Origin of the sequence: Palleronia marisminoris (assembly GCF_900172315.1) — a bacterium.
GTDB lineage: Bacteria > Pseudomonadota > Alphaproteobacteria > Rhodobacterales > Rhodobacteraceae > Palleronia > Palleronia marisminoris.
Genome location: NZ_FWFV01000013.1, coordinates 1 through 53700 on the forward strand (window position 1 = coordinate 1; position 53700 = coordinate 53700).

The following is a 53700-nucleotide window of genomic DNA, read 5'->3' on the forward strand; positions in this document are numbered from 1 at the left end:
CGTTCCGATGTCAACCAGTTGATTTCCGGTCTCTTTCGGTCGTCCCCTCCGCCCCGTCTGGCGTCCCGTAAGCGCCTCAGCGCCGCCGGTGAAGCGCTATCTACGGATCACAACTCACACCCGCAAGGGCTCTTCTTAGCAAAAATGAAAGTTTTTCGACGAAGACAGATCGTTGCTCAGGATGTGGTGCTTCGCGCCATTTTCAGCACAAGAACGTCGTCGCAGAAGCTTTGTTCGAACCATCTCGGTCGTGTCGCTCCACGACGGGTGCTTCAGGCGTCTCGGCCATACCGGGAATCGCCCCGACTCATCGAGGTGGAAACGCAAAAGGCGGGGTTCCCCCCCGCCTTCTACATCCCGAACAACCGCTCCCATTCACATCCCGGCGCGTCCGGCCCCGGCCGAATCCTATTCGTCACTGGACGAATCCTCATCCTCGTCAAACGGCGCATCATCGTTGGCGATGGCGAAGTGCCCCACATCCGGCTCGGCCGTCTTCAAGCGGAGATAGCCGAGAACCCGGTTGTCTCGCTTTGGATCCACCACGAGGATCTCGCCCTCGTAAGCCGCAAACTCCGTCAGTTCCTGGATGTTGGTGAAGTGCGAGATCACCAGCATCGGCCCTTTCCCGTCTCCACCATCCCACGTCGACACGAGCTCGCGCAGGTTCGTCACGTTCGGCGCGCCCTGCAGCGACAGCAGAAGGTTCAGGTCCGCACTATCGGCCTTTGCGAAAGTCTCCCATATGCCGTCGTCGACCTGGTCGTACCCGGCCTGGAGCTGCTCGTAGGTCTGCTGGTTTCGGCACCATTGGCTGACGACCACGCGCCCGAACGTGATATCGTTGAACGCCAGCAGCGCGCCGAGGTCCCGCATGTCCTTGGCCCCCTGATCGGACAGGAGCCGCTGATTCTCGCAATCCGTCGGAGACACCTCCTTCTTGTCCAGTTTCGACCAGTCGGTCGGACCGTGGCGCATGAGGTAGACCACGTCGTCGCGCAGGAACATGTCGTCGAAGCTCTGGATCGGTTCGAATCGCAGGGCATTGTCGATCCGGCTCTTGTCGATGCCGCCGCCCGGCATCGGCACCGCCATCTCTCCAACGAACTGCGTGACCGGCTCGACGGCGTCAGGGCTTGGGGCGGGAACCGCCGCGCCGCCCGCAAAACTCAGAATCGCGGCGGCAAGCATTGCTCTATACATTCGGCATTTCCTTATCAGCCGGCGAACTCGCGCCGGATCGATGGTATGCGGGTGGCCAGGAGCCCCAGCACGATCGCCAGATAGACGAGCGGCTCGATCTCCCAGACCTTCTGCACCATCACGTAGTGGACCGCCCCCAACGCGCAAATCACGTATGTGAGCATATGGAGTCTGCGCCAGCGCATAGGGCCGAGGCGCCGGATCGAGAGATTGTTCGACGTAATCGCCACCGGCAGCAGCAGGACGAAGGCCGCCATGCCGATGGTGATGTAGGGGCGCTTCACGATGTCGGCCCACATCCGCGCAGGACTCTGCACATCCAGTACCGCCCAGGTCAGCAGGTGGCAGAGGACGTAGAAGAATGCGATCACTCCGATCGCCCGGCGGTGGGGCACCAGGTTTAGACCCGTCCACTTCCTGAACGGCGTGATCGCCAGAACGAGCACGAGCGCCTTCATCGCCAGATCGCCGAGCGCAAGCTCGAGCCCGTTGATTGGCTCGACGCCCAGCCCTCCGGTCAGCGCGAGGTAGAAGTACCACAGCGGCAAGAGGGCGCACGCAAAGTAGATCAACCAGCTTGGAACCTTCCGGATGGCCGCGTTCACCCGCTGGGTGCGGCTCATCAATAGTTGGTCTCCAGGTCCATGCCTTCGTAGAGTGCGGCCACCTCGTCGTAGCCGTTGAACAACTGCGTATCGACCCGGCTCGAGAACAAGCCCCCGCCGATCCGCCGCTCGGTTGCCTGGCTCCAGCGGGGATGATCCACGTTCGGGTTCACATTGGCGTAGAACCCGTATTCCTGGGGTCCGGACAGGTTCCATGTCGTCGGCGGCTGGCTGTCGGTCAACGTGATCCGCACGATCGACTTGATCGACTTGAAGCCGTATTTCCACGGCACCACGAGGCGCATCGGCGCGCCGTTCTGGTTCGGCAGCGGCTTGTCGTAAAGACCCGTCGCCATGATCGTCAGCGGATGCATCGCCTCGTCCATGCGCAGCCCCTCGACGTAAGGCCAGTCGAGGATCGGGTAATTCTGCCCCGGCATTTCTTCAGGGCGCATCAAGGTCTGGAAGGCGACGTGCGTGGCATCCGGCTTCGGCCCGGCCATCGCGATGAGATCGGCCAATTCGAACCCCTGCCACGGAATCACCATCGACCACGCCTCGACGCAGCGAAGCCGGTAGATCCGCTCTTCGATATCCATCTGGGACAGGATGTCCTCGAAGGCGTAGGAGCCGGGCTTGTCCACCATACCGTCGATCTCGACCGACCAGGGAGTGGTCGTCAGCTGCCCTGCATTTTCCTTCGGATCGGTCTTGCCCGTGCCGAACTCGTAGAAGTTGTTGTACGAGGTGATCTCGTCCCAAGTGTTCGGGTCGAGCGCCTCGGCGCTTGCTTGCGCGGGCCACGCGGCACCAGCAGCAAGCGCGCCGCCCGACGCAAGAAGCGTCCGGCGGTTCATGAAAACGGGCTTGGGCGTCACATCGCGACGCGAAAGATCGTTCGTCCAGCGGCGGGCCATGGGCACTCCTATCGGGCTACGGTTCGCAGAAATAGCGCTCGGCGGGGCTATCGCAAATCACACTACGATGACCTTCTGGACGGCGACCAGCCGTCGCGGCATGGTCCGCACAACAATCCAGGGGTGCCCCTTTCATGATCATTCTCTGCGCCGTTCTCGGCTATCTCGTGGGCTCGGTGCCCTTCGGCCTCGTCATCACGCGGGCTTTCGGGCTGGGAGATCTGCGGCAGATCGGGTCGGGAAACATCGGCGCGACGAACGTCTTGCGGACCGGCAGCAAACCGGCGGCGCTGCTCACCTTGATCTGTGACATCGGCAAGGGAGCGTTTGCGGTCGTCGTCGCCCGGTGGCTGATCGGCGACCTCGCGGCCCTCGCCGCGGGCGGAGGCGCCTTTATCGGGCACTGCTATCCGCTTTACCTCGGTTTCAAGGGCGGAAAAGGGGTCGCGACGTTCCTCGGCACGACGCTGGCCCTGACGTGGCCAGTGGGGCTATTGGTCTGCGCGACGTGGCTCGTGACGGCGGCGCTGACGCGCATCTCGTCGCTCTCGGCGCTGGTGGCGGCCGCCATGGCGCCGATCTGGGCGCTGTTCCTCGGACTTCCCTGGGCCGCGCTAACGATGGGGGTGATGGCGGTGTTCATCTTCCTGCGGCACCACGCAAACATCTCGCGGCTGCGCGCAGGAACGGAGCCGAAGATCGGCAAGAAGCCGTGAGAGACTTCCTCGCCGCCTTCGACCGGCTGCCGGTCGGGGCATTCACGGCGCAGTACGACGGACGCAGCTATAGGGCGATGCGCGCACAGTTTGCCGATGGAAAAAGCGAGAAGCTGGTGGCCGAGGAAGCCGGTGGTCCGGATTACATCAGCCTCAATCTCTATCGCCTGAGCGATGGCAGGGCGCTTCTGAAACCCTGCGAGATGCCCGAGGCGAAGGTGCGTGCGTTCGTGCTCGGGCTTCGGATCGGCGAGCCGTAGCCCACCGATCCTGCTGAGCGCTTACGGGCAGGCGGCGGTGTAACGCTGGCCCATCGAGTTCTCGTAGACGCAGTTGCCGTTGTTGTTGCGGCCGATGTAATTGCCGGCCGCGGCACCGACGGCACCGCCGATCAGCGCGCCCGCAACGCGGTCATCGTCGCCCGAGACGGCGGCGCCAGTGGCAGCGCCCAGCGCGGCGCCGGTCAGCGCGCCCTGGTTGTTCGTGGTCTGGCAGCCGGCCATCAGCGCGACGACGGGCAGAGCAAGCAGGATCTTCTTCATCAGGTATCTCCCAGTTAAACCTGAAGCAGAACCTACGTCGACAATTCGGCGCGTCCAGCGTCTTCACTGTCGCAATTGGCTATTTTCCGCCGTCAATCCCTGTGATTGCGGGTTTCAGTACGAAAATTCGCCGAAAACCCGTGTCACATCTTCGTTCCAGTCGCCGTCGAAACGCGCCATCAAGTCGTCGGCCGGCACGCTCCCGCTTTCCACGCTTTCCTTCAGGGCGTTCAAGAAGTGCGACTCGTCGGGAATCATGCCGCCGGCACCCGGCTTCGCACGCGCCCGCAGCCCGGCATCCGCAATCTCGACGCAGGTCGCGGCGAGTTGCTGCATGTCGATCCCCTCGACCTTCGCCTGCAACCCGTGGACCGACGCTTCGACCCGCAGCGCCTCGCGCTGCTCGGCCGTCCAGTCCTTCACGACATCCCAAGCGGCATCCAGCGACGTCTGGTCGTAGCAGATCCCGACCCAGAACGCCGGCAGCGCGCAGAGCCTGCGCCACGGCCCGCCATCCGCGCCCCGCATCTCGAGGAACTTCTTGATCCGCGCCTCGGGAAAGATCGTGGTCAGGTGGTCGGCCCAGTCCGACAGGGTCGGCTTCTCGCCCGGCAGCGCCGGAAGCTCGCCCTTCATGAAGTCGCGGAAGGACTGGCCCAGCGCGTCGACATATTTCCCGTCGCGATAGACAAAGTACATCGGCACATCGAGCGCGTAGTCCACCCACCGCTCGAACCCGAAGCCGTCCTCGAACACGAAGGGCAGCATCCCTGTCCGGTCCGCATCCAGGTCGCGCCAAACGCGCGAGCGCCAGGACTTGTGCCCGTTCGGCTTCCCTTCGAGGAACGGAGAGTTCGCGAAAAGCGCAGTCGCCACCGGCTGCAGCGCCAGCGCGACCCGCAGCTTCTGCACCATGTCGGACTCGGACGCGAAGTCGAGGTTCACCTGAACTGTACAGGTCCGACGCATCATCGTCAGGCCCATCGAGCCGACCTTCCGCATGTAGCCGTCCATCAGCTTGTAGCGGCCTTTGGGCATCAGGGGCATGTCGTCATGCGTCCAATGCGGCGCAGCGCCAAGCCCGATGAACCCCACGCCGATCCGGTCGGCCACGGCCTTCACCTGGGCCAGGTGGTCGTTCACCTCGTCGCAGGTCTCGTGGATGGTCTCGAGCGTCGCACCCGACAGCTCGAGCTGCCCGCCGGGTTCGAGCGAGATGTTGGCGCCGTCCTTCTCGAGGCCGATCAGGTGCCCGCCCTCTTCGACGGGGGTCCAGTCGAACTGGTCCCGGAGGCCCGAGAGCATCGCGTGGATCGAGCGCTCTCCCTCGTACGGAAGCGGTTTCAACGTGTCCTTGCAGTAGCCGAACTTCTCGTGCTCGGTCCCGATGCGCCACTGATCCTTGGGCTTGCAGCCCGCGGCGAGGTACTCCGCCAGTTGCTCGTGGCTTTCGACGGGGCCGCCGCCGGACTGGGGAATCGACATTGCTTCTCTCTCGCCGTGCTGTCGCCGTTGGACTTGGCCCCCGGCTATCTGGAAGTCAACTGAGCCGCTCAGGCGCACGCGTCCACAGCACCCGTGCGCCAGGTGAGGGGTCTCTCAGCGCCTCGACCGCGGCACCCTCATCGAACCCCGGAAGCGCGGAGAGCGCGTCGAACAAGGCCCCCGCCCCTTCGGCGTTCGCGGGAACGGCGATCCGACGCTCCTGCTCGTCGGCCAGGTGCCAGACCGGCGAGCCGCCGCCGCCGCGGTGAATCGCGACATTGGCCAGCGTGTCGGCCGAAACCGCGCCGCCGCCCGTCCCGGACAAGTAGGTGATCTGCCGCTCGGTCACGTTCACCACGCCGGCTCCGCCGCCGTCGCGCGGGCGGCGCAGGCGCACCATCGCCTCACGCAGGATCGCCGCCCCGCCGATCGCGACGACCACACCGACCCAGCGCATCACGCCATAGGACCCGACCGCCCACCAAAGCCCGACCGAAACGGCCCCGAGCCCCACGGCGGCCTCGCGCCACCTGAGGATCTGAGCGAGCGCGTCGCCGCGGATCATGCCCAGTCTCCAAGCGCCTGCTGCCACAGCGTCAAGGCCGCCACCGTCGCGGTATCGGCACGCAGGATCCGCGGCCCGAGGCTGACCGGATGAGCCACCTCAAGCCGCTGCAACCGGGCGCGTTCCTGCTCGGAAAACCCGCCCTCTGGCCCGATCAGGATCGCCCAGGGTCCAGGCGGCAGGTCGGAAAGCACATCCGCCACTCCGGCAAGACCCTCGTCGCAGAACAGGATGCGCCGCGTCTCGTCCCAGCCGTCCAGCAGGTCCGACAGCTTCACGGCATCGGCGACATCGGGAACGTAGTTGCCACCGCATTGCTCGGCCGCCTCGACGGCATGGGCCTGCAGCCGGTCCTGCCGGATACGCTCGGCATTGGTGAACTCGGTCACCACGGGGCAGATCCGCGCGGCACCCAACTCGACGGCCTTCTCGACGATGAAATCCGTCCGCTGCTTCTTGATCGGTGCGAACAGCAGCCAGACATCCGGTGCATCCCGCTGCGGCGCGATCTGCTCCACACAGGCAAGCACTCCGGCCTTCTTGCGCGCCTCGATCACCTCGGCGCGCCACGTCCCGTCGCGACCGTTGAACGCCTCGATCACCTCGCCCTCGCTCCGGCGCATGACCCCGAAGAGATAATGCGCCTGTGCCTGGTTCAGCGGGACGGTTTGCGCCGGACCAAGCGGATGCTCTACAAAGAGGCGGATCGTCGAGGGCATGCAGAGGAGTCCAATCGTGGCGGAAGCAGAGGCGACGAAAGGCCAGGTAGCCGACGCCGTCAAGGGCAACTGGGTCGATCACCTCGCCCCGCCCGCGACACGACCCTACCTGCGCCTGTCGCGGGCTGATCGGCCCATCGGAACGTGGCTGCTGCTGTTGCCCTGCTGGTGGGGTCTGCTGCTCGCGGCCGCCGCCGACAGCCGGTTCGGACTGCAGGGGCTGTGGATCGCGGCTGGCTGCGCGCTTGGAGCGTTCCTCATGCGGGGGGCGGGCTGCACCTGGAACGACATCACCGACCGCGAGATCGACGCCAGCGTCGCGCGCACCCGGTCCCGCCCGATCCCCTCGGGCGCAGTCTCGCCCAAACAGGCCCTCGCCTGGCTGGTCGCGCAATCCCTGGTGGCTTTCTGCATCCTCCTGACCTTCAACCTGAACGCCATCCTGCTGGGCGTCCTGTCGCTGCTGCCCGTCGCGGTCTATCCCTTCGCCAAGCGCTTCACCTGGTGGCCGCAAGTCTTTCTGGGCCTCGCCTTCAACTGGGGCGCGCTTCTGGCGTGGACGGCGATGCATGGCGCGCTCGCGTGGCCGGCGGTGGTCCTCTACCTCGCCGGGATCGCATGGACGCTCTTCTACGACACGATCTATGCCTACCAGGACGCCGAGGACGACGTGCTGATCGGGGTAAAGTCCACCGCCCGCCTGTTCGGAGACCGCCCGAAGCCCTGGCTGCGCGGCTTTATGGTGGCGGCCTGCCTGCTGATGACCGTGGCGGTCGTGCTTGCGCTCGCCGACACGAACATCCTGACTCTCGTCCTGGCCCTCGGGGCGCCGTGGGCCATGGGCTGGCACATGGCCTGGCAGCTTTCGCGGTTCGACCACGAAGACACGCAGACGTGTCTCAACCTCTTCCGCGCAAACCGCGATACGGGGCTTCTGGCTGCGCTGTTTCTCGCTCTTGCGATGCTCGCCTGATGGACGCGAAACAAGCCGCCGGATAGACGAACAGCACCGAAACGACGCCGAAGGCCCCCATGCGCTCGAAACCTCTCTTGCCCGTCGCCGTGACCTTCACCCTCGCCGCCGCCCTCTGCATCGGGGCCGCAAGCCTGACGGTGACCCAGATCGAAGCACGGTCGGTTCGGGCCATAGACGAGGCTCTGGGGGACGCCGGAATCGACTGGGCCACCGTCTCGGCCGACGGGCTGACGATCGACATGGCGGGCACCGCGCCCGACGAGGCTGCACGGTTCCGCGCCCTGAGCGTGGCGGGGCAGATCGTCGAAGGCACACGCGTGCAGGACCGGATGGATGTCGCACAACGCCAGCAGATCGCTGCGCCCCGATTTTCCATCGAGGTCCTGCGCGCCGAGGACGGGATCAGCCTGATCGGGCTCGTCCCGGCCGAGATGGATCGCCTCGCCTTCCTCGAAAGGATCGCCCGGCACGCCTTCAATACCCCGATCACCGACCTGCTTCAGACGGCAAGCTATCCCGCGCCCGAGGCGTGGGACGAAGCGCTCGACTTCGGTATCGAAGCGCTGGCCCGTTCCGAAAAGGCCAAGATTTCGATCGATGCGGATCAGGTCGAAGTCGTGACCATGGCCCAGGACGCCGAGGCGCGTCGCGCGCTCGAGGATACGCTGAACGACCTCGCACCCGACGGCGTCGAGGTCGCGCTGAACATCACCGCACCGCGCCCGGTGATCGCGCCGTTCATCCTGCGGCTGACCCGGCAGGGCGAGACGAGCCGTTTCGACGCCTGTTCTGCGAGCACCGAAGAAGGGCGCGCGCGTATCCTCGACGCGGCCGAGCCGCTCGGGATCGACGGGGCGCGGTGCCAGATCGGTCTTGGTGTGCCCTCGCCCGAGTGGGCGGATGTGGCCACAGAAGCGATGCGGGCGATGCAGCGCGTGCCCGAGGGGACGCTCACGATCAGCGATCTTGCGATACGCATCGACGCCGCCGCCGGCACCGAGGACTTCGGCCGGACCGTCGCCGCCCTGCGGGCAGGGTTGCCCCCGGAATTCTCGCTGACCGCCCTCGAAGCCGATGCCGAAGCGGTCGAGCCCGACGCAGGCCCGGCCGAGTTCACCGCCACGCGCAGCCCCGAAGGCGCCGTGCAACTGAGCGGTCGGGTAGGCGATGCGCTCGACCGGGCGACCGTGGCGAGCTACGGGCGCGCGCTGTTCGGCGGCGACCAGGTGAATGACGGCTTCGCACCCGAGGAAGAGGTGCCTGCGGGCTGGACGCCGCGCCTGCTGGCCGGGCTCGACGCGCTGTCCGTCCTGAACAACGGCGCCATCCGCGTGACCGAGGAGTCGCTTAGCGTCACCGGGGTGAGCGGATCACAGGACGGCTCGTCCCTGATCGCGGGGCGCCTGTCGAGCCGTCTCGGCGACGATGCGCGCTACGAGATCGAGGTGTCGTATGACGAGCGTCTGGACGCCTCGCTCGGGTTGCCGACGCCCGAGGAATGCGTCGCTGAAATCAACAACATCCTTCAGACGCGCCAGATCACCTTCGACCCCGGTTCGGCCACCATCGACCCGGCATCGCGCGACAGCGTGCGCGGCGTGGCCGAGATCCTCGGCAAATGCGAGAGCGTCCCGATGGAGGTCGGCGGCTATACCGACAGCCAGGGCCGTGAAGAGATGAACCGCCAACTCAGCCAGGAACGCGCCGAGGCCGTTCTGGCCGCCCTTCTGGCGCTGCGCGTGCCCGTCAGCACCCTCACCGCCATGGGCTATGGCGAGGAAAGCCCGATCGCCGACAACGACACGCCCGAAGGGCGCGAGGCGAACCGACGTATTGAATTCAAGCTCCTGTCGGGCGAAGAAGAGGCGGCGACGCCCGACGACGCATCCGCCGAGGATGCGGCCGAAGTCGTCGAGGACGAACAGGAAGACGAGGCCGGGACCGCCGAATGAACCGCACCGAATTCGTCATCGCGACGGCCGTGATCCTGTTCGTCGCGTTCATGCTCGGGTGGTTTGCCAACTGGCTCGTCCATCGCCTCACGCGGGTCAGCCAGGCCGATCTGGGAGAGCTCGACCGGATGGCCCAGATGGTCCACGAGGCCGAAGAAAGCCGCGACCAGGCAATCGCCTACCTGCAAGAGCGCGAAGGCGAGATGATGCACCAGTTGCATTCGGCCGAGGCCGAGCTGCGCGCCGCCATGGACGGGCTGCACCATGCCCGCGCCGAAGCCGAAGAGCTGCGCGACTACATCGAGCAGTCGAACGCGACCTGAGCTTCGGTCCCGAATTCCCCAAACTACCAGCGGTCGAGGGCGTCCTCGTCCTCGGCCTTGGCCTCGACCCAGGCCTCGCCCGCGGACGTCACTTCCTTCTTCCAGAAGGGTGCGCGGGATTTGAGGTAATCCATCAGGAACTCGGCCGCCGCGAAGGCGTCGGCGCGATGCGGCGCGGCGGTGGCGACCATCATGATGGGCGCGCCGGGCGCGAGGCGACCGTAGCGATGTATGACCAGCGCGTCTGACAGCGACCAGCGGCGGATGGCTTCGGATGCAATGCCCTCGATCGCCGTGGTCGTCATGCCGGGATAGTGCTCGATCTCGAGGTGGCTCAGATCGCCGGTATCGTCGCGGACGAGGCCCGAGAAGGTCACGACGGCGCCGGCATCGCGGCGCCCATGGGCGAACCCGGCCAGTTCGCCGCCCATGTCAAAGGGCTCTTCCTGGACCCGGACCTGCATCAGCCGCCCGTCATCGGGGGAAAGAACGCGACCTCGCGGGCACCCGCCAGGGGCGCGTCGAAATCGGTCAACTGCTGGTCCACGGCCACGCGCAATGCGGTTGGATCGGCGAAGGCAGCCTCGTATCTTGCCTCGCGCGCCGTGAGTTCTGCGACGAGGTCGGCAACGGTTTCGGCCTGGGTCTCGACCCGCTCGCGCGGCAGGCCGATGCGTTCGCGGACCCACGCGAAGTAAAGGACATCGACGCTCATGCCGGATCCTTCAGGAAAGGCAGCGCCTTGCGGAAGTAGTCCCAGCCGGTGATCAGCGTCAGCGCCGCCGCGATCCAAAGAAGCGTCACGCCCAGCACTCCGGCGATGTCTCGCAGCTGGGCAAGCCAGAGCAGCCCGACCTCGTCCGCGATCTGGCCGTTCAGGATGCCTTGCGTGGTCGCCTCATCCATCCCGGCAGAGCGGTCGAGCATGTGGTAAAGGAAGATGTCGCGCGAAAAGAGCACCGCGATCGCGACCATCTGCGCCGTCGTCTTCCACTTGGCGAGCTTGGTCACCGACAGGAGCTTGGCCTGAGCCCCCAGGAATTCGCGCAGGCCCGAGACGAAGACCTCGCGGAAGACGATGAAGGTCGCGGGCAGCACCAGCCAGGGCGACATCGACGAATATCCGACGATCACCAGCAGCGCGATGATGACCATGGCCTTGTCGGCGATAGGGTCGAGCATGGCGCCGAAGCGGCTTTCCTGTTTCCAGGATCGGGCGATGAAGCCGTCGATCCAGTCGGTCGCCGCCGCCGCCACGAAGAGCAGCAAGGCGAACCAGTCGGCCCAGGGCCGCGTGAAGTAAAGGAAAGCGACCGCGACGCCGGGGGCGGCGAGCAATCGCAGGACGGTCAGGATGTTGGGCAGGTTCCAGCGCATGGACGTGACATAAGGCTCGGGCCGGGGCCGGAAAGCCCCGAAGTACCGGGATCACGGCCATGAGAGGGAACGCGGACCGCTCAGCGGCCCGCGATGGTGATGGAAAAACTGCGCTGCGCGCCCGGCGGAGGTGCCGGGAACGGGGCGGCCCGACGGACAAGTTGCACCGCCGCCCGGTCCAGCGCGGCAGAGCCCGAAGAGCGCGCGATGCCGACATTGGCCAGCCCGCCCGATCCGGCGACCGCGAAGGATATCACGGCACTGCCGGCCGCACGGACCGAGGGGCGCGGCACGCGAGACAGGCGGCTCATGACTTGCCCGGGATAGTTCGACGCGGCCGCGTTGCCGGCCTGGCTCGCCTGGCGCTGGCCGGTCGCGCCGCTGGCGTTGCCGCCGGTATCCTGCTGCGATCCGGCGCGTTCGGACCGATCGGAGTTGCCCTGCTGCGTCGCCGTCGGCTGGGCTTGCGCCTGCCGCGTGGGCGTCGGCTGTTGCCGCTGTGGCTCGGGCTGCGGGGGCGGGTCGGGGCGGCGGTGTCTAGCCTCGAACGCTTCGCTCCGGGTCGGAGGGCGTCGCGACGACACGACCACCCCGGGAGGAAGCTCTTCGCCCGTGATCGTCTCGGGCCGCGAAGGTTCGACCGGCTCGGGCGGGGCGGCCTGGACCGGCGCGACAGGGTCCGGAGCATCGGCAGTGACGACATCGGGCATCGCCGGAAGCGTCGGGTCGGCCGTTTGAACCGGGACCGCCTGCACAGGCGTCGGTGGTGTCGGCGCTTCCTGCGGCACGGCCTCGGTCGGCTCGGCGGGCTGGGCCGGCGTGGGATCGGTCGGTTGGGCATCGCTGGTCGGCTCGGGCGGCGTGGCTTCGACCGGCTCCGTCGGTTCGGCTGCCTCGGTCGGCTCGACCGGGTCCGCCGCCTGCACGGTCTCGGTCGGCTCGGCCACCTCGGTGCCCGCGGCGAGGTCGGCAAAGCTCGACCCCAGCTGCGAGGGCGCTGCCGAGCCTCCGCCGGCAATCTCGACCGGGGCGGACCTGACGCCCATCACGAGGCCTGCGGCCAATGCCATGACCGACAGGGCCGTCGCCGTGGTCTTGGCCCGGATCGAGGACGGGATCGTCATTCGAGGCCCCTCTCGGTCACGATGCGGATGCTTTCGGCGCCGGCGCCGCGCAGTTCGGCGGCAATCCCCACCAGCGTTCTGGCGTCCAATTCGCGATCGGGAACGATGCGGATCGCCTCGCGCATTTCCTCGGGCAAGGTCCCGGCGAAGGCGGTGGCTGATTGAACCGGCTCGCCGTGAAATTCCATCGTGCCGTCGGCCCGAATGATGAGCGTGTCGGGCGGCGCCCGCCCCTCGAGCTCGGCGGTCCGCACGAGCGACAGGTCGCTCGCCAACGGCGGCGCGACCTGTCCGGCCACCAGGAAGAAGATGAGCATCAGGAACACGACGTTGATGAGCGCGATCGTGGGTTCCCCCCCCGATTTGCGAGGTTTGCGAGCCATCAGCTTCCCCCGAGCACCTGGGGCGCCACGTTCGGCACCCCGCGCAGCACGCCCAGAAGGTCGGTCAGCCGTTGCGCCGTCACCCCCTCGGCCAGCGAGACGAGCAGGGTGCGCGGAGTCTCATCCTCACCGGCATTTGCCAAGGCGTCGCCGAGGCCGTCCAGCGCGTAGCTGTCGCCGTTCAGGCTGACGTCGTCCTCGGCCAGCCGCAGGAACAGGGGCGCGGCGTCGGACGCTGCCCCGGTGCCGGCGGCCGCCGCGGCCAGCTCGACCTCCGCAAAACGGGTGAAGGTCGAGGTCAGCATGAAGAACAACAACAGCAGGAAGATCACGTCGATCAGCGACGTCAGCGACATGGCGCGCCGGCGGCGGCCCCGCCTAAGCATGCGCAGGCGTGGCGGTGCCGACGCGGTCGCTCGACTGCCCGCCCATCGGCGCATGAATGGTGGAGATCGCCCGCTCGGCCAGCACGCGCTCGCCGTCGAGACGGCTTTCGAACATCGACAGGATGGCCGAAGTCGGCATGGCGACGGCCAGACCCACCGCGGTCGTCAGCAGGGCCACCCAGATGCCGCCCGCAAGGATCGACGGATCGACCTGCGCCCCGGCGTCCTGCAGGGCCTGGAAGGCCTCGATCATGCCCAGAACGGTGCCGAAGAGGCCAATGAGCGGCGCAAGCTGCGCGACCATGTCGAGGAATCGCAGGCCCCGTTCGAGCTTGGCGAAGCGCGACTCTGCCTCGGCGGTCAAACGCGCCAATGTCTCGGGGCCCGGAGGGGCCGACACCGCCATGTCCACGACGGGCGCCAGGTACGAGCGCGAGCGGTCCAGCGAGCGGCGTGCCTCGGTCCGGTCACCCCGGTCCCATGCGGCGACGGCATCCCGAAGCGCACGGTGGCGGCCGACGCCAGCAGCGGTGAACTGCCAGAACTTGTAGAGCACCACGGCCAGCGTCACCACGGCGATCACCATCAGCAGCACGACGACCGGGCCGCCGATATCCGCGACCCGCGAGATCGGATCGAGCAACATGTTCATCCCAGAACCTCGATATCCGTACGGCTGTCGAGGATCAGGCCCGTGGTGCAGGCGGCGTCGCCCAACTCGCCGGCTTCGCAGGTACTTGCGCCGTTGAAGAGGATGCGGCCGAACCCGTCGCAGGCTTTGCCCGGGATCGTGAACTGGCGAACGCGCGGCCGGCCTTCGGGCAATTCGCCGAAGTCGAACAACGTCAGGCGCTCGACCTGGCCGTCCGTGTCGAAAAGCACCGTCTCGAACACGGCCTTGGCGATCTCGGCGTCGTGGCCGTTCTCGATCAGGAAGCTCATGGTGCAGCCGCCGGATTCCGCGGTTGTGGCGGCGTTCAATTCGATGGACAGGCCCGCGGGGGTGGCGGCGTCAACCTCCTCAGCGTCGTCCTGTGCCTGCGCCTGAGCGCCAAATGCAACCGCGAGCGCGGCCGCCGTGACGGTGAGTTTGAACATGTCTCGACTCTTCCTAGTGCCCGGATGGTTCCCCCTCTTCCACCGAAACGCAGGGTAGTCAACAAATTCAGTCAGGAAATATGACAGGAGGCTGGCAAGGGGCCAGGAGCCCGTAAAGTGGACGCCCGGCGCGGTCGATCACTCGGCGGCGAGGACGTCGGCAACGTTCAGCAGGTCGATGTAGGCGATCTTCTCGATTACACCGGCATCGTCCATCCGCTCGAGATTCACGAGGTAGATGCGCTTGAATGGGGCCGGGTTGTCCGGGAATTTGGCCGTGCCCTGCCCGCCGTCACGCTCGATGATCAGCGCGCGTGCGCCTTCTATGATGTTGAAGGCGCCGATGGCGTGAGAGGCATCCTCGATGCAGGTAGTAGCGCACCGTAACGGACCATTCTGCGGTGTTCGCTCGGTCGCGACGACTTGTTGGACGACGCCCTTGGCGCTCACCTGGATCAGGTAGGCCGAACTCGTCGCCGGGCCAACAGGTGACACCCACAGGCTGGATCAATTCGGTGTCGAAATCAGCGACGGTCAGGTAGCGGGTGTCCGTTGCCTCGTCGACGATCGGGAAGGGCACGACGCGGTTCGGGTCCGCCAGGAACGTCGTCTCGCGCTCGGCGACTGCGCCGCCCTCCCAGTCCAGCGTCAAATGGAACATCAGCAACGCGTCGCCCGAGTTGTTCTTGGCGCCGAAGCCGTTGTCGGTGAGGGCGAGGGAAGAGGAAGAGGTCAGCTGGGCGAAGTTTGGATGACGGTCGAACGAAAGCTCCCGTTAAGGCCGGGGTGATATGACGTGCGCCACGGTGATGGATGAGACTTTCAGCCCATGACAGCAGCGGCGGCAATGCAGATGCCCACGACCGAAGATACCGGCACGATCGCGTGGTATGATCGCAACGCGGATCTCTATGCCGAGACACATGCTCGCGGCGGAGCGGACGCGGACCTCGCGGCGTTCATCGCGCTGATCACGCCCGAGCGCGGGCCGATCCTCGACTGGGGATCAGGTCCCGGCAATACTGCGGCCATTCTCGCGTCGAGGGGCTTCGTCGCCGACGCGACCGATGCATCGCCGCGCATGGCCGAGCTTGCAGCGGGGATGGGCATTCGTACCAGGCTCGAACCGTTCGACGCCCTCGCCCCGATCCCGAAATACCAGGGGGTCTGGTCCAATTTCGGCCTTCAGCATGTGCCGATAGAACACCTCCCCGACCTCGTGGGCCTTGCCAATGCGGCGCTCCTGCCGAACGGCGTTCTGCATCTGGGGCTGACCACGGGCCGCGAACGGATGGGTTTCGCCGAGGGAACATGGCGCGACGATGCCGGCGTGCTGTCGACTCATGTCGCGCCCGAAACCGCGGCTCGGATCGTCCAAAATGCGGGGCTGATCCTGCTGGCGCAGCGCGTCGGATCTTTCCGCATGATCGTCACCGGCGAGATGGCCTTCTTCACCATCATTCTTGCTCGCAAGCCGGCCGAAGGCTGAACCGAGACCCTAACCTCGCTCGTGGAAATGATCGTAGATCTTCTCGGCCAGCCCCGCGCTGATTCCGTCGACGGCCTTCAGGTCGGCCAGAGCCGCGCGTCCCACCGCCTTGGCCGACCCGAAATGGGACAGCAAGGCACGCTTGCGGGTGGCGCCGACGCCCTCGATCTCGTCCAGCGGGTTCGCGCCCATGGACTTGGCGCGCTTGGCCCGGTGGGTGCCAATCGCAAACCGGTGCGCCTCGTCGCGCATCCGTTGAACGAAGTAGAGCACCGGGTCGTTGTGGCGCAGCGCGAAAGGGCGGTGGCCGGTCCGGTGGAACTCTTCCTTGCCCGCATCCCGGTCCAGGCCCTTGGCGACCCCGACCATGGCGATGTCCTCAACCCCCATCTCCTTCATGATCGACCGAACCGCGCTGACCTGCCCCGCGCCGCCGTCGATCAGCAGAAGGTCGGGCCACATGCCCTTCTCGCGCTCGGGGTCTTCCTTCAGCAACCGCTTGAAGCGGCGCTTCAGCACCTCTTTCATCATGCCGAAATCGTCGCCGGGCGTCAGGTCGTCGCCGCGGATGTTGAACTTGCGGTACTGGCTTTTCAGGAAACCTTCGGACCCCGCCACGATCATCGCGCCGACAGCGTTCGTGCCCTGGATGTGGCTGTTGTCGTAAACCTCGATCCGCTCGGGGCGGCTGTCGAGGTCGAACGCCTCGGCCAGACCGTCGAGCAGCTTTCCTTGCGTCGCCGTCTCGCTCATCTTCCGCGCCAGCGACTCGCGGGCGTTGCGCAGGGCGCCTGCGACGAGGTCCTTCTTCTCGCCGCGCAGGGGGACGAGGATCTGCACCTTTCGGCCCGCCTTTTGCGACAGGGCGCTCTCCATCAGCTCGGTCTCTTCGATGTCGTCCGAGAGAAGAAGCATCCGCGGCGGCTCCTTGTTCTCGTAGAACTGGCCGACGAAGCCGGCGAGAATTTCGGCCGGTTCGGCGCCCGAGCCGGTCTTGGGATAGTAGTCCCGGTTGCCCCAGTTCTGGTTCGCGCGGATGAAGAACACCTGCACGCAGGCCTGTCCTCCTTCCGCATGCAGCGCGATCACGTCGGCCTCGGACACGCCCGCAGGGTTGATGCCCTGGGTGCCCTGCACATGGGTCAGCGCCCGGATGCGGTCGCGCATGGCGGCGGCGCGCTCGAACTCCATCTCGGCGCTGGCCTTCTCCATCTCGGCGGCGAGCTGGCTTTGCACCTTGGTGGTGCGGCCCTGCAGGAAATCCTCGGCGTCCTTCACGCTTGAGGCGTAGTCGGCTTCCGAGATGTGGCCGACGCAGGGGCCCGAGCAGCGCTTGATCTGGTACAGCAGGCAGGGGCGCGTCCGCCCCTCAAACATGGAATCCGAGCAATTGCGCAGCAGGAATACCTTCTGCAGCTGGTTCAGTGTCCGGTTCACCGCCCCGGCGCTGGCGAAGGGGCCGTAATAGCTGCCCTTCTCCGACTTCGCGCCGCGATGCTTGCGGATCATCGGATAGGCGTGGTCCTTCGTCACCAGGATGTTCGGGAAGGACTTGTCGTCGCGAAGAAGCACGTTGTAGCGGGGCTTCAGCTGCTTGATCAGGTTCTGCTCGAGCAGCAGCGCCTCGGTCTCGGTCTTGGTCGTGAGGAACATCATCGACGCGGTTTCCGAGATCATCCGCGCGATCCGGGGCGAGTGCTGCGGCGACGGACGCGAGTAGTTCGACACGCGCGCCTTCAGGTTGCGCGCCTTGCCGACGTAAAGCACCTCCTGCATCTCGCCCAGCATCCGGTAGACGCCCGGCGAGCCGTCGAGCGTCTTGAGGTAGGACTGGATGCAGGCATGTCCGCGAAGGGGCGCGTCGCTCATCGGATCACATCACGTTGGGAAACAGGCGGAAAATATGGGGTGCGGGGGCCAGTGAAAACCCCTCCCCACATTCTGGGGATAAGTCTGTGGGGAACCACCGGGAAAATGGAAAATTTCATTGCGCCTCCGCCATTTGGGCGGTTTGCCCAAAATTTGCGCATCCATTCAAATCACTGATTTTACATCATTAATCAGAACCTGCGTCATGGAAGTGTCAAATTGCCCGCCTAGGCGACAGAATCATGACGGGCGTGGAGAAGTGACGCAGGGGCAGCTATTCTACGCCCAGAACATCGGGCGTTCTCCAGCCCAGGTGCTGGCCGCCATCCACGCAAAGCAGCTGTCCCGTGACCCCCGGCGCATCGAGGAAGTAGCTCAGCGCCGCGCAGATCTCGTCGGGGTTGGCGCCCCGCTTCAGAACCGTGTTCGCTCGCTGCCGAGTGAAGTGCTCGGCGGACTGACGGGTGCCCTGCAGCGTCGGCCCGGGACCGATGGCATTGACCCGGATGGCGGGGGCGAGGGCCTGAGCGGCGGTCTTCGTGAAGGCCCACAGCCCCATCTTGGCGATGGTATAGGTCATGAACTCGGGCGTGAGCTTCTGGACCCGCTGATCCACCATGTTGACCACGAGCGCATGGGCCACGGGCTCGCCGGCCTCGTCCGTCCCGGCCTCGGGGGCTTGTTCGGCGAAGGCCTGCGTCAGCACGAAGGGCGCGCGAAGGTTCGAGCCGATGTGCCTGTCCCAGCTATCTTTCGTGGCGGAGCGAATCGTGTCGTATTCGAAGATCGACGCGTTGTTGATCAGGACCGTCAGCGGTCCGTCCAGCGCGTCGGCGGCCCGACCGATCAGTGCCGCGGTCGCAGCCTCGTCCAGCAGGTCGGCCTGGAGCGGGACTCCCCTGCGACCCACGGAGGCAAGGTCCGCGGCGACCGCCTCGGCCCCGTCGGCAGAGCTGTTGTAGTGTACCGCGACGTCATGGCCGCGCGACCCCAGGTACAGTGCCATGGCGCGCCCCAGCCGCGCGCCGCCGCCAGTGACGAGAGCCCTCATGGCGCAACCACCCACCACATGTAGAAGGCGTAGAGCAGGCACAGCCCGGCGCCCACGAGGCGCCCCATCTTCAGTCTGGTGAAGATGAACGGCGCGAGCACGACCGACGCGCCCAGCATCACCCACAGGTCGAGCCGCAGGAAGGACGGGCCGACCGGGATCTCTCCGAACAAGGCAGCGACGCCGATGATCGCCAGCAGGTTGAACAGGTTCGAACCCAGCACATTGCCTAGCGCCACGTCCGCCTGATCCTTGCGCGCGGCGGCCAGCGTGGTGGCAAGCTCGGGCAGGGACGTCCCCAGCGCCACCAGCGTCAGGCCGATCACCGCCTCGGAAATGCCCATGGCCATGGCGATCTCGCGCGCGCTGTCGATCAGGACGTGCGCGCCGATCGGCAGCCCGATGAGCCCTACGACCAGGAAGAACAGGATGCGCGGCCAGCCCAGGTTGGCATCGGCGCCCTCGAGATCCTCGGGACGGACGCGCGACCTCATGCCCTCGCGGAACTGGTCGGTCAGGATGACCGCCAGCACCGCCAACAGGACCAGCCCGGTCATCCAGTTGAACGGAGCCGCGACCAGCGCCAGAACGATGAAGAGGACGGTGGCCGCCATCATCACCAGGTAGCTTTTCTGGACCGAAACCTGCGACGTATCGAACATGTAGAACAGTGCCGGCAGGCCGAGGACCAGCAGCACGTTCGCGGTGTTGGACCCGACCACGTTGCCCAGCGCGATTCCCGGCACGTCCGACAGCACCGCATCGACCGAGATCAGCATTTCGGGTGCCGAGGTCCCGAAGGCCACCACCGTCAGCGACACGACGAAGGCAGGGATGCCGACGCGCAGCGACAGGTTGACCGCGCCTTTCACCAGCGCGTTGCCGGCGATCAGAAGGATCACCAGGCCGACAATGGCGAGCAGGAAGTTCATCTCAACCCTTCCCGCAGCTGCACGGCTTCGAGCCGATCCGGTAGCGGCCGCACCCGTCGCATTTCATCGAGCCGAGCTTCTTCTGCCCCGGGAAGCGCAGGCGTCCGAACATGGCCAGCACGACCATGCCGATCAGGAACAGCGTGACGATCTTGATCATCACAGCCCGAACCGCGCCCAGGCCGCGTGATCCTCGACGCCCGCAACCGCCTCGGCGGCCATCGCGCGGCCGAACCGGCTGAGGAAGGGGCGCTTCTGCTTGTAGCTGGTGAAGCGGACGTCCTTGCCGAACCTCTCTTTCATCATCGGGACGAGGTGCCCGATCCCGTCCACCAGCCCCATGTCGGCCGCGCGCTTGCCGACCCAGAACTCGCCCGTGAACAGCCGCGGATCCTCGGCCAGCTTGGCGCCCCTGCGCCCACGGACCTGATCCTTGAAGTTGTCGTGGATCTGCGTCTGCAGCTCTTTGAGACGCTCGACATCCTCGTCCCTTTCGGGGCGGAAGGGGTCGAGCATGCTCTTGCTTTCGCCCGCCGTGTAGACGCGCCGCTCGATCCCGTAGCGGCCGATGAACTTGTCGAAGCCGAACCCGGCCGAGATCACCCCGATGGAGCCGACGATCGAATTCGGGTCAGCGTAGATTTCGTCCGCCGCCGTGGCCAGCCAGTAGCCGCCAGAGGCCGCGACGTCCTCGACGAAGGCATAGACGGGGATGCCGCGCTCGTCGGCCAGGCGCCGGATGCGCGCGGCGATCAGCGAGGACTGCACCGGCGAGCCGCCGGGCGAGTTCAGCAGAAGCGCCACCGCGGCGGGCTTGCCGCGGCGGAACGCCTTCTCGATCATCGGCGCGAGGGTGATGTCGTTGAGCCGGGCGGGATTGCCGGAGGCGATGATCCCCTGAAGGCGGATCACCGCGATCAGGGGCTTGCGGGACATGAATGGCAGACGAAGTTGCATGAGCCCCTATCTAGCGACGATCGCGCGAAAGATAACCCGCAAGGCGGTCAGTCGCGGATCCGCCATCCGGTGCGGAAGATCCAGCCGATGAAGGCAAGGCAGGTGGCGGTAAACCCGATGATTGCGAGGATCGACCAGCCCACCGACACGTCGGACATGCCGAAGAACGACCACCGGAACCCCGAGACGAGGTAGACCACCGGGTTGAACAGGCTGATCGTCTCCCACACGCCGGGCAGCATCGAGATGGAATAGAACGTGCCCCCGAGGAAGATCAGCGGCTGGACAAGCAGCAGCGGAACAAGCTGGAGCTGCTCGAAATTCGTGGCCCAGATGCCGACGATGAACCCCATCAGGCTGAAGGACAGGCAGGTCAGCACCAGGAACACCATCATCCAGACCGGATGCTGGATGTCGAGATCCACGAACAGGTACGCCGTCGCCAGGATGATCAGGCCGATCAACAGCGACTTGGTCGCCGCCGCAAAGACGTAGCCCGCCGTGATCTCGAGGAACGAAGCGGGCGCTGACAGAAGCTCGTAGATCGAGCCAACGAATTTCGGGAAGTAGATGCCGAACGACGCGTTCGAGATCGACTGCGTGATGACTGTCAGCATGATGAGGCCCGGCACGATGAACGCGCCGTAGCTGACGCCCTCGACCTCTTCGATCCGGCTGCCGATGGCGGCGCCGAACACGACGAAGTAAAGCGAGGTCGACAGCACGGGCGACACCACCGTCTGCGTCATCGTGCGGAAGGCGCGCGACATCTCGTAGCGGTAGATGGCCCAGATCGCGTAAAGGTTCACGTCCGATCCTCCCCTGCCGTGAGATCGACGAAAATATCCTCGAGCGAGGATTGCTCGGTCCGCACGTCACGCACCTTGTAGCCGCGCTCGCGCAGGCCGGTCAGCAACCGGGTGATCCCCGTCCCGTCGCCCCCGGGGTCGTAGGTATAGGTCAGCTCGCGCCCCGCCTCGCCCAGCTCCAGCGGGGTGTCGTCCATCCCCTCCGGCAGGTGCGCCGCCGGCTCCGTCAGTTCGATGACCAGCCGCTTGCGCCCCAGCTCGCGCATCAGCGCCGCCTTGTCGCGCACCAGCTTGATCTCGCCGCCCGAGATGATGCCGATGCGATCGGCCATCGCCTCGGCCTCTTCGATGTAATGCGTCGTCAGAATGACGGTCACGCCATGCGCCCGCAGCTCGGCCACGGTGCTCCACATCTCCTTGCGCAGGCCCACATCAACGCCCGCGGTCGGCTCGTCGAGGAACAGCACCTTCGGCTCGTGACTCAGCGCCTTGGCGATCAGGACCCGCCGTTTCATGCCTCCCGACAGCGCCCGGATCTGCACGTCGCGCTTGTCCCACAGCGACAGCGAGCGCAGCACGCGTTCGATATGCTCGGCACCGCCACGCTTGCCGAAGAGGCCGCGCGTGAATCGCACCGTGTTCATCACCGTCTCGAAGGGCTGCAGGTTGATCTCCTGCGGGACGAGGCCGATCAGCGCGCGCGCCTTGCGGTAGTCGCGGACATTGTCGTGCCCGCCCACCACCACATGCCCCGCCGTGATCGAGGCCATGCCGCAGATGCACGAGATCAGCGTCGTCTTGCCCGCGCCGTTCGGCCCCAGCAGCGCGAGGATCTCGCCCTCTTCGATCTCGAGGTCCACGTCCTTGAGGGCATGGACGCCGCCCTCGTAGCGCTTGGACAGGTTCTTGACTGAGACGATGGCGGACATGGACCCTCCGGGTTTCGGAGGCGAACCTAGCAGGTGGTGCGCGAAGGGGAAGCCGCGAAGGCTTTGCGCTACCGCACAGGTGCAGGCTACACCGCGCGCATGAAGATCGACGCACTCGTGGTGGGCGCAGGGCCCGCGGGCCTCGTGGCGGCCGAGGAACTGGGCCGCGCCGGCGCCCGCGTGCTGGTGGCCGAGCGCATGCCCTCGCCCGCGCGTAAGTTCCTGATGGCGGGCAAGTCGGGGCTGAACCTGACCAAGGACGAGGACCCCGCGCTGATCGCCGCCGCCTACGGGGCCGGTGCGGGGCCGGTGCCGCGGATCGTCGGCGCCTTCGGACCTGCAGAGATTCGCGCCTGGGCCGAGGGTCTGGGACAGCCGCTTTTCACCGGCTCGACCGGTCGGGTGTTTCCGGTGGCGATGAAGGCCTCGCCCCTGCTGCGGGCGTGGCTGACCCGGCTCGACGGCTTCGGCGTGCAGCTTCGCACGCGTTGGCACTGGACCGGCGACGGCTTCGACACACCCGAGGGGCCGGTCCGAGTCGACGCACGGGCGACGGTGCTCGCGATGGGTGGGGCAAGCTGGCGGCGGCTCGGCTCGGACGGCGCATGGGCCGTGCACCTCGCAGCCACGGGGCTGCCGGTCGCGCTGTTCCAGCCCGCCAATGCGGGGCTGTCGGTCGCGTGGTCCAATCATATGTCCCCGCTTTTCGGTGCGCCGGTGAAGAATGTCGCGCTTCTGACGGGCGATGTAGAGGCGCGCGGCGAGTTCGTGATCGCGCGCACCGGCCTCGAAGGGGGCGGCATCTATGCCGTCAGCCGGGCGGTGCGCGAGGGGGCTCCGCTGGCGCTGGACCTCAAGCCCGACCTGACCGAAGCCGAAATCCGCGCCCGCCTTGCCCGCGCGAAAGGCAGCCTCGGCAACCGCCTGCGCAAGCTGGGGCTCGACCCGGCGCAGCGGGCGTTGCTCATGGAATTCGCCCGCCCCCTGCCCGACGACCTTGCCCCCCTGATCAAGCGCCTGCCGGTCCCGCATGAGGGCCTGCGCCCGCTCGACGAGGCGATCTCGACCGCCGGAGGGCTGATGTGGGACGCGCTGGACGTCGACCTGATGCTGAAGGACCGCCCCGGCACCTTCGCCTGCGGCGAGATGCTGGACTGGGAGGCACCCACGGGCGGCTACCTGCTGACCGCCTGCCTCGCCACCGGACGTCATGCCGGTCAGGCGGCCGCGCGCTTCCTCGGCCTCTGACCGCCCTTCCCCCCGCGCTAACGCGACGCTATGCGAAGCGCGCCCAGACCTGACCCGGAGCCCGCGCCATGCATGTCGCCACCCTGATCGCCGCCGACCGCCTCGACCCTGCGTTCGTCGATGCGCTGCGCAACGCCTGGGGCGGCGGTGACGCGGTCTGGCTCGACCCCGCCCGTGCCGCGGAGTTCCTGATGGAGACACCTCCCGCCAACCTCTGGGAGGTCTGGGACGAGGCGCAGAAGCTCGGCATCGACCTGGCGGTGCAGAAGGCCGACGGGCGTCGCAAGGACGTGCTGCTCGCCGACATGGACTCGACCATGATCCGGCAGGAATGCATCGACGAACTGGCCGAGATCGCCGGCGTCGGCGCCCGCGTGAAGGAGATCACCGCCCGCGCGATGAACGGCGAGCTGGATTTCGAGGGCGCCCTGCGCGAGCGGGTCGGCCTGCTCGAGGGGCTCGAGGCTGCCGTGATCGACCAGGTATGGACCGAGCGCATCACCCTCACCCCCGGCGGGCGCGAACTGATCGCGACCATGCGCGCGAATGGCGGATACTGCGCGCTGGTGTCGGGCGGGTTCACCCAGTTCACGCAGCGCGTCGCCGCGGCGCTGAGCTTCGACGAGCACCGCGCAAACACGCTGATCGACGTGGACGGACGGCTGACCGGTCAAGTCGCCGAGCCGATCCTGGGCCGCGAGGCCAAGATCGCCGCGTTGCGCGAGGTCTGCGCGGCGCGGGGCGTCGGCCTCCAGCGGGCGATGGCGGTGGGTGACGGAGCGAACGACCTCGGGATGCTGGGCCTCGCCGGGGCGGGCGTCGCGCTGCATGCCAAGCCGGTCGTCGCGGCCGAGGTCGACCTGCGGATCAACCACGGCGATCTCACCGCGCTCCTGTTCCTGCAGGGATACTCTCGCGACGAATTCGCGCCGGCCTAGACAAACCCCGGCGATGTGCGCGTTACGCCCACCTGTACGCCGGCGCGGTTCAGGATCGGCGCATCGCGAACTACTCGAACCGCCCACGCGTCGCGCGGGAAGATGCCGAAGCGCGTCAGCAGCGCCGCCATCGCGGTGTCTGCGGCGCGCCCGGCCCCGTCCACGATCTTGAGCGCGATTCCGATCCTGCGCTCGGGCAGCATCGCGACATAGACACCCTCGGCCCCCGGCTTGACCGCCACGCGACCGGGTGCTGCTTCCATGAAGCGCGAGGCGGTCTTGCCCTGCCCCGCCACGAGGAACGGATGCGCCATCATCGACTGGCGCAGCGAATACATCGCGTTCCGGCGCGTGCTCTGCCCCTCTTCGGCGGCGGCGAAGGCGGCCATGGCGCGCGCCAGGCCCGTCACCGTCGTGGCGAAATTCGGAGCGGCGCAGCCGTCGATTCCATAGCCGGGACTGTTCATGCCGGTCAGCTCTTCGAAGGCGGTTCGCACCGCCTTCTGAACGGAGCCGTCGGGATCCACATAGGCGCCCTTGGCCCGCAGGTGGCGGTGGAACTGCAGGAAGCCGACGTGCTTGCCCGAGCACTGGTTGTGGACCTGCTCGGGTTCCGAGCCCTCGCGTATGAGCGCCTCTTGCAGGTAACGGTCGCGGGGCCGTTCGCGCCCGCAGACCAGGTCATCGTCGCTCAGCCCCAGCTCGGCGAGCCAGCCGCGCACCGCGTTGACGTGGACGCTGGCGCCTTCGTGCGAGGCGCAGGCCAGAGCCATCCGCTCGGACGACAGCGGCACCCCGGCCTCGACCATGGGCAGGGCCTGCAGCATCTTACAGGAAGAGCGCGGGTAGATCACCGCGTCGGGATCGCCCCAGGATTCGATCACACCGCCCGTGGCGTGGTAGGCCACCGCGTGGCCCAGATGAACGGACTCCCTCAGGTCGCCACGCCAAAGCTCCACCATCGGGATCGGATCACTCATCTCACCTCCTGTTCACCATAAGGCGATTTTCTGCCCAGAGGGCTTTTTCGCCCCGACACTTTACCCTTATGCTGCCACCGATTAACAGAAGGTGGAACCGTCTGGGTTGAGCCCCGAAAAGAGGGCACGACGCGGCCGGCAGAGGCAGACACGAGCTGGAGGCTCAGAGAGTATGAAAGCACTTCTCGGATCGCTCACGGGTCTGATGATGATTGGCGCGACGACAGTCGCGTCCGCCCAGGAGGAAAGCACCAGCCGCGTCGCGGTTGAGACCGCATGGAGCGTCTTCGTCGAGGACGACCCCAAGGAATGCTGGAGCGTGTCGAGCCCGACGGCCACGCGCAACACGCGCGGCGGAGAAGTCGTGGACGTGCGCCGCGGCGATATCCTGCTGTTCCTGACCTTCCGTCCGGGCGCGGACGTCGCGGGCGAAGTGTCCTTCACCGGCGGCTATCCTTTCGCCGAGGGCTCGACCGTGAACCTGGACATCGGCGGGACCGAGTTCGAATTGTTCACCGAGGGCGAGTGGGCCTGGCCCGCGTCCGAGGACGAGGACGAACAGGTCGTCGCGGCAATGAAGCGCGGCGCCGATGCGACGCTGACCGCCCGCTCGGCGCGCGGCACGCAGACGCAGGACACGTTCTCGCTCTACGGGTTCTCCGCCGCGCTCGACGAAGCGCAGGAGCGCTGCTCGGGCTGAGCCACGGACCGGACGAGACGAACAGGGCGGCCCGAGGGCCGCTCTTTTCGTTTGCAGGTCGATCGGACCGGCAGGGGTTCACGAAAGCCCCGGCATCCCCTATATGCCGCCCATTCCGCAGTCCGAAAGTTCGCCCATGTCCGCGCCCCAGACGCCGATCACGCAAGACGTGCTGACCCTTCCGCGCAAGGCCGCGCCGGAGGAAAAGACGAATCTCGTGGGTCTGACCCGCAACCAGATGCGGGACGCGCTGATCGCCATCGGCACGTCCGAAAAGCAGGCGAAGATGCGGGTGGGCCAGGTCTGGGCGTGGATCTACCAGCGCGGCGTGCGTGATTTCGCCGAGATGACGAACCTCGCCAAGGGCTACCGCGCCCAGCTGGACGAGCATTTCGCCATCCGCGTCCCCGAAGTCGTCCGCAAGGAAGTCAGCACCGACGGCACCCGCAAGTACCTGCTGCGGATCAACGGCGGGCACGAGGTCGAGGCGGTCTATATCCCCGAGGAATCGCGCGGGACGCTTTGCATTTCCAGCCAGGTCGGCTGCACGCTGACCTGTTCGTTCTGCCACACCGGCACGCAGCGGCTGGTGCGCAACCTGACCGCGGGCGAGATCGTCGGCCAGATCATGGTGGCGCGCGATGATCTCGGCGAATGGCCCGAGCCCGGCCGCAACCCCCATGACGAGACGCGGCTTCTGTCGAACATCGTCCTGATGGGCATGGGCGAGCCGCTTTATAATTTCGACAACGTGCGCGACGGGATGAAGATCGCGATGGATGGCGAGGGGATCAGCCTGTCCCGCCGCCGCATCACCCTGTCCACGTCCGGCGTGGTCCCCATGATCGCCCGCACCGCCGAGGAGATCGGCTGCCTTCTGGCCGTGTCCTTCCATGCCACGACGGATGAGGTGCGCGACACACTCGTGCCGATCAACAAGCGCTGGAACATCGAGGCGCTGCTTGCCGAGCTCAGGGAATATCCCCGCCTATCAAATTCCGAGCGGATCACCTTCGAATATGTCATGCTCAAGGGCGTGAACGACAGCGACGAAGACGCGCACCGGCTGGTCGAGCTGATCCGCGGCATCCCGGCCAAGATCAACCTGATCCCGTTCAACCCGTGGCCCGGCTCGCCCTATGAGCGGTCGTCGAACAACCGCATCCGGGCCTTCGCGGACATCGTCTACAAGGCCGGCTATGCCTCGCCGATCCGCACGCCGCGGGGCGAGGACATCATGGCCGCCTGCGGTCAGTTGAAATCCGACACCGAGCGCGAGCGGAAGTCCAAGCGCCAGATCGAGACCGAAGCGCGGGCCTAGTCCCGCTTCGGCTCCGGCCGGCCCGGGACGTCCTCGCGCGGCTCTTCGGGCAGTTCCCAGGTGTCGATGGCGTGGATCGCTTCCTCGGCCGTCTCGACGAACTGAAACAGGCCCAGATCCACGTCGGCGATCGTGCCCGCCTCGGCCAGTGCGGCGAAGTTGACGACCTTCTCCCAGAACGCCCGACCGAAGAGCAGGACCGGGATCCGCTCCATCCGGCCGGTCTGGATCAGGGTCAGCGCCTCGAACAGCTCGTCCATCGTGCCGAAGCCGCCCGGGAAGGCCACGATTGCGTTCGCCCGCATCAGGAAGTGCATCTTTCGGATCGCGAAGTAGTGGAAGTTGAAGCACAGGCCCGGCGTCACGTACTCGTTCGGCGCCTGCTCGTGCGGCAGCACGATGTTCAACCCGATGGAATGACCGCCCGCATCGAACGCGCCGCGGTTGCCAGCCTCCATCACGCCCGGGCCGCCGCCGGTGACGATGACGTTCTCGCGCCCGTAGGTCTGCATCGAACGTTCGGTCATGATGCGCGCAAACGCCCGCGCCTCGTCGTAATAGCGCGAAAGTTCGGCCATCGCGTCGGACTTGGCGTCGGCGGGATGTTCGCGGATGCGGGCACCGCCGAACATCACGATGGTCGATTCGATGTTCTTCTCGGCCATCACCATCTCGGGCTTCAATAGCTCGAGTTGCAGGCGCACGGGGCGCAGTTCGGGGCGGCCAAGGAATTCGTCATCCGCGAAGGCAAGCTTGTAGGCCGGCGCGCGCGTCTGCGGCGTGTCAGGGACCTCCTCAGCCGTGCGCCGGTCGGTCGGCGCGTCGCGGAAGGGCGATGCGGTGTGGTCGGTCATGATGTCAGGAAGCTCCGTCCATTGCAGGGCCGACATAGCCACCCTATAGCCTCGGGGCCAGACCAGCAGCCAGGAAAGGACCGCGCCCCATGTCCCACGACCAGCTCGAATCCGCAATCGAGGCCGCCTGGGAGGCCCGCGCCGACATCACGCCGCAGACCGGCGGCGAAACCCGCGAGGCCATCGAAGCCACGCTGGAAGCGCTTGACCAGGGCACCCTGCGCGTCGCCGAAAAGCGCGAGGGCGGCGACTGGCATGTGAACCAGTGGGCCAAGAAGGCGGTCCTTCTGGGCTTCCGCATCAAGGACATGGAGATCCACCCCGGCGGCCCGCAGGGCGGCGGCTGGTGGGACAAGGTCGACAGCAAGTTCGCCGGCTGGGGCGAGAATCGCTGGCGCGACGCCGGTTTCCGCGCCGTGCCGAACGCCGTCGTGCGCAAGTCGGCCTTCATCGGCAAGGGCGTCGTGCTGATGCCGTCTTTCGTGAACCTCGGCGCCTATGTGGACGAGGGCACGATGGTCGACACCTGGGCCACCGTCGGGTCCTGCGCCCAGATCGGCAAGAATGTCCACCTGTCGGGCGGCGTCGGCATCGGCGGCGTGCTCGAACCCCTTCAGGCCGACCCGACCATCATCGAGGACGGCTGCTTCATCGGCGCACGCTCCGAGGTGGTCGAAGGCTGCATCGTCCGCGAAGGCGCGGTGCTGGGGATGGGCGTGTATCTGGGCAAGTCCACCAAGATCGTCGACCGCGAGACGGGCAAGGTCGCCTATGGCGAGATCCCGCCCTATTCGGTGGTTGTGTCGGGTTCGATGCCATCGAAGAACAACCTGAACCTGTATTGCGCGGTGATCGTGAAGCGCGTCGACGAGAAGACGCGCAGCAAGGTCGGCATCAACGAACTGTTGCGCGACTGAAACACACGGGAAGTTCCGCGCGCGTGGCGGGATCGGGTGCATGGGCATGATCCCGTTCTGACCCAGAATGATTAAGGGGAAGCCAAGACGAACGTGGAACCACCTCCTCACTGCGCCGTTACCATTGCATAAAAACATATCGAGGGACACGAAATGGGCTGGATTATCACGATTATTCTGGGCGGGCTGGCCGGCTGGATTGCCGAAAAGATCATGAATTCGGATCATGGCCTGCTGACCAACATCGTTCTGGGTATCGTCGGCGCCGCGGTGCTGAACTTCATCCTTGGGACGCTGCTGGGCCTTTACACGTCCGACAGCTGGATCGCCTACCTGATCGTCGCGATCATCGGCGCCTGCGGTCTGATCGCCATCTGGCGGGCGGTGCGCGGACGCGCCTGACTTCTGTTGACGAGTGTCGCCTTTCGCAAAGCCGGGACCTGTCGTCCCGGCTTTCGCATATCCCGCCCCGATGCTAGAGGGCCCCATGGCTCGCGAACATCACGTCTATACCCTTCTCGTCCAGACCGGCCGCAGCCCTGACGACGGGCTGCCGGACGGCGCGACCGGCGCCGCCCTTCTGTGCTATGCCTGCGGCGTGGACGAGGCCGAGGCGGTGCGCGAAACCGTCGCCGTCCTCAAGCAGGCCGACCTGTCGCCCCTGGACGTGACCGGCTACGGCACACTTCAGGAACGGCTCGACGACGGGGAAGAGATCGACACGGAAGAACGTGCCCTGATGGACCGCGCCGCGGCCGAAAACGCCGTGATCGTCGCGCAGGCCACGCCCCTTTACGACGAGGACGACTGACCCGCCGCGTTGCCCCCGCCCCATGCCGGGCGTAAGCATCCGCGCAACGAAGGAGGTGCCATGTCCGTCGATCCCGTCGCCCTCACCCAAGACCTGATCCGCGAAGCGTCCGTCACGCCGGACTCGGCCGGTGCCGTGGCGCTGGTCCAGCGCGTGCTGGAACAAGCGGGTTTCGCCTGCACCCGCACCGATCGGAACGGCATCCCCAACCTCTATGCCCGCTTCGGCACAGCCAGCCCGGTGCTGGGCTTCAACGGCCATGTGGACGTGGTTCCGGTGGGCGATCCGGCCGACTGGACGGGCGACCCCTTCGGCGCCGAGATCCGGGACGGCACCCTGTACGGCCGGGGCGCGTGCGACATGAAATCCGGCGTCGCCGCCTATATCGCGGCGGCCGTCGAGGCCGCAGCCGCCTGCCCCGGCTCGCTGGTGCTGACGATCACCGGCGACGAGGAAGGCGACGGCGTGGACGGCACGGCGGCGATCCTCGACTGGATGGCTTCGAACGGCGAGCGGATGGACGCCTGCCTCGTGGGCGAGCCGACCTGCCCCGACCAGATGGGCGAGATGGTCAAGATCGGCCGCCGCGGCTCGATGACGGCTTGGGCCAAGGCGACGGGTCGGCAGGGGCATTCCGCCTATCCGCACCGGGCGCTGAACCCGATCCATGCGATGGTCGCCTACCTTGCCCGCCTGACCGGTAAGCCGCTGGACGGCGGCACCGCCCATTTCGACCCCTCGACCCTGCAAGTGACGGGGTTCGACACAGGCAACGCCGCGAACAACGTCATCCCCGCCACCACCCGCGCCATGGTGAACATCCGCTTCAACGACGACCACGGCAGCGCCGGCCTGTCCGACTGGCTGCGGGCCGAGGCTGCCACCGTCACGGCCGACACCGGCGTGACCTTCGACCTCGACATCAAGGTCTCGGGCGAAAGCTTCGTCACGCCCCCGGGCCCCCTGACCGACCTCGTGCAGCAGGCCGTCGCGGCCGAGACAGGCCGCACCCCCGTCCTGTCCACCTCGGGCGGCACCTCGGACGCGCGGTTCATCAAGGACCACTGCCCGGTGATCGAGGTCGGCCTTGTCGGAAGCACGATGCACCAGGTGGACGAACGGGTGGAGGTCGCCCATATCCATCAACTGACCGCCATCTACCGGCGCATCATCGCGGGGTATTTCGCATGAGCCTTCTCGTTACCCGGACCGACGACATGGACGCCTGCCGCGCCCTGCGCCGCGCCGTGTTCATCGAGGAACAGAACGTCCCCGAGGATCTCGAATGGGACGGCCACGACGCCGAGGCGGTCCACATGCTCGCCCGGCTGGACGGGCAGGCGGTGGGCACGCTGCGCCTGTTCCTGACCCCGCCCACCGCCAAGATCGGGCGGGTCTGCGTGCTGCAACCCCTGCGCGGCACAGGGGTGGGCCGCGCGCTGATGCAGGCTGCGCTCGGCCTTCTGCGCGAGCAGCCGGGCATCGAAGAGGCGAAGCTGGGTGCGCAGATGCAGGTGCTGGACTTCTATCGCGGCCTTGGTTTCGATGCCCACGGCCCCATCTACGACGATGCCGGCATCCCGCACCGGGACATGACCCTCCGCCTGTGACGGCTTGCCTGTCGTCTGGCGCCAAGACCTGATAGGGGCCGCGACATGGCTGATCTTCCGACCAAGGCCGACATCCTGCAGTGGATCTCGGACAACCCGACCCTCACCGCCAAGCGCGACATCGCGCGGGCCTTCGGCATCAAGGGCCAGGCGCGCGTCGACCTCAAGCGGATGCTGAAAGAGCTCGAGGAAGAGGGTAACCTCGAAAAGCGCAAGAAGACCTATCGCGACCCCGAGACCCTGCCCCCCGTGTCCGTCTGCGAGATCGTCCGGCCCGATGCCGACGGAGACCTCTACGCCAAGCCGCTGGAATGGACCGGAGACGGCCGGGAACCACGCATCCTGATCGTCGAACGCCAATCCGACACGGCACTCGGCCCCGGCGACCGGGTGCTGCTGCGCTTGACGCAGGTGAAGGGCGAGGGTCACGCCTATGAAGGCCGCCTGATCCGCAAGCTGACCCGGACCGCCGCCCGGATGCTTGGCATCTTCCGCGCCGAGGCCGAGGGCGGGCGGATCGTGCCGGTCGACAAGGGGTCGGACAAGGAATGGCTGGTCCGCGCCGGCGATACCCACGGCGCCCGCGACGGCGAACTGGTCGAGGCCGAGCGTGCCGGCCCGAAGGATCGCATGGGTCTGCCCCGCGCCCGCATCCTCGACCGGCTGGGCGACCCGTCCGCGCCGCGCGCCGTCTCGCTGATCGCGATCGCGCAGCACGGCATCCCCGACCACTTCCCCGACGACGTGATCGCCGAAGCCGAAGCGGCCGAACCCGTGCCGCTTGGCGACCGCACCGACCTGCGCGACCTGCCCCTCATCACCATCGACCCCAGCGACGCGCGCGACCATGACGACGCGGTCTATGCCCATGCCGACGACGACCCCAAGAACCAGGGCGGCCACGTCCTGTGGGTCGCCATCGCCGACGTCGCCCACTACGTCCGCCCCGGCTCCGAACTGGACCGCGAGGCGCGCAAGCGCGGCAACTCCACCTATTTTCCCGACCGCGTGGTGCCGATGCTGCCCGAGGCGCTGTCGGGCGACCTCTGCTCGCTGCACGAAGGGGCGGAACGCGCCTGCCTTGCCGTGCGCATGGTGCTCGACCGCGAAGGCACCAAGATCGGCCACCAGTTCCACCGCGGCCTGATGCGCTCGCCCGCCGCACTCTCCTACGAAGAGGCGCAGGCGGCCCACGACGGCCAACCCACCGACAAGACCGATGCGCTGGTCGAGCCGGTCATCACGCCGCTCTTCAACGCCTATCACGCGCTCCGCACCGCGCGGCACACCCGCCAGCCGCTGGAGCTTGACCTGCCCGAGCGCCGGATCGAGCTGTCGCCCGAGGGCCGCGTGACCTCCGTCGCCTTCCGCGATCGCCTCGACGCGCACCGCCTGATCGAAGAGTTCATGGTGCTGGCCAACGTCGCCGCCGCCGAGGAACTCGGCAAGCGCCGCACGGCGCTGCTCTACCGCGTCCACGAGGAACCCTCGCCCGACAAGCTCGAGGCGCTGCGCGAGGTCGCCGGGGCGTCGGGCTTCACGATGGCCAAGGGGCAGGTCCTGCAGACCCGCCACCTGAACCAGCTTCTCGCGCAGGCCCAGGGCACCGAGTTCGACGAGCTCATCAACATGTCCACCCTGCGCTCGATGACGCAGGCCTATTACAGCCCCGAGAATTTCGGCCATTTCGGCCTCGCGCTGAAGCACTACGCCCACTTCACCTCGCCCATCCGCCGCTACGCCGACCTCGTCGTGCACCGCGCGCTGATCGCCGCACATGGCTGGGGCAAGGACGGGCTGACCCCGCACGACATCGAAGAGCTGCCCCAGACGGGCGAGCACATCTCGGGGACCGAGCGCCGCTCGATGCTGGCCGAGCGCGACACGACCGACCGCTACCTTGCCGCCTTCCTGTCCGAGCGCGTCGGCTCCGAAATGACGGGCCGGATCTCGGGCGTGCAGAAGTTCGGCCTCTTCGTGAAGCTGGACGAGACGGGCGCGGACGGCCTCGTCCCGGTTCGCGGGATCGGCGACGAGTATTTCCACTTCGACGCCGACGCCCAGACGCTGATGGGGGACCGCACCGGCCTGACCCTGGGCCTCGGCCAGCGCGTCACGGTGCGCATCGCCGAGGCTGTTCCGGCCACCGGCGGCCTCGTCCTCGACCTGCTGGACGCCGAGGGCGCCACCCTCTCCGCCCCGTCTTCGCGTGCCCGCACCCGCCGCAGCGGCCCGCCGCCCAAGCGCGCCAAGGGAAAGGCGAAGGCCAAGAAGACCGTCCGCGAGCGCAAGGTGAAGCGCACCCGTCGGGGTTGACGCCCCCGGCGCCGGGTGCAGGATCGCCCGGCACAAACCGGGAGAGCCCCATGCACGACGCCACCCACGCGCTTCTCGTCATCGACATGCAGAATGACTTCTGCCCGGGCGGCGCGCTGGCGGTCCCCGAGGGCGATACGCTGGTGCCGGGCATCAACGCCCTGATGGACGATTTCCGCGTCGTGATCCTTACCCAGGACTGGCACCCGGCCGGCCATTCGTCCTTCGCGTCAACCCACGCCGACAAGGCTCCGATGGACACCGTCGAGATGCCGTACGGCACCCAGATCCTCTGGCCCGACCACTGCGTCCAAGGCACCCACGGCGCCGCCTTCGTCCCCGGCCTCAGGACCGACGCGGACCTGATCCTGCGCAAGGGCTTCAATCCCGCCATCGACAGCTATTCCGCCTTCTTCGAGAACGACCAGACAACACCCACCGGCCTCGAAGGCTACCTGTGCACCCGCGGGATCGAGCGGCTGACCCTCGTCGGCCTCGCCCTCGACTTCTGCGTGAACTTTTCCGCCCTCGACGCGGCAAAGCTCGGCTTCGACGTCACCGTGCGCACCGACCTCAGCCGCGCCATCGACGCAAACGGGTCCAGAGACGCCGCCACCGAGGCGATGAGGCAGGCCGGCGTGGAGCTTTGCTGATGGACGCCCGCGCGCTGTTCCTCGGGATCGCCTTCGCGGTCATGTGGTCCTCGGCCTTCACCTCGGCCAAGATCGTCGTCGCCCACGCCCCGCCCCTGACGGCACTAGCGTTCCGCTTCGCCATCTCGGGCCTGATCGCCGTCGTCATCGCCCGCGCCTTGGGCCAGACGTGGCGCCTAACGCCCCCGCAATGGCGCGCGACGGTGGTGTTCGGCCTGTGCCAGAACGCGCTATACCTCGGCCTCAACTTCATCGCCATGCGCACGATCGACGCCGGGCTCGCCTCGATCATTGCGTCGACCATGCCGCTTCTGGTCGCCCTCGTCGGCTGGCTGGTGTTCCGCGAGCGTCTGCCCGCCATGGGCGTCACCGGCCTGCTAGCGGGGCTGGCGGGCGTCGCCCTCATCATGGGCAGCCGCATCTCGGGCGGCGTGGACATGGGCGGCCTCGCGCTGTGCATCGTTGCGGTGGTCGCGCTGACCGTGGCGACGCTCAGCGTGCGGGGCGCGTCCTCGGGTGGCAACCTGTTGATGGTCGTGGGCCTGCAGATGCTGGTCGGCTCGGCGATCCTGACCGTCGCCGCGCTGCTGTTCGAGGAGTGGCAGGTGGACTGGACGCCATCGCTGATCCTCGCATTCGCCTACACGACCCTGGTGCCTGGCCTCGCCGCGACACTGACGTGGTTCGTGCTGGTCGGGCGAATCGGAGCAACGCGAGCCGCCAGCTTCCACTTCCTCAACCCGTTCCTCGGCGTCGCGCTGGCGGCCCTCGTGCTGGGCGAACAGCTCGGGCCGCTCGACCTTGCGGGCGTGGCGATCATCATGGCGGGGATTCTCGCGGTGCAGTTGACCAAGGCGCCCGCGCCCAGCGCACCGCGCCGGACGTCCGCCTAGAGTGATTCACCACGACTGAAAGGAAGTGGTGAGCCGACAGGGGCTCGAACCCTGGACCTACTGATTAAAAGTCAGTTGCTCTACCAACTGAGCTATCGGCTCACTGGCGGGCGAGATAACGGGGCCTCTCCGGGGCGTCAAGCGCAAAGCCCGCGCTTTTCTTCGCGTCGCCCTCTCCTTATATGGCGTCAGCCATGATCCAACGTCCCGCACCCCTGCCGTTCATGAAGATGCACGGCCTCGGCAACGACTTCGTCGTCCTCGACCTGCGCGAGGGCGAGGTCGTCGTGACGCCCGCGCTCGCCCGCGCCGTGGGCGACCGGCAGCGTGGCGTCGGGTTCGACCAGCTCGCCACGATCCATGCCGACGCGGAGGCCGACGCGTGCCTCGTGTTCTGGAATGCCGACGGCTCGAAGGCCGGGGCTTGCGGCAACGCGACCCGCTGCATCGCCCGCCACCTGATGGACGACACCGGTGCGACCAAGCTGCGCCTGCGGACCGAGCGTGGCCTACTGACCGTGCGCGACGCGGGCGAGGGGATGACGGCCGTGAACATGGGCGACCCGATCCTCGACTGGCGCGAGATTCCCCTGTCGGAAGACGTGGACATCGACGCCTTGCCGATCGACGGGGCGCCGCTCGCCACCGGCATGGGCAACCCGCATTGCACGTTCTTCGTGGATGACGTGAAGGGCGTGGATCTCGCCACCTTCGGCCCCGCGCACGAGCATCACCCCCTGTTCCCCCAGCGCACCAACGTCCAGATCGCCCACGTCACCGGCCCTGACCGCCTGCGGATGCGGGTATGGGAGCGTGGCGCGGGAATCACGCTCGCCTCGGGCTCGTCCTCCTGCGCCGTCGCGGTCGCGGCCCATCGCCGGGGTCTCGTGGGGCGCAGCGTGACCATCGACCTCGACGGCGGGACGATCCACATCGACTGGCGCGACGACGGCGTCTGGATGACCGGCCCCACCGCCCATGTCTTCGATGGGGTCCTGACCCCCGACTGGCTGGAGGCCAATTCGTGAAGCCCCCCGTCTTTTCCAATCACGGCTGCCGCCTGAACATGTACGAGACCGAGGCGATGAAGGCGCTTGCGGCCGAACATGGCCTGTCGGACGCCGTGGTGGTCAACACCTGCGCCGTGACGGCCGAGGCCGTGCGCAAGGCAAAGAAAGACATCCGCCGCCTCGCCCGCGAAAACCCTGGCGCGGCCGTCATCGTCACCGGCTGCGCCGCCCAGACCGAGCCCGAGACCTTCGCGGCGATGCCCGAGGTCACGCGCGTCATCGGCAACACCGAAAAGATGCAGCCCGCCACATGGGCCGCCATGGCCCCCGATTTCACGGGGCAGACCGAGCGCGTGCAGGTCGACGACATCATGTCCGTGACCGAAACCGCCGGCCACCTGATCGACGGCTTCGGCACGCGCAGCCGCGCCTATGTGCAGGTCCAGAACGGCTGCGACCACCGCTGCACTTTCTGCATCATCCCCTTCGGCCGGGGCAATTCGCGGTCGGTCCCCGCGGGCGTCGTGGTCGAACAGATCCGCCGCCTGGCCGCGCAGGGCTACGAGGAAATCGTCCTGACCGGCGTCGACCTGACGTCGTGGGGCGCCGACCTGCCTGGCACGCCGCGCCTTGGCGACCTTGTGATGCGGATCCTCAAGCTGGTGCCCGAGCTTCCACGCCTTCGGATCAGCTCGATCGATTCGATCGAGGTCGACGAGAACCTGATGCGCGCCATCGCCGAGGAAGAGCGGCTGATGCCCCACCTGCACCTGTCGCTTCAGCATGGCTCGGACCTGATCCTCAAACGGATGAAGCGTCGCCACCTGCGCGGCGACGCGATCCGCTTCTGCGACGAAGCCCGCCGCCTGCGCCCCGAGATGACCTTCGGCGCCGACATCATCGCCGGTTTCCCGACCGAGACCGAGGATCATTTCGCCGACTCCCTCCGGCTGGTCGAGGAGTGCGGCCTGACATGGCTGCACGTCTTCCCGTACTCGGCCCGCCCCGGCACCCCAGCCGCCCGGATGCCGCAGCTCGGCGGCGGGCTGGTCAAGGAACGCGCCGCCCGGCTGCGCGCCCTTGGCGACAGGGCGGTTGCCGAGCACCTGTCCGCGCAGGTCGGCCGCACCCACCGCGTGCTGATGGAAAGCCCCCGCATGGGCCGGACGGAGCAATTTGCCGAGGTCGCCTTCACCGCCGACCGCCCCGAGGGCCGCACCGTCGAGACCCGGATCGAGGGCGTCGCGGGCAACCAATTGACCGCCGCCTGACCCGGAAGGTGCTCGCCTCTGGCTCGGTTCGGGATATGATCCGGCCATGATGGAACTGTATCACTCCCCCGCGTCGCCCTTCGTCCGAAAGGTCATGGTCGTCCTGCACGAGACCGACCAGCTGTCGGACGTCGCGCTCCGCGCGTCCTCCCAGACGCCCCTGCGCCCGGATCCGGCCAATCAGAACCCGCTTGGCAAGGTTCCCTGTCTGGCTCGACCCGACGGCCCGGCGCTGTACGACAGCCGGGTGATCTGCCGCTATTTGAACGACCGCGCGGGGGCGGGTCTTTATCCGCAGGCACGGATCTGGGATGTGCTGACGCTGGAAGCGACGGCGGACGGGATCATGGATGCGGCCGTGCTCATGGTCTACGAGGGCCGCGTCCGGTCCGAGGCGATGCAGTCCGCCGAATACGTGGATGCGCAATGGGCCAAGATCACCCGTGCCCTGGACGCGCTCGAGAATCGATGGCTCAGCCACCTCTCCGGGCCGCTCCACATAGGCCAGATCGCCGTTGTCTGCGCATTGGGCTATCTCGACTTGCGCCACGCCGCCCGGTCCTGGCGCGAGGGGCGCCCCGGCTTGACCGCATTCGACGCGCGCATGGCCGAGCGACCGTCCTTCGCCGCAACGGCGCCCGCCGAGAACCGGTAGCAGGCCCCTAGAGGGACTGTCTCCATCCCGGTCGATCCGACGCGTCCGGATCGCTGCCGGCTGTTGCCGTCGACACGCCGCGCTTCCTGCGGACCAATGGAGGACAAGCCGCGCCCCTGTGTCGCATTTATTGCAATCGGCCCGAAACCTGCGGTATTCGCCCTATCCACGGACGGCCTGCGCGGCTTTGCGCGCTGGACCGCGAGGGAATCAGACGCTAGACAGCGCTGCAACGCGCCGGACCAGGTTCAGGCGGATTTCCCGTGTCTGCTCCCAATCCGACGGCCGCTAGAAGGAGAGACGACCCCGTGTCCCACGCAGACGATCACGGCACCACACGCCGCGACTTTCTCTACTATGCCACCGCAGGTGTCGGCGCCGTCGTCGCGGGCGCTGCAGTGTGGCCTCTTGTGAACCAGATGAACCCGGCCGCCAACGTGCAGGCCCTTTCCTCGATCCGCGTGGATGTGAGCGGGGTCGAACCCGGCACCCAGCTGACGGTCCAGTGGCTCGGAAAGCCCGTCTTCATCCGCCGCCGCACCGAGGAAGAGATCGCGGAAGCCAACGCGGTCGATCTCGCGGATTTGCCGGACCCCATCGCGCGGAACGCAAATATCGAGGGCGACGCCCCGGCGACAGACCCCAACCGGGCCCTGTCCCAGGGCGAGGGTGGCAACGCCGAGGAATGGCTGGTGATGATGGGCGTCTGCACCCACCTGGGCTGCGTGCCGCTGGGTGACGGCGCCGGCGAATTCGGCGGCTGGTTCTGCCCCTGCCACGGGTCGCACTACGACACGGCCGGCCGCATCCGCCGCGGTCCCGCGCCGACCAACCTGCCGGTTCCCGTCGCGGCCTTCGCCGACGAAACCACGATCGTTCTGGGATAAGGAGAACCTGAGCATGGCCGGAATCCCACACGACCATTACGAACCGAATACCGGGGCCGAGCGCTGGCTGCACCGGCGCTTGCCGATCGTGGGTCTTCTCTACGACACGATCATGATCCCGACGCCCAAGAACCTCAACTGGATGTGGATCTGGGGCATCGTCCTGGTCTTCACCCTGGTCCTTCAGATCGCCACCGGCGTCGTCCTGGTGATGCACTACATCCCGTCGACGGACACCGCCTTCGCCTCTGTCGAGCACATCATGCGCGACGTGAACGGCGGCTTCATGCTGCGCTACCTGCACATGAACGGCGCGTCGCTGTTCTTCGTCGCCGTCTACATGCACATCTTCCGCAACCTCTATTACGGTACCTACAAGGAGCCGCGCGAGGTCACGTGGATCATCGGCATCCTGATGTACATCCTGATGATGGGCACCGCCTTCATGGGCTACGTCCTTCCCTGGGGCCAGATGTCCTTCTGGGGCGCCACGGTGATCACGGGCCTGTTCGGCGCGATCCCCTTCATCGGCGAATCGATCCAGACCTGGCTCCTGGGCGGACCGGCCGTCGGTGAATACACGCTGACGCGCTTCTTCTCGCTGCACTACCTGCTGCCGATGATCCTGGTCGGCCTGACCGCCGTCCACATCTGGGCCTTCCACACCACCGGCAACAGCAACCCGACCGGGGTCGAGGTGCGCCGCACGTCGAAGGCGGACGCACAGAAGGACACGCTGCCCTTCTGGCCCTACTATGTCATGAAGGACGTCTTCGCGCTGGCGGTGATCCTCGTGGTGTTCTTCGCCATCGTGGGCTTCATGCCGAACTACCTCGGCCATCCCGACAACTACATGGAGGCGAACCCGCTGGTGACCCCGGCGCACATCGTCCCCGAGTGGTACTTCCTGCCCTTCTACGCGATCCTGCGCGCCTTCACGAGCGACGTCTGGATCGTGATGCTCGCAAGCTGGATCACCGGCGGCATCATCGACGCCAAGTTCTTCGGCGTGCTGGCGATGTTCGGCGCCATCGCGGTCATGGCGCTTGCGCCCTGGCTCGACACGTCGAGCGTCCGCTCGGGCCGGTACCGCCCGATGTTCAAGTGGTGGTATGCCCTCTTCATCGTGAACTTCTTCGTCCTGATGTGGGTCGGGGCGATGCCGGCGGAAGAGCCCTACTCGACGATCTCGCTGATCGCGTCTGCCTACTGGTTCGGCTACTTCCTGGTGATCCTGCCGCTTCTGGGCATCTTCGAAAAGCCGATCCCGCAGCCCGCGACGATCGAGGAAGACCACGCGAGCCACTACGCCCCGGCCACGGGCGGAACGACCACCATCGTGAACCCGGCCGAGTGAGAATGAGGACAATGATGATCAAGCAACTCACCCTCTCGCTCGCCGTTGCGCTTGGCCTTGCCGGCGCAGCCCACGCCGCGGGCAGCGAGGACAGCCACGTCACCGACTACGCGTTCCCGTTCGAGGGTCCGTTCGGCACCTACGACCAGTTCCAGCTGCAGCGCGGCCTGCAGGTCTACACGCAGGTCTGCTCGGCCTGCCACGGCCTGCAATATGTCGCGTTCCGCTCGCTCGGCGCCGAGGACGGCCCCGGCCTGCCCGAGGATCAGGTTCGCGCCTATGCGGCACAGTTCGAAGTCTGGGACGAGGCTCTTCTGGATGGCGAGGGCGACTTCCGCCCGGCCATCCCGACCGACCATTTTCCGGAATCAGCCCTCTCGAACGCGCCGGACCTGTCCCTGATGGGGAAAGCCCGCGCGGGGTTCCACGGGCCCTATGGACTCGGGATCAACCAGCTCGTGAAGGGCATGGGGGGGGCGGAATACCTCACCTCGCTGCTGATGGGCTATACCGGCGAGACGATGACGCAGGCCGGCGCCACCCTCTACGAGAACGAGACCTTCCCCGGCGGTTGGATCGCGATGCCGCAGCCGCTCTACGGCGATGACGTCGTCTACGAGGATGGCACCGAAGCGACGCTCGAGCAGGTGTCGAAGGATGTATCGGCCTTCATGATGTGGACCGCCGAGCCCAAGCTGGCGGCCCGCAAGCGCGCCGGTCTGACCGGCGTGGTGATCCTGAGCGTTCTGGCGGTGCTTCTTTACCTGACCAACAAGCGGATCTGGGCGCCCCACAAGCGCAAGATCAAGGACGAGCCGGCCGCCTGATCGGCCCACAAATCCGGACAGAAGGGGCGTGCGGTCATCCGCGCGCCCTTTTTCCTTGGCCGGATCTCAACTGCCCAGGTAGTCCCGCAAGGCCGGCGGCGGATCGCGCAGCAGCTCGTCCGTTGCCATCGGGGCGGCCGCGCGTCCATCGGCCACGAGAATCGTCTCGCCCCCGATCCGTCGCGCATCTCCGGGATCATGCGTGACCATCAGCATCGTGCGCCCCCGCTCGCGCGCCAGATCCCCCACAAGCGCCTGCATCTCGCCCCGCATCGCCGGCCCGAGCGCGGCGAAAGGTTCGTCCAGCAGCAGAAGCGGCCTCTCCTGCAGAAGCGCCCGGGCGAAGGCGACCCGACTCTGCTGCCCGCCGGACAGGCTTCCGGGCTTGCGGTCTTCGAATCCGTCGAGGCCCACGGCGACAAGCGCCTCGTCCACGCGCTCCCGCTCATCCCGGCTCAGGCGGCCCGAGGGACGGATCCCGAGGGCGACGTTCTCGGCCGCGCTCATGTGGGGAAACAGGTTGTTGTCCTGGAAGATCGTCGCGACCGGCCGCTTGCCGGGGGCGAAGGTGTCGATCCGCTCCCCCTCCCACAGGATCCGCCCCTCGTCCGCGTCGAAGAAGCCGCCGATCACCGAAAGAAGCGTCGATTTGCCGGCCCCGGACGGCCCCATCACCGCGACCTGCGCGCCGGCCGGGACCACCAGATCGGCGCGAAGGACGAATTCGCCCTGGCGGATGACCAGCCCCTCAAGCGTCAGCATCGACACGGCCCCCACGGTCGCAAATCCAGAACGCGGCGAGGCTTAGCGCCAGCAGCAGAACCGCCGCCCCCGCCGCATCGTCCATCCGGTAAGCCCCCATCAACCGATAAAGCTGCAAGGGCAAGGTGGCGCTTTCGGTGTCGGCGAACAGCGCAATCACCCCCAGGTCGCCCATCGACAGCGCCGCCGCCAGACCCGCGGAAAATCCCAACGGCCGCCGCAACCGCGGCCACAGCACCCGGCGCGCCCACACGGCATCCCCCATCCCAAGCGACGCTGCGAGAGGCGCATATTCCTCCTCGACCCGCTGAACGGCGGGGACGAGGGCGCGCAGCGCGAAGGGCAGCGCCATGACCGTGTTCACCAGCGCTGTGACCGGCAAGGCCAGCGTGTCAGGTCGCGCGAACGGATAAGTCACGATGAACAGCCCCGTTCCCAGCACCAACGGAGAGGCGGCAAGCCCCAACATCCCGGCCAGCTCGATGCTCCGCCCCCGGCGGACCCGCGCCGCAGCAACCGCGATGGCAAGCGCCGTGCCGGTGCATGTAGTGGCGGAAACGGCCGCCACCCATATCGAATGTCCCGCTGCGACCCAGACCGAGCCCGGAAGCCCGATCATCGCCGGAAGGCCCCGCAGCAGCAGCGCCAGCAGCGGCGTCAGCAGGAACGCCGAGGCGAGCGCGATCCACACCGCATCCCCCCATGCCGGCCCCAGGTCCCAGCGTCGCACCACCCGATCGAGGCCGCGCCCCATCGCTTCGGGCACCGCGACCCACAGCGCGAGCGCCCCGAACCCCGCGGTCACCGCAAGCTGCAGCAGGGCCAACAGCGCCGCGCGCCCAAGCTCGAAATCGAAGCGGAACGCCTGGTAGATCGCCAGCTCGATCGTCGTGGCCCGCGGACCGCCGCCCAACGTCAGCGCCACGGCGAAGCTGGTGGTGCAGATCATGAAGACCACCAGCGCGGCACCCGGCACGACAGCCCGCAGCATAGGCCATTCGATATGGCGCGCGATGTCGCCCCGCGCCATGCCAAGCGACGCGGCAAGGCGGAACCGCTCGGCCGGGATCGCCTGCCAGCCTTGCAGGATCAGCCGCGTCGCCAGTGGCAGGTTGAAGAACACATGCGCCAGGATCACCCCGTGCGCGCCGTAGATCGACAGGGGCGGCAAGCCGAGCGCGGCTCCGGCGTCGTTCACCCAGCCCGCGCGGCCGAAGACCATCAGAAGGCCAAGGATCGCGACGATCACCGGCAGGATGAAGGGCGCGCCCAGAAGCGTGACCAGAAGCCCCCTCCCCGGGAATTGCCGCCGCGCGAGCGCCCGTGCCACCGGCACCGCGAGGCCCACCGACAGCGCGGCCGACACCACCGCCTGCCACAGCGTGAATCGCACCGCAGCCCAGTCGCCGGGGCTCAGCGCCCCCCCCTCGGCGCGGCTCAGAACCGCGACGAGCGAGCCGGCGACGAGGGCCGCCACCAGGCTGGCAGCGGCCGCTCCGGCAAAGATCAGCGGCTGAGGGCGGCGCGCCATTCGTCCAGCGCGGCGTCGATGGTCTCGGGCGTTTCGTCTATGGGAGTCAGCAGGGCGTTGGCGGGCCGGATCAGGGCGTCGAAGCCGTCGGGCAGGCCGCCCTCGGGCGTCTTGGCCGGATACATCCAGTTCGTCGTCGGCAGCACCGACTGCGCCGCGTCCGTCGCCAGGAACGACAGGAAGTCGCGCGCCAACTCGATCTGATTCGATCCCTCGACCGCGCCCGCGACCTCGATCTGCAGATAGTGGCCTTCCTCGAAGGGCGCGGCGGCGAAGCCGTCGTCCCCCTCGCCGATCAAGTGATAGGCGGGCGAGGTCGTGTAGCTGAGGACCATCTCGGCCTCGCCCTCGAGGAACAGGTTGTAGGCCTCGGACCAACCCGGCGTGACGGTGACGATGTTGTCCGACAGGCTCTCCCAGATCGCGGGGGCCTCGTCGCCGTATGCCGCCTTCACCCACAGCAGCAGGCCCAGCCCGGGGGTCGAGCTGCGCGGGTCCTGGATGATGATGGAAACGTCGCTCTCGCCCAGTTCGCGAAAGTTCGACGGGGCGTCGAAGCCCTTGCGGTGGACGAAGGCGAAGTAGCCCCAGTCGAAGGGAACGAAGATCTCGCTGTCCCACTCGATGGGCAGGTCCCAGTCCACGCCCTCGACCCCCGAGGGCGCGAAGAGGCTCGTCTCGCGCGCCTCGGCCATCAGGTTGGTGTCGAGGCCCACGACCACGTCCGCATCGGTCCGCGCCCCTTCGAGCCGAAGGCGCGACAGCAGCGCCGCGCCGTCGCCCGCTGCGGTGAATTGCAGATCGCAGCTGCAGGTCGCCTCGAACGCCTCCTCGATGGCGGGGCCGGGGCCCCATTCGGACACGAAGCTGTCGTAGGTGTAGACGTCGAGAACGGGAGTTTCCTGCGCCAGGACGGGACTGGCGGCGAGGAGAAGGGCAGGTATCGCGAAACGCATGTCGCCTCCTTTTCGCCGGTGGGGAAAGGGGCTTGCGCCGACCTACCTTCCCTCCGCCGGTGCTAGCCGGATCAGGTTTTGCGGGTTCGCGGAAGGTCCGCATCTCAGCCCGTCGAACGAGCACCCCGAGGTAGGGCAAGAGCTATGTCGCAACCGCACCCGTTGCAAGAGTGTGGCCGGACTAGGCGTGCAGCCACTCCAGCGCAGCGGCCACCTCATGCACCTCGATCCGTGGGGGCAGCGCGGGTCGATCGATCATCACGACCGGCAGCCCCATGACGCGCGCAGCATCGATCTTGGCGCGAGCGCCATTGCCGCCCGCGTTCTTCGAGACGATCAGGTCGATCGCGTGCCTCTCGATCAGGGCGCGGTCGTCCTGCAGCGTGAACGGCCCACGAGAGACCTCGACATGCGCGTCCGGGACCGGCAGCGGCCCATCGGGCGGATCGACGAGGCGCAGCAGGTAGAAGTGCTGTGGGTGGTGCGCGAAGAGGCCCAGATGCATCCGCCCGATCGCCAGCATGACCCGCCGTCGTGGACCGTCGAGCGCACGCACTGCGCCAACAAGATCGGGCACACGCACCCAACTGTCCCCCGGCTGCGGGTCCCAGGCCGGCCGCGTCAGGGCCAGCAACGGCACCCCGGCCTCGGCCGCGGCGGCGACGGCATGGATGCTCATCTGCGCGGCGAAGGGGTGAGTCGCGTCGATCAGGTGGGTGATCCGGTTCTCGCGCAGGTACGCCACCAGTCCCGGGATCCCGCCGAACCCCCCGACCCGCTGCGGCAGGGGCTGGCGCACCGGCCGCTCGACCCGCCCCGCGAACGAGATCGTGCCGGCGACCCCCGCATCGGTCATGGCGCGACATAAGGCGGTCGCCTCGGTCGTGCCGCCGAGGATCAGGACGTTGGGCGCTTCCATGACCCCATCAATGCCCCTCGCCGAGGCTCGGGGCAACAGCCCCTTGCCGCGCCGCGCCCCCCGTGCCACCCCTCCGTCCACGCAAAGAGCGGAGAGCGCATGACCGGCCCCTGGCTCAGCATCATCGGCGTCGGAGAGGACGGGCCGGACGGCCTGACCCCCGCCGCGCGCGCCGCTTTAAATGCTGCCGAGGTGGTCATGGGCCCGCCCCGCCACCTGTCGCTGGTGCCGACCGGGGGCGAGCGGGTCCAGTGGCCCGTCCCCTTCGCCGATGGCCTGCCCCTGCTGATGGAGCGGCGCGGGCGCCCCGTCGCCGTGCTGGCCTCGGGTGATCCGTTCTGGTTCGGTGCGGGCTCGGTTCTGGTGCGTGATCTGGAGCGGTCGGAATGGCACGCCTTCCCCGGCGCGTCCGTGTTCTCGCTGGCCGCCAATCGCCTTGGCTGGCCGCTGGAGCGGACCGTGTGCCTCGGTCTACACGCCGCGCCCCTGACGCGCCTGCGCCCGCACCTCGCCCCCGGCACCCGGATCATCGCGACCCTGCGCGACGGCGCCGCGGTGGCCGAACTGGGCGCGTGGCTGTCGGGCATCGGGTTCGGCGCCTCGCAGATGACGGTCCTCGAGGCGCTCGGTGGCCCGCGCGAGCGGATCACCACCGCCCGCGCCGATGCGCTGACAGCCGATCACGCTCATCCCGTTGCGGTCGCCATCGAGCCTGCCGGTCCTGCCCTGCCCCTGTCGGCGGGCCGCCCGGACGAAACGTTCGACAACGATGGCCAGATCACCAAGCGTCCGATCCGCGCGCTGACCCTGTCGGCCCTCGCCCCCCGCGCGGGCGAGCACCTGTGGGACATCGGCAGCGGCAGCGGCTCGATCGCGATAGAGTGGCTCATGGCGCATCCCGCCTGCACCGCCACCGCAATCGAGCGTCGCCCCGACCGCGCCGCCCGCATCCGCGCGAACGCCGATGCGCTGGGGCAGGACCGGCTGCGCGTGGTCGAGGGCGCCGCGCCCTACGCGCTCGACGGCCTCGCCCCGCCCGACGCGATCTTCGTCGGCGGCGGGCTGACCGAGGCGCTGCTGGGCCGGCTGACCAGACTCGGTGCCCGCCTCGTGGTCAACGCCGTCACCTTGGAAAGCGAGGCTTTGGTCCTCGCCGCCGAGGCCCGGCTTGGCGGAGAACTCCTGCGGGTCCAGACCGCCCGCCCGACCTCCATCGGCGGCTTCCGCGGCTGGGACAACGCCTTCCCCCTCCTGCAATGGAGCTGGTCGCCATGATCGTCGCCGGCTTCGGCTTCCGCCGCGCGGCGACCGTTGAGAGCCTTGCCGATGCGCTTGCCGCCACCGATGGGACCCCAGACGCGCTGGCCACCGCCGCCGACAAGGCCCAGGCGCTCGCGCCGCTGGCCAAGCGGCTCGGCCTGCCGGTCCATGCCGTCCCGCCGGACGCGCTGACCGCGGCGCGAACGCAGACCGACAGCGCCGCCTCGCGCACCCATCGCAACACCGGCAGCGTGGCCGAAGCCGCGGCCCTCGCCGCCGCCGGGCCGGGCGCGCGCCTTCTGTCACCGCGCGTCGTCTCGGCCGACCGCATGGCTACCTGCGCGCTCGCCGCCAGCTCGGGAGAGACCTCATGACCGTCCACTTCATCGGCGCCGGCCCCGGCGCACCGGACCTTCTGACCCTGCGTGGCCGCGACCTGATCGCCGCCTGCCCCGTCTGCCTCTATGCTGGCTCGCTGGTCCCCGAGGCGGTGTTGGAGCATTGTCCCGCAGGCGCGCAGATCGTGAACACCGCGCCGATGGACCTCGATGCGATCATGGCCGAGATCGCCCGCGCCCATGAGGCTGGCCACGACGTCGCCCGCCTCCATTCCGGCGACCTGTCGGTCTGGTCGGCCATGGGCGAGCAGATCCGGCGCCTCGACGCCTTGGGCATCCCCTACACCGTCACCCCCGGCGTGCCGTCGTTCGCCGCTGCCGCCGCGGCGCTCGGGTCGGAACTGACGCTGCCCGGCGTCGCGCAATCGGTCGTCCTGACCCGCACGCCCGGCCGCGCCTCCTCGATGCCCGAGGGCGAGACGCTGACCAACTTCGCCGCCACCGGCGCGACGCTGGCGATCCACCTGTCGGTCCAGAACCTCGCCACCGTGGTCAGCGACCTGACCCCCGCCTACGGCGCCGACTGCCCCGTGGCCGTCGTCTTCCGGGCAAGCTGGCCGGACGAGCGCATCCACAGCGCCACCCTCTCCACCGTCGAGGCGACCCTGCCAGAAGGCATCACCCGCACCGCCCTGATCCTCGTCGGCCATGCCCTTGGTGCGACCAAATTCACCGAAAGCCGCCTCTACGCCGCGGGCTACGACCGCCGCTACCGCCCCCAATCCGCCGATTCCCCCTGGAGCGATTGGCAACCCGCCGACGACTGACCCCCCTTGAAAGGGCACGCCATGACGCTTCCCCCCGGCCTCTTCGTCTCGGCCCCGGCCTCGGGCACCGGCAAGACGACCGTGATGCTGGGCCTCCTGCGCGCCCTCGCCGATCGGGGCCTCGCCGTGCAGCCCTTCAAGTCCGGCCCGGACTATATCGACCCCGCCTTCCACTTCGCCGCCAGCGGCCGGCCATCCTTCAACCTCGACAGCTGGGCGATGGACGAGGGGCTGCTCGGCGCGCTGGCCGCCCGCGCCGGCGACGCGGATATCTGCGTGGGCGAGGGGTCGATGGGCCTCTATGACGGGGTCGCCACGCGGGGCCGCGCGGGGTTCGGCACCTCGGCCGAGACGGCGCAGCGGATGGGCTGGCCGGTGATCCTGGTGCTCGACGTGGGCGGGCAGGCGCAATCGGCGGCGGCCACCGCGCTTGGCTTCGCCACCTACGCGCCCGACCTGCCCTTCGCGGGCGTCATCCTGAACCGCGTCGCCTCGCCCCGGCACGAGCGGCTGACCCGGCTGGGGATGGAGCGCGCCGGCCTGACCGTGCTCGGTGCGCTGCCCCGGCGCGGAGACCTTGCCCTGCCCGAACGCCACCTTGGCCTGATTCAGGCGGTCGAGCACCCGGACCTCGACGCCGCCATCGCCGGATACGCCGCCTTCCTGACCGAGAATATCGACCTCGACACCGTCATCGCCGCCGCCCGCGCAGGCATCGCGCTGCAGCCCGGCCCGCTGCCGAAACCGCCCGCCCAGCGCATCGCGCTTGCGCAGGATGCGGCGTTCTCGTTCACCTATCCGCATCTTCTGGAGGGGTGGCGGCAGGCGGGGGCCGAGATCCTGCCCTTCTCGCCCCTCGCCGACGATCCCGTTCCCGACGCCGACCTCGTCTGGCTACCCGGCGGCTACCCAGAGCTTCACGCCGGCCGCATCGCCGCCGCCGCCACCTTCCGGCGCACCCTTCGTGCCCACGCCGAGCAGAAGCCCGTGCACGGCGAATGCGGCGGCTACATGGCGCTCGGCACCGCGCTGATCGACAAAGGGGGGGAGCGGCACGAGATGGCGGGCCTGCTGGGCCTCGTCACCTCGTACGAGACGAGGAAGTTCCATCTCGGCTACCGCCGCGCGACGCTGACCGAGGCCATGCCCGGCCACGCGCCCGGCGCCGTGCTGCGCGGTCACGAGTTCCACTATTCCACCGTTCTGGACCAGCCCGACGCGCCGCTTGCGCAGGTCGCCGACGCGGACGGGAACGCGGTGCCCGAAACGGGTGCCCGCCGCGGCAACGTGACGGGCACCTTCTTCCACATGATCTCAGCGGAAGACTGACAGGCTGGGAATTCGCAGCTTGGGATAGGAATGGCGGATGATCCACGCCCCGGCGCCGAGGCTGGCGAGGACGATGGCAGCGGTGACGATATCGACGAACATGAGGGGGACTCTCGTTAAGCGGCTTGTCCGACGCATATCCGGACGGCACCCGGACGCGCGTCGACCAACGGCAATCCGCGCCCTGTTTGCGACTGCAATGCCGTCGCCCGCACGGAAAAACTTTCCCTCGCGGGCCCACGCGCCTAAAGCGCCCTCATGACCGGTTTCGTCAGCTTCGTCGGCTCGGGCCCCGGCGACCCAGAGCTTCTGACCCTCAAGGCCGTCGACCGCCTGAAGCGGGCCGATGCGGTGCTGTTCGACGACCTGTCCTCGGGGCCGATCCTGTCCCACGCGCGCGCCGGGGCCGACCTTGTCGCCGTCGGCAAGCGCGCCGGGCGCCCGTCGCCCCGGCAGGACCACGTCAGCCGACTGCTGGTGGACTACGCCACCGAGGGCGGGCGCATCGTGCGCCTGAAATCCGGCGACCCAGGTGTGTTCGGGCGGCTGGAAGAGGAGCTTCTGGCGCTGAAGGCCGCCGGCATCCCTTACGAGATCGTGCCGGGCATCCCCTCGGCCATCGCGGCGGCGGCGGCGGCGGGCATCCCCCTGACGCGGCGGCTGACCGCACGCCGGGTGCAGTTCGTCACCGGCCACGACGCGAGCGGCGCGCTGCCCGGCGACCTCGACCTCGACGCGCTGGCCGATCCTACCGCCTCGACCGTGGTGTTCATGGGCAAGCGCACGTTCCCTGCGCTGGCCGAGGCGCTGATCGCGCGCGGCCTGCCCCCGACGCAGCCCGCCATCCTGGCCGAGGCCGTCTCGACCTCCGATCAGATCATCACGCGCGCCACGGTGGCGGACCTGGCCGAGCGCCTTGCCGCCGAACGGTCCGAGCATGCCGCGCTGATCCTCTACGGTCCGCTGGCCGATGGTTGAGATCACGCTGGTCGGCATCGGCACCGGCAACCCCGAACATGTCACCCTTGAAGGCCGCCGCGCGATCGCCGAGGCCGAGTTGATCCTTATCCCGCGCAAGGCCGCGAAGGATGACCTCGCCCATCTGCGCGAGCGAATCGTGGCTGACGCCGGCAGTCGCGCGCGGATCGTCCATTTCGACTATCCCACCCGCGACCAAAGCCTGCCCTACCAGCAGCGCGTCCGCGCCTGGCACGACGAGATCGCGGAGCGCTGGTGTGAGGCGATCGGCGACGCACCGACCGTGACACTTCTGGTCTGGGGCGATCCTGGCCTCTACGATTCGACCCTGCGGATCGCCCAGCGCCTGCCGGGCGCGCGCGCGCGCGTCATCCCCGGCATCACGGCGCTGCAGGCGCTGACGGCCGCCCACGCGATCCCGTTCAACACGGTCAACGGCCCCGTCACCGTGACCACCGGCCGCCGCCTGCGAGACAGCGGCTGGCCCGAGGGGGCCGAGACGGTCGTCGTGATGCTGGACGGCGAATGCAGCTTTCAGGCGCTGCCCGGTGACCTCCATATCTGGTGGGGCGCCTACCTCGGGATGGCCGAGCAGATCATCGACCGCGGCCCCCTGGCCGAGGCCACCTACCGCATCGTCTCCGCTCGCGCCGCGGCGCGCGAGAGGCACGGCTGGATCATGGACACCTACCTGCTGCGGCAGCCGGATTGACCGCGATCCTCCACCTTTGCGCGACCTGCCGCCCGGGCGTCGAGACCGGGCCCCTGCGCGACGCCCTGCCCGAAGGCGTCGAGCTGCGGCTCCATGAATGCCTGAACGCCTGCGGAAAGCCGGTGGCGCTATCGGTGCAGGGGCGAGGGACCGGCTACCTCTTCGCCGGGGTCGACCCTGTCGAGGATGCGGCCGACATCGCCGCGACGGCACGCACCTACATGGCAGCGCCGGGTGGCGCGATCGAGGATGCCCGCCCCTGCGGACGCCTGCGCTTCTGCCTGATTGGGCGCCTGCCCGCGATCTGACCGCGTTAGCGCTTCGGCCCAAGCGCCCTAGGTCAACGCTCCGGAACGGTCGCGAAGGAGCCAAGCATGACCACCCACAGCTGCGACGTCGCCGTGATCGGCGCCGGAACCGCGGGAATCTCGGCCGAGCGGGCTGCGCGCGAAGCCGGCGCGACGACCCGGCTGATCGACCCCTACTTCGACGGCACCATGTGCGCGAATCGTGGCTGCATGCCCTCGAAACTGCTGCTCGCCGCCGCTCATGCCGCCCACAGGGCGCGGGATGCGGGCACGTTCGGCATCCGCACCGGCGAGGTGTCGGTGGATGGCCCCGCCGTGATGGACCGGGTCCGCCGGTTCCGCGACGACTTCGCCGCCTCCACCCGGAAGGTGTTCGACGAGCTGCCCGCCGACACCTGCATCAAGGCGCGCGCCCGTTTCACCGGCCCCACAACGCTGTCCCTCGACAACGGCGACACCGTCGAAGCGCGGGCCGTCGTGATTGCAGCCGGCTCGTCGCCGATGATCCCCCCGCCGCTGGAGGGGCTGGGAGACCTCGCCCTGACGAACCAGTCCATCTTCGAGCTTCAGGACCTGCCGAAGACACTGGCGGTGATCGGCGGCGGCGCCATCGGGCTGGAGATGGCGCAGGGCTTCGCACGGCTGGGGGTCGAGGTGACGCTGCTCGACCGGGAGCGTACCTTGGGCGGCACCGAGGATCCCGAGGTTCAGAAGGCCGTCCATCAGGCAATGGCCGAAGAGATGGCGCTGCATCTGGGGGTTTCGGTCGAGGCAGAGCGGCAGGGCGACGCGGTGCATCTGTCGTGGGACGGCGGCGCGGGCACGTTCGACCGTGTGCTCGTCGCCACCGGGCGCCCTCCGAACCTCGACGGGCTAGGACTCGACGCGACGGGGCTGGACTGCGACGACAAGGGCTTGCCGGTCTTCGACCCCGGCACCCTGCAATGCGGCGACGCCCCGATCTTCATCGCGGGCGACGCGAATGCCGACAGGCCGGTCCTGCACGAGGCGTCGGAAGAGGGCGCACTGGCGGGACGCAACGCCGTCGCCTTCCCCGCCGTGACGGCCGTCAAGCGCGTGCCGCGTTTCCAGGTGACCTTCACCGATCCCGCGATCGTCCAGATCGGCGACGGACCGTCCGACGCGGGCGTGTCCGGCACCGCCCGGTTCGAGAATCAGGGTCGCGCGAAGGTTGAAAACCGGAATCGCGGGGTCGTGCGCCTCTTCGCTTCACCGGGCGATGGCTACCTGGTGGGCGCCGAGATGTTCGCGCCGGGGGCCGAGCACATGGCGCATTTCTTCATGCTGGCGATCCTGAACCGGCTGACCGCCTCCTCGGTTGCCGAGGTGCCGCTCTATCATCCCACGCTCGAAGAGGGGCTGAGCGGCGCGCTCGGCCAGATCTGCAGCGATACGGCGCTGACGACGGCGGGCCGCTGGCAAACTGCGCCGAAGCCGGGCGGATGATCGCCATGGGGTGTTGAGAAACGGTTACGATGCGGTGATACCGGCGTCACGCATGTGACCTGGAGTGACCCTCATGAAGATCGCGATCCTCGGCGGAGACGGTTTCGTCGGCTGGCCCACGACGCTGCACCTTTCCGATCTCGGCCACGAGGTCCACATCGTCGACAACCTGTCCCGGCGCTGGATCGACACCGAGCTTGGCGTGCAGTCACTGACCCCGATGGACTCGATTCAGGAGCGTTGCCGGATCTGGCACGAGGTCAGCGGCCGCCGCATCCAGTTCCACCTGATCGACCTCGCCAAGGAATACGAGCGTCTCAAGGTCTGGTTGGCCGAGGTGAAGCCCGACGCGATCATCCACTTCGCCGAACAGCGCGCCGCGCCCTATTCGATGAAGACCGACCGCCACAAGGTCTACACAGTCAACAACAACGTCAGCGCGACGCACAACGTGCTGGCTGCGATGGTCGAAACCGGGATCGACGCGCATCTGGTCCACCTCGGGACCATGGGCGTCTACGGCTATTCTTCGGTCGGCGCGCCCATCCCCGAGGGTTATCTGGACGTCGAGATCGACACGCCCAGCGGGAAGAAAGAGCAGGAGATCCTGTATCCGACCAAGCCCGGCTCGGTCTATCACATGACCAAGTCGCTCGAT

Annotated in this window: 62 protein-coding genes, 1 tRNA gene and 1 riboswitch (1 of these 64 only partly in view); of the genes, 33 read left to right on the forward strand and 30 right to left on the reverse strand. The window is 67.8% G+C overall.

Annotation, left to right across the window (positions count from 1 at the left end):
• Positions 1–408: 408 nt before the first annotated feature.
• Genes PAM7066_RS16325 through msrP form a run of 3 tightly spaced genes read right to left on the reverse strand, consistent with a single transcriptional unit; the run spans position 409 to position 2725 of the window.
• Complete coding sequence (locus PAM7066_RS16325) at positions 409–1203, reverse strand: histidine phosphatase family protein (RefSeq protein WP_139215038.1); 795 nt, start codon at positions 1201–1203, stop codon at positions 409–411.
• 14 nt (positions 1204–1217) lie between these two features.
• On the reverse strand, positions 1218–1826 hold the full coding sequence (gene msrQ / locus PAM7066_RS16330) for a protein-methionine-sulfoxide reductase heme-binding subunit MsrQ (RefSeq protein ID WP_085855292.1): 609 nt from the start codon (positions 1824–1826) through the stop codon (positions 1218–1220).
• Positions 1826–2725 carry a protein-methionine-sulfoxide reductase catalytic subunit MsrP gene (gene msrP, locus PAM7066_RS16335; RefSeq protein WP_085855293.1) on the reverse strand — a complete coding sequence of 300 codons (900 nt, stop codon included), beginning with the start codon at positions 2723–2725 and terminating at the stop codon, positions 1826–1828. Before msrP ends, msrQ begins: the two co-directional genes overlap by 1 nt.
• A 134-nt stretch (positions 2726–2859) precedes the next feature.
• On the opposite strand from msrP, the gene plsY reads away from it, so the two are divergent.
• Together plsY and PAM7066_RS16345 are read left to right on the forward strand one after the other, a co-directional pair.
• Positions 2860–3441 (forward strand): glycerol-3-phosphate 1-O-acyltransferase PlsY, encoded by a 582-nt coding sequence (gene plsY / locus PAM7066_RS16340; protein ID WP_085855294.1) that lies wholly within the window; start codon positions 2860–2862, stop codon positions 3439–3441.
• The gene (locus PAM7066_RS16345) at positions 3438–3701 is read left to right on the forward strand and encodes a hypothetical protein (RefSeq protein WP_085855295.1); all 264 of its coding nucleotides are present in this window, start codon (positions 3438–3440) and stop codon (positions 3699–3701) included. Before plsY ends, PAM7066_RS16345 begins: the two co-directional genes overlap by 4 nt.
• A gap of 21 nt (positions 3702–3722) precedes the next feature.
• Here the strand turns inward: PAM7066_RS16345 and PAM7066_RS16350 are convergent, their stop codons facing one another.
• From PAM7066_RS16350 to PAM7066_RS16365, 4 genes are all read right to left on the reverse strand, one after another.
• Entirely contained in the window at positions 3723–3983 is a 261-nt protein-coding gene (locus PAM7066_RS16350) for a YMGG-like glycine zipper-containing protein (RefSeq protein ID WP_085855296.1), read from the reverse strand.
• A gap of 114 nt (positions 3984–4097) precedes the next feature.
• Positions 4098–5468: a glutamate--cysteine ligase gene (locus tag PAM7066_RS16355; protein WP_085855297.1), complete on the reverse strand. Its 1371-nt coding sequence runs from the start codon at positions 5466–5468 to the stop codon at positions 4098–4100.
• A gap of 55 nt (positions 5469–5523) precedes the next feature.
• The gene (locus PAM7066_RS16360) at positions 5524–6033 is read right to left on the reverse strand and encodes a hypothetical protein (protein ID WP_085855298.1); all 510 of its coding nucleotides are present in this window, start codon (positions 6031–6033) and stop codon (positions 5524–5526) included.
• On the reverse strand, positions 6030–6752 hold the full coding sequence (locus tag PAM7066_RS16365) for a 16S rRNA (uracil(1498)-N(3))-methyltransferase (protein ID WP_085855299.1): 723 nt from the start codon (positions 6750–6752) through the stop codon (positions 6030–6032). The genes PAM7066_RS16360 and PAM7066_RS16365 overlap by 4 nt, the downstream gene beginning before the upstream one ends.
• On the opposite strand from PAM7066_RS16365, the gene ubiA reads away from it, so the two are divergent.
• The 3 genes from ubiA to PAM7066_RS16380 are packed head-to-tail and all read left to right on the forward strand — an operon-like array spanning position 6751 to position 10003.
• The gene (gene ubiA / locus PAM7066_RS16370) at positions 6751–7725 is read left to right on the forward strand and encodes a 4-hydroxybenzoate octaprenyltransferase (RefSeq protein WP_085855300.1); all 975 of its coding nucleotides are present in this window, start codon (positions 6751–6753) and stop codon (positions 7723–7725) included. The genes PAM7066_RS16365 and ubiA overlap by 2 nt on opposite strands.
• A 59-nt stretch (positions 7726–7784) precedes the next feature.
• Complete coding sequence (locus PAM7066_RS16375; RefSeq protein WP_085855301.1) at positions 7785–9680, forward strand: OmpA family protein; 1896 nt, start codon at positions 7785–7787, stop codon at positions 9678–9680.
• Positions 9677–10003 (forward strand): hypothetical protein, encoded by a 327-nt coding sequence (locus PAM7066_RS16380; protein ID WP_085855302.1) that lies wholly within the window; start codon positions 9677–9679, stop codon positions 10001–10003. The genes PAM7066_RS16375 and PAM7066_RS16380 overlap by 4 nt, the downstream gene beginning before the upstream one ends.
• Before the next feature lie 23 nt (positions 10004–10026).
• Here the strand turns inward: PAM7066_RS16380 and PAM7066_RS16385 are convergent, their stop codons facing one another.
• The 9 genes from PAM7066_RS16385 to PAM7066_RS16425 all read right to left on the reverse strand — a co-directional run bounded on the left by PAM7066_RS16385 (position 10027) and on the right by PAM7066_RS16425 (position 14821).
• Positions 10027–10467 carry a molybdenum cofactor biosynthesis protein MoaE gene (locus tag PAM7066_RS16385; protein ID WP_085855303.1) on the reverse strand — a complete coding sequence of 147 codons (441 nt, stop codon included), beginning with the start codon at positions 10465–10467 and terminating at the stop codon, positions 10027–10029.
• Complete coding sequence (moaD, locus tag PAM7066_RS16390; RefSeq protein ID WP_085855304.1) at positions 10467–10718, reverse strand: molybdopterin converting factor subunit 1; 252 nt, start codon at positions 10716–10718, stop codon at positions 10467–10469. The genes PAM7066_RS16385 and moaD overlap by 1 nt, the downstream gene beginning before the upstream one ends.
• Positions 10715–11380, reverse strand: a complete 666-nt coding sequence (gene pgsA / locus PAM7066_RS16395) for a CDP-diacylglycerol--glycerol-3-phosphate 3-phosphatidyltransferase (RefSeq protein ID WP_085855305.1) — start codon at positions 11378–11380, stop codon at positions 10715–10717. Before pgsA ends, moaD begins: the two co-directional genes overlap by 4 nt.
• 80 nt (positions 11381–11460) lie before the next feature.
• Positions 11461–12504, reverse strand: a complete 1044-nt coding sequence (locus tag PAM7066_RS16400) for a TonB family protein (protein ID WP_085855306.1) — start codon at positions 12502–12504, stop codon at positions 11461–11463.
• Complete coding sequence (locus tag PAM7066_RS16405) at positions 12501–12887, reverse strand: ExbD/TolR family protein (RefSeq protein WP_085855307.1); 387 nt, start codon at positions 12885–12887, stop codon at positions 12501–12503. The genes PAM7066_RS16400 and PAM7066_RS16405 overlap by 4 nt, the downstream gene beginning before the upstream one ends.
• Complete coding sequence (locus PAM7066_RS16410) at positions 12887–13273, reverse strand: biopolymer transporter ExbD (RefSeq protein ID WP_245749731.1); 387 nt, start codon at positions 13271–13273, stop codon at positions 12887–12889. Before PAM7066_RS16410 ends, PAM7066_RS16405 begins: the two co-directional genes overlap by 1 nt.
• Positions 13266–13925, reverse strand: coding sequence for a MotA/TolQ/ExbB proton channel family protein (locus PAM7066_RS16415; protein ID WP_085855309.1), 660 nt, complete (start codon positions 13923–13925; stop codon positions 13266–13268). The genes PAM7066_RS16410 and PAM7066_RS16415 overlap by 8 nt, the downstream gene beginning before the upstream one ends.
• Entirely contained in the window at positions 13922–14371 is a 450-nt protein-coding gene (locus PAM7066_RS16420) for a hypothetical protein (protein WP_085855310.1), read from the reverse strand. The genes PAM7066_RS16415 and PAM7066_RS16420 overlap by 4 nt, the downstream gene beginning before the upstream one ends.
• 138 nt (positions 14372–14509) lie before the next feature.
• Positions 14510–14821: an esterase-like activity of phytase family protein gene (locus PAM7066_RS16425; protein WP_176237574.1), complete on the reverse strand. Its 312-nt coding sequence runs from the start codon at positions 14819–14821 to the stop codon at positions 14510–14512.
• A 403-nt stretch (positions 14822–15224) separates the two neighbouring features.
• On the opposite strand from PAM7066_RS16425, the gene PAM7066_RS16435 reads away from it, so the two are divergent.
• Positions 15225–15860 carry a class I SAM-dependent methyltransferase gene (locus PAM7066_RS16435; protein WP_176237575.1) on the forward strand — a complete coding sequence of 212 codons (636 nt, stop codon included), beginning with the start codon at positions 15225–15227 and terminating at the stop codon, positions 15858–15860.
• A 9-nt stretch (positions 15861–15869) separates the two neighbouring features.
• Here PAM7066_RS16435 and uvrC read toward each other — a convergent pair whose 3' ends face one another.
• The 7 genes from uvrC to PAM7066_RS16465 all read right to left on the reverse strand — a co-directional run bounded on the left by uvrC (position 15870) and on the right by PAM7066_RS16465 (position 22407).
• Positions 15870–17729 (reverse strand): excinuclease ABC subunit UvrC, encoded by a 1860-nt coding sequence (gene uvrC / locus PAM7066_RS16440; RefSeq protein WP_085855314.1) that lies wholly within the window; start codon positions 17727–17729, stop codon positions 15870–15872.
• A 274-nt stretch (positions 17730–18003) separates the two neighbouring features.
• Positions 18004–18780: an SDR family oxidoreductase gene (locus PAM7066_RS16445; protein ID WP_085855315.1), complete on the reverse strand. Its 777-nt coding sequence runs from the start codon at positions 18778–18780 to the stop codon at positions 18004–18006.
• On the reverse strand, positions 18777–19712 hold the full coding sequence (locus PAM7066_RS16450) for a calcium/sodium antiporter (RefSeq protein WP_085855316.1): 936 nt from the start codon (positions 19710–19712) through the stop codon (positions 18777–18779). The genes PAM7066_RS16445 and PAM7066_RS16450 overlap by 4 nt, the downstream gene beginning before the upstream one ends.
• 1 nt (position 19713) lies before the next feature.
• Entirely contained in the window at positions 19714–19872 is a 159-nt protein-coding gene (locus PAM7066_RS19065; RefSeq protein WP_175484706.1) for a hypothetical protein, read from the reverse strand.
• Positions 19872–20669, reverse strand: coding sequence for a S49 family peptidase (locus PAM7066_RS16455; RefSeq protein ID WP_085855317.1), 798 nt, complete (start codon positions 20667–20669; stop codon positions 19872–19874). The genes PAM7066_RS19065 and PAM7066_RS16455 overlap by 1 nt, the downstream gene beginning before the upstream one ends.
• A gap of 47 nt (positions 20670–20716) precedes the next feature.
• Positions 20717–21478, reverse strand: coding sequence for an ABC transporter permease (locus PAM7066_RS16460; protein WP_085855318.1), 762 nt, complete (start codon positions 21476–21478; stop codon positions 20717–20719).
• The gene (locus PAM7066_RS16465) at positions 21475–22407 is read right to left on the reverse strand and encodes an ABC transporter ATP-binding protein (RefSeq protein ID WP_085855319.1); all 933 of its coding nucleotides are present in this window, start codon (positions 22405–22407) and stop codon (positions 21475–21477) included. Before PAM7066_RS16465 ends, PAM7066_RS16460 begins: the two co-directional genes overlap by 4 nt.
• A gap of 105 nt (positions 22408–22512) precedes the next feature.
• Here PAM7066_RS16465 and PAM7066_RS16470 point away from each other — a divergent pair, with 105 nt between their 5' ends.
• Together PAM7066_RS16470 and serB are read left to right on the forward strand one after the other, a co-directional pair.
• Positions 22513–23655, forward strand: a complete 1143-nt coding sequence (locus PAM7066_RS16470) for a TIGR03862 family flavoprotein (RefSeq protein WP_085855354.1) — start codon at positions 22513–22515, stop codon at positions 23653–23655.
• A 68-nt stretch (positions 23656–23723) separates the two neighbouring features.
• Positions 23724–24593, forward strand: a complete 870-nt coding sequence (gene serB, locus PAM7066_RS16475) for a phosphoserine phosphatase SerB (RefSeq protein WP_085855320.1) — start codon at positions 23724–23726, stop codon at positions 24591–24593.
• Here the strand turns inward: serB and PAM7066_RS16480 are convergent.
• Positions 24590–25573: an asparaginase gene (locus PAM7066_RS16480; RefSeq protein WP_085855321.1), complete on the reverse strand. Its 984-nt coding sequence runs from the start codon at positions 25571–25573 to the stop codon at positions 24590–24592. The genes serB and PAM7066_RS16480 overlap by 4 nt on opposite strands.
• A 172-nt stretch (positions 25574–25745) precedes the next feature.
• On the opposite strand from PAM7066_RS16480, the gene PAM7066_RS16485 reads away from it, so the two are divergent.
• Positions 25746–26273 carry an invasion associated locus B family protein gene (locus PAM7066_RS16485; protein ID WP_085855322.1) on the forward strand — a complete coding sequence of 176 codons (528 nt, stop codon included), beginning with the start codon at positions 25746–25748 and terminating at the stop codon, positions 26271–26273.
• Between the two features lie 136 nt (positions 26274–26409).
• On the forward strand, positions 26410–27594 hold the full coding sequence (gene rlmN / locus PAM7066_RS16490; RefSeq protein WP_085855323.1) for a dual-specificity RNA methyltransferase RlmN: 1185 nt from the start codon (positions 26410–26412) through the stop codon (positions 27592–27594).
• On the opposite strand, the gene PAM7066_RS16495 is transcribed toward rlmN, so the two are convergent.
• On the reverse strand, positions 27591–28448 hold the full coding sequence (locus PAM7066_RS16495) for an LOG family protein (protein WP_085855355.1): 858 nt from the start codon (positions 28446–28448) through the stop codon (positions 27591–27593). The two genes, rlmN and PAM7066_RS16495, sit on opposite strands and share 4 nt — an antisense overlap.
• Positions 28449–28537: 89 nt before the next feature.
• Here PAM7066_RS16495 and dapD point away from each other — a divergent pair, with 89 nt between their 5' ends.
• The 8 genes from dapD (at position 28538) to PAM7066_RS16535 (ending at position 35648) form a co-directional block, all read left to right on the forward strand.
• Entirely contained in the window at positions 28538–29365 is an 828-nt protein-coding gene (gene dapD / locus PAM7066_RS16500; protein WP_085855324.1) for a 2,3,4,5-tetrahydropyridine-2,6-dicarboxylate N-succinyltransferase, read from the forward strand.
• Between the two features lie 153 nt (positions 29366–29518).
• Positions 29519–29767 (forward strand): GlsB/YeaQ/YmgE family stress response membrane protein, encoded by a 249-nt coding sequence (locus PAM7066_RS16505; protein ID WP_217639991.1) that lies wholly within the window; start codon positions 29519–29521, stop codon positions 29765–29767.
• Between the two features lie 85 nt (positions 29768–29852).
• On the forward strand, positions 29853–30176 hold the full coding sequence (locus PAM7066_RS16510) for a DUF8846 family protein (RefSeq protein WP_085855326.1): 324 nt from the start codon (positions 29853–29855) through the stop codon (positions 30174–30176).
• A 60-nt stretch (positions 30177–30236) separates the two neighbouring features.
• Entirely contained in the window at positions 30237–31367 is a 1131-nt protein-coding gene (gene dapE / locus PAM7066_RS16515) for a succinyl-diaminopimelate desuccinylase (protein WP_085855327.1), read from the forward strand.
• Complete coding sequence (locus PAM7066_RS16520; protein WP_085855328.1) at positions 31364–31786, forward strand: GNAT family N-acetyltransferase; 423 nt, start codon at positions 31364–31366, stop codon at positions 31784–31786. Before dapE ends, PAM7066_RS16520 begins: the two co-directional genes overlap by 4 nt.
• 45 nt (positions 31787–31831) lie before the next feature.
• Complete coding sequence (gene rnr / locus PAM7066_RS16525; protein ID WP_085855329.1) at positions 31832–34102, forward strand: ribonuclease R; 2271 nt, start codon at positions 31832–31834, stop codon at positions 34100–34102.
• Between the two features lie 50 nt (positions 34103–34152).
• Positions 34153–34755: a bifunctional nicotinamidase/pyrazinamidase gene (gene pncA / locus PAM7066_RS16530; protein ID WP_085855330.1), complete on the forward strand. Its 603-nt coding sequence runs from the start codon at positions 34153–34155 to the stop codon at positions 34753–34755.
• Positions 34755–35648, forward strand: a complete 894-nt coding sequence (locus PAM7066_RS16535) for a DMT family transporter (RefSeq protein WP_085855331.1) — start codon at positions 34755–34757, stop codon at positions 35646–35648. The genes pncA and PAM7066_RS16535 overlap by 1 nt, the downstream gene beginning before the upstream one ends.
• 26 nt (positions 35649–35674) lie before the next feature.
• Here the strand turns inward: PAM7066_RS16535 and PAM7066_RS16540 are convergent.
• Positions 35675–35750, reverse strand: a tRNA-Lys gene (locus PAM7066_RS16540).
• Between the two features lie 92 nt (positions 35751–35842).
• On the opposite strand from PAM7066_RS16540, the gene dapF reads away from it, so the two are divergent.
• The 6 genes from dapF (at position 35843) to PAM7066_RS16570 (ending at position 41655) form a co-directional block, all read left to right on the forward strand.
• Positions 35843–36676: a diaminopimelate epimerase gene (dapF, locus tag PAM7066_RS16545; protein ID WP_085855332.1), complete on the forward strand. Its 834-nt coding sequence runs from the start codon at positions 35843–35845 to the stop codon at positions 36674–36676.
• A complete protein-coding gene (mtaB, locus tag PAM7066_RS16550; RefSeq protein ID WP_090929495.1) occupies positions 36673–37929 on the forward strand; it encodes a tRNA (N(6)-L-threonylcarbamoyladenosine(37)-C(2))-methylthiotransferase MtaB in 1257 nt (418 codons plus the stop codon). The genes dapF and mtaB overlap by 4 nt, the downstream gene beginning before the upstream one ends.
• 49 nt (positions 37930–37978) lie before the next feature.
• A complete protein-coding gene (locus PAM7066_RS16555) occupies positions 37979–38584 on the forward strand; it encodes a glutathione S-transferase (RefSeq protein ID WP_085855357.1) in 606 nt (201 codons plus the stop codon).
• A 308-nt stretch (positions 38585–38892) separates the two neighbouring features.
• On the forward strand, positions 38893–39471 hold the full coding sequence (petA, locus tag PAM7066_RS16560) for a ubiquinol-cytochrome c reductase iron-sulfur subunit (protein WP_085855333.1): 579 nt from the start codon (positions 38893–38895) through the stop codon (positions 39469–39471).
• Between the two features lie 13 nt (positions 39472–39484).
• Entirely contained in the window at positions 39485–40828 is a 1344-nt protein-coding gene (locus tag PAM7066_RS16565) for a cytochrome b (RefSeq protein WP_085855334.1), read from the forward strand.
• Positions 40829–40842: 14 nt separating this feature from the next.
• Positions 40843–41655, forward strand: a complete 813-nt coding sequence (locus tag PAM7066_RS16570) for a cytochrome c1 (protein ID WP_085855358.1) — start codon at positions 40843–40845, stop codon at positions 41653–41655.
• Between the two features lie 66 nt (positions 41656–41721).
• On the opposite strand, the gene PAM7066_RS16575 is transcribed toward PAM7066_RS16570, so the two are convergent.
• From PAM7066_RS16575 to PAM7066_RS16590, 4 genes are all read right to left on the reverse strand, one after another.
• On the reverse strand, positions 41722–42417 hold the full coding sequence (locus PAM7066_RS16575) for a thiamine ABC transporter ATP-binding protein (protein WP_085855335.1): 696 nt from the start codon (positions 42415–42417) through the stop codon (positions 41722–41724).
• Positions 42404–43948 carry a thiamine/thiamine pyrophosphate ABC transporter permease ThiP gene (locus tag PAM7066_RS16580; protein ID WP_085855336.1) on the reverse strand — a complete coding sequence of 515 codons (1545 nt, stop codon included), beginning with the start codon at positions 43946–43948 and terminating at the stop codon, positions 42404–42406. Before PAM7066_RS16580 ends, PAM7066_RS16575 begins: the two co-directional genes overlap by 14 nt.
• Complete coding sequence (thiB, locus tag PAM7066_RS16585) at positions 43924–44904, reverse strand: thiamine ABC transporter substrate binding subunit (RefSeq protein ID WP_085855337.1); 981 nt, start codon at positions 44902–44904, stop codon at positions 43924–43926. Before thiB ends, PAM7066_RS16580 begins: the two co-directional genes overlap by 25 nt.
• A 31-nt stretch (positions 44905–44935) precedes the next feature.
• Positions 44936–45042: riboswitch (TPP riboswitch) on the reverse strand.
• Between the two features lie 43 nt (positions 45043–45085).
• Positions 45086–45823, reverse strand: a complete 738-nt coding sequence (locus PAM7066_RS16590; protein WP_085855338.1) for a cobalt-precorrin-6A reductase — start codon at positions 45821–45823, stop codon at positions 45086–45088.
• A 99-nt stretch (positions 45824–45922) separates the two neighbouring features.
• Between PAM7066_RS16590 and cbiE the strand changes: the two genes are divergently transcribed.
• The 9 genes from cbiE to PAM7066_RS16635 all read left to right on the forward strand — a co-directional run.
• Entirely contained in the window at positions 45923–47098 is a 1176-nt protein-coding gene (gene cbiE / locus PAM7066_RS16595; RefSeq protein ID WP_085855339.1) for a precorrin-6y C5,15-methyltransferase (decarboxylating) subunit CbiE, read from the forward strand.
• Positions 47095–47457: a cobalamin biosynthesis protein gene (locus PAM7066_RS16600; protein WP_085855359.1), complete on the forward strand. Its 363-nt coding sequence runs from the start codon at positions 47095–47097 to the stop codon at positions 47455–47457. Before cbiE ends, PAM7066_RS16600 begins: the two co-directional genes overlap by 4 nt.
• Positions 47454–48248 carry a precorrin-4 C(11)-methyltransferase gene (cobM, locus tag PAM7066_RS16605; protein WP_085855340.1) on the forward strand — a complete coding sequence of 265 codons (795 nt, stop codon included), beginning with the start codon at positions 47454–47456 and terminating at the stop codon, positions 48246–48248. The genes PAM7066_RS16600 and cobM overlap by 4 nt, the downstream gene beginning before the upstream one ends.
• A gap of 21 nt (positions 48249–48269) precedes the next feature.
• The gene (locus PAM7066_RS16610) at positions 48270–49577 is read left to right on the forward strand and encodes a cobyrinic acid a,c-diamide synthase CobB (protein ID WP_085855341.1); all 1308 of its coding nucleotides are present in this window, start codon (positions 48270–48272) and stop codon (positions 49575–49577) included.
• 258 nt (positions 49578–49835) lie between these two features.
• The gene (gene cobA / locus PAM7066_RS16615) at positions 49836–50555 is read left to right on the forward strand and encodes a uroporphyrinogen-III C-methyltransferase (RefSeq protein ID WP_085855342.1); all 720 of its coding nucleotides are present in this window, start codon (positions 49836–49838) and stop codon (positions 50553–50555) included.
• The gene (cobF, locus tag PAM7066_RS16620; protein ID WP_085855343.1) at positions 50548–51267 is read left to right on the forward strand and encodes a precorrin-6A synthase (deacetylating); all 720 of its coding nucleotides are present in this window, start codon (positions 50548–50550) and stop codon (positions 51265–51267) included. The genes cobA and cobF overlap by 8 nt, the downstream gene beginning before the upstream one ends.
• Positions 51264–51575: a DUF1636 family protein gene (locus tag PAM7066_RS16625; RefSeq protein ID WP_245749732.1), complete on the forward strand. Its 312-nt coding sequence runs from the start codon at positions 51264–51266 to the stop codon at positions 51573–51575. Before cobF ends, PAM7066_RS16625 begins: the two co-directional genes overlap by 4 nt.
• A 66-nt stretch (positions 51576–51641) precedes the next feature.
• Positions 51642–53042, forward strand: coding sequence for a dihydrolipoyl dehydrogenase (locus PAM7066_RS16630; RefSeq protein WP_085855344.1), 1401 nt, complete (start codon positions 51642–51644; stop codon positions 53040–53042).
• Between the two features lie 73 nt (positions 53043–53115).
• Positions 53116–53700, forward strand: partial view of an NAD-dependent epimerase/dehydratase family protein gene (locus PAM7066_RS16635; RefSeq protein ID WP_085855345.1) — the 5' portion only. Its footprint extends 633 nt past the window's final position; 585 of the gene's 1218 nt are visible here — the first part of the coding sequence; the start codon lies at positions 53116–53118; the stop codon falls past the right edge of the window.

Coding starts and splice junctions, on each gene's coding strand:
- PAM7066_RS16325 (WP_139215038.1), bottom strand. CDS start 1,203: ATGTATAGAGCAATGCTTGCCGCCGCGATTCTGAGTTTTGCGGGCGGC.
- msrQ (WP_085855292.1), bottom strand. CDS start 1,826: ATGAGCCGCACCCAGCGGGTGAACGCGGCCATCCGGAAGGTTCCAAGC.
- msrP (WP_085855293.1), bottom strand. CDS start 2,725: ATGGCCCGCCGCTGGACGAACGATCTTTCGCGTCGCGATGTGACGCCC.
- plsY (WP_085855294.1), top strand. CDS start 2,860: ATGATCATTCTCTGCGCCGTTCTCGGCTATCTCGTGGGCTCGGTGCCC.
- PAM7066_RS16350 (WP_085855296.1), bottom strand. CDS start 3,983: ATGAAGAAGATCCTGCTTGCTCTGCCCGTCGTCGCGCTGATGGCCGGC.
- PAM7066_RS16355 (WP_085855297.1), bottom strand. CDS start 5,468: ATGTCGATTCCCCAGTCCGGCGGCGGCCCCGTCGAAAGCCACGAGCAA.
- PAM7066_RS16360 (WP_085855298.1), bottom strand. CDS start 6,033: ATGATCCGCGGCGACGCGCTCGCTCAGATCCTCAGGTGGCGCGAGGCC.
- ubiA (WP_085855300.1), top strand. CDS start 6,751: ATGCAGAGGAGTCCAATCGTGGCGGAAGCAGAGGCGACGAAAGGCCAG.
- PAM7066_RS16365 (WP_085855299.1), bottom strand. CDS start 6,752: ATGCCCTCGACGATCCGCCTCTTTGTAGAGCATCCGCTTGGTCCGGCG.
- PAM7066_RS16375 (WP_085855301.1), top strand. CDS start 7,785: ATGCGCTCGAAACCTCTCTTGCCCGTCGCCGTGACCTTCACCCTCGCC.
- PAM7066_RS16380 (WP_085855302.1), top strand. CDS start 9,677: ATGAACCGCACCGAATTCGTCATCGCGACGGCCGTGATCCTGTTCGTC.
- PAM7066_RS16385 (WP_085855303.1), bottom strand. CDS start 10,467: ATGCAGGTCCGGGTCCAGGAAGAGCCCTTTGACATGGGCGGCGAACTG.
- moaD (WP_085855304.1), bottom strand. CDS start 10,718: ATGAGCGTCGATGTCCTTTACTTCGCGTGGGTCCGCGAACGCATCGGC.
- pgsA (WP_085855305.1), bottom strand. CDS start 11,380: ATGCGCTGGAACCTGCCCAACATCCTGACCGTCCTGCGATTGCTCGCC.
- PAM7066_RS16400 (WP_085855306.1), bottom strand. CDS start 12,504: ATGACGATCCCGTCCTCGATCCGGGCCAAGACCACGGCGACGGCCCTG.
- PAM7066_RS16405 (WP_085855307.1), bottom strand. CDS start 12,887: ATGGCTCGCAAACCTCGCAAATCGGGGGGGGAACCCACGATCGCGCTC.
- PAM7066_RS16410 (WP_245749731.1), bottom strand. CDS start 13,273: ATGCTTAGGCGGGGCCGCCGCCGGCGCGCCATGTCGCTGACGTCGCTG.
- PAM7066_RS16415 (WP_085855309.1), bottom strand. CDS start 13,925: ATGAACATGTTGCTCGATCCGATCTCGCGGGTCGCGGATATCGGCGGC.
- PAM7066_RS16420 (WP_085855310.1), bottom strand. CDS start 14,371: ATGTTCAAACTCACCGTCACGGCGGCCGCGCTCGCGGTTGCATTTGGC.
- PAM7066_RS16435 (WP_176237575.1), top strand. CDS start 15,225: ATGCCCACGACCGAAGATACCGGCACGATCGCGTGGTATGATCGCAAC.
- uvrC (WP_085855314.1), bottom strand. CDS start 17,729: ATGAGCGACGCGCCCCTTCGCGGACATGCCTGCATCCAGTCCTACCTC.
- PAM7066_RS16445 (WP_085855315.1), bottom strand. CDS start 18,780: ATGAGGGCTCTCGTCACTGGCGGCGGCGCGCGGCTGGGGCGCGCCATG.
- PAM7066_RS16450 (WP_085855316.1), bottom strand. CDS start 19,712: ATGAACTTCCTGCTCGCCATTGTCGGCCTGGTGATCCTTCTGATCGCC.
- PAM7066_RS19065 (WP_175484706.1), bottom strand. CDS start 19,872: ATGATCAAGATCGTCACGCTGTTCCTGATCGGCATGGTCGTGCTGGCC.
- PAM7066_RS16455 (WP_085855317.1), bottom strand. CDS start 20,669: ATGCAACTTCGTCTGCCATTCATGTCCCGCAAGCCCCTGATCGCGGTG.
- PAM7066_RS16465 (WP_085855319.1), bottom strand. CDS start 22,407: ATGTCCGCCATCGTCTCAGTCAAGAACCTGTCCAAGCGCTACGAGGGC.
- serB (WP_085855320.1), top strand. CDS start 23,724: ATGCATGTCGCCACCCTGATCGCCGCCGACCGCCTCGACCCTGCGTTC.
- PAM7066_RS16480 (WP_085855321.1), bottom strand. CDS start 25,573: ATGAGTGATCCGATCCCGATGGTGGAGCTTTGGCGTGGCGACCTGAGG.
- PAM7066_RS16485 (WP_085855322.1), top strand. CDS start 25,746: ATGAAAGCACTTCTCGGATCGCTCACGGGTCTGATGATGATTGGCGCG.
- rlmN (WP_085855323.1), top strand. CDS start 26,410: ATGTCCGCGCCCCAGACGCCGATCACGCAAGACGTGCTGACCCTTCCG.
- PAM7066_RS16495 (WP_085855355.1), bottom strand. CDS start 28,448: ATGACCGACCACACCGCATCGCCCTTCCGCGACGCGCCGACCGACCGG.
- dapD (WP_085855324.1), top strand. CDS start 28,538: ATGTCCCACGACCAGCTCGAATCCGCAATCGAGGCCGCCTGGGAGGCC.
- PAM7066_RS16505 (WP_217639991.1), top strand. CDS start 29,519: ATGGGCTGGATTATCACGATTATTCTGGGCGGGCTGGCCGGCTGGATT.
- PAM7066_RS16510 (WP_085855326.1), top strand. CDS start 29,853: ATGGCTCGCGAACATCACGTCTATACCCTTCTCGTCCAGACCGGCCGC.
- dapE (WP_085855327.1), top strand. CDS start 30,237: ATGTCCGTCGATCCCGTCGCCCTCACCCAAGACCTGATCCGCGAAGCG.
- PAM7066_RS16520 (WP_085855328.1), top strand. CDS start 31,364: ATGAGCCTTCTCGTTACCCGGACCGACGACATGGACGCCTGCCGCGCC.
- rnr (WP_085855329.1), top strand. CDS start 31,832: ATGGCTGATCTTCCGACCAAGGCCGACATCCTGCAGTGGATCTCGGAC.
- pncA (WP_085855330.1), top strand. CDS start 34,153: ATGCACGACGCCACCCACGCGCTTCTCGTCATCGACATGCAGAATGAC.
- PAM7066_RS16535 (WP_085855331.1), top strand. CDS start 34,755: ATGGACGCCCGCGCGCTGTTCCTCGGGATCGCCTTCGCGGTCATGTGG.
- dapF (WP_085855332.1), top strand. CDS start 35,843: ATGATCCAACGTCCCGCACCCCTGCCGTTCATGAAGATGCACGGCCTC.
- PAM7066_RS16555 (WP_085855357.1), top strand. CDS start 37,979: ATGGAACTGTATCACTCCCCCGCGTCGCCCTTCGTCCGAAAGGTCATG.
- PAM7066_RS16565 (WP_085855334.1), top strand. CDS start 39,485: ATGGCCGGAATCCCACACGACCATTACGAACCGAATACCGGGGCCGAG.
- PAM7066_RS16570 (WP_085855358.1), top strand. CDS start 40,843: ATGATCAAGCAACTCACCCTCTCGCTCGCCGTTGCGCTTGGCCTTGCC.
- PAM7066_RS16575 (WP_085855335.1), bottom strand. CDS start 42,417: ATGCTGACGCTTGAGGGGCTGGTCATCCGCCAGGGCGAATTCGTCCTT.
- PAM7066_RS16580 (WP_085855336.1), bottom strand. CDS start 43,948: ATGGCGCGCCGCCCTCAGCCGCTGATCTTTGCCGGAGCGGCCGCTGCC.
- thiB (WP_085855337.1), bottom strand. CDS start 44,904: ATGCGTTTCGCGATACCTGCCCTTCTCCTCGCCGCCAGTCCCGTCCTG.
- PAM7066_RS16590 (WP_085855338.1), bottom strand. CDS start 45,823: ATGGAAGCGCCCAACGTCCTGATCCTCGGCGGCACGACCGAGGCGACC.
- cbiE (WP_085855339.1), top strand. CDS start 45,923: ATGACCGGCCCCTGGCTCAGCATCATCGGCGTCGGAGAGGACGGGCCG.
- PAM7066_RS16600 (WP_085855359.1), top strand. CDS start 47,095: ATGATCGTCGCCGGCTTCGGCTTCCGCCGCGCGGCGACCGTTGAGAGC.
- cobM (WP_085855340.1), top strand. CDS start 47,454: ATGACCGTCCACTTCATCGGCGCCGGCCCCGGCGCACCGGACCTTCTG.
- PAM7066_RS16610 (WP_085855341.1), top strand. CDS start 48,270: ATGACGCTTCCCCCCGGCCTCTTCGTCTCGGCCCCGGCCTCGGGCACC.
- cobA (WP_085855342.1), top strand. CDS start 49,836: ATGACCGGTTTCGTCAGCTTCGTCGGCTCGGGCCCCGGCGACCCAGAG.
- cobF (WP_085855343.1), top strand. CDS start 50,548: ATGGTTGAGATCACGCTGGTCGGCATCGGCACCGGCAACCCCGAACAT.
- PAM7066_RS16630 (WP_085855344.1), top strand. CDS start 51,642: ATGACCACCCACAGCTGCGACGTCGCCGTGATCGGCGCCGGAACCGCG.